The sequence below is a fragment of the Polyangium sorediatum genome (assembly GCF_029946465.1).
GTDB lineage: Bacteria > Myxococcota_A > Polyangia > Polyangiales > Polyangiaceae > Polyangium > Polyangium fumosum.
The window spans coordinates 1-57671 of record NZ_JARZHI010000060.1 but is presented as its reverse complement, the minus strand read 5'-3'; the positions used below and the strand labels follow the sequence as shown (position 1 = coordinate 57671).

Genomic DNA, 57671 nt, shown 5'->3' with positions numbered 1-57671 from the left:
CGCGCTCGACGCTCGCGGAGATCGGCGCGGAAGGCGTGCCCTACAAGCTCGTGCTGAACAAGGTCGATCGGGTCGCCGAGGAGGACCGCACGATCCTCCTGCGCGAGTTCCCCGAGGCGATCCTGATGTCGGCCAAGGATCCAGCGGACATCACGCGCCTGCGGCAGATCCTCATCGACTTCTTCGACGCGCTCATGGTGCCCGGCGAGCTCGTCGTGCCGTACACGAAGCAGGCCCTCGTGAGCGAGGTGTACGAGCACGCAAAGGTCCTGTCCGAGACGTACGACGAATCCGGCGCGCACCTCGTGCTCCGCGCCGAACCCGCGGCGCTCGCGCGGCTCCAGAGCCTCGTCGAGAAGTGATCCGCCTCAGGCGCCCTTCGGCTCGCTGAGGCCGCCTTTGCGGCCGAGGGAGAGGGCTCCCACGGCCGCGATGAGCTCCATCGGATCGATCGGCTTCTCGATGTGCGCCTGGTAGCCCGAGGCGAGCGCCCGGCGCCGGTCTTCGGGGCGCACGAACGCGGTGAGCGCGACCGCGGGCAGGCGTGAGGCGTCGAGCCTGCGGCCGCTGCGAACCTCGCGGATCAAAGCGAATCCATCCATGCCCGGCATGCCGAGATCACTCACGAGCACGTCGATGGGCTGCGCCGTGACGAGCGCGAGCGCCTCCTCCGCGCTCGCCGCGGACACGACCTCGGCGCCGTGCTCCTCGAGCAGGCGTCGCACGAGCTCGCGCGTGTCCGGCTCGTCATCGACCACGAGCACGCGCGCGCCCGAGAGATCGTGCACGCTCACGAGGGACGACCGCGCGCTCTCGGGGCTCGAGACCCGCGTGGTGGGCGCGTTCGGCTCGGCCTCGTCCGCGCGCGGCGTGATGGGCAGATCCACCACGAACCGCGCTCCTTTGCCCGGCCCTTCGCTCTCGGCGCGCACGCGCCCGCCGTGCAGCTCCGCCAGGTGCCGGACGATGGCGAGCCCGAGGCCGAGGCCTCCGTGCTGGCGCGCGGCCGAGGCGTCGGCCTGGCGGAAGCGCTCGAAGACGTGCGGCAAGAACTCCGGCGGGATCCCTTGCCCCGTGTCCTTCACCGCGATCTCCACGTGCGCGTCGTGGCTCGTGCACGAGACCTCGACGACCCCGCCGCGTGGCGTGAACTTGATGGCGTTCGACAGGAGGTTCCACACGATCTGCTGGATGCGCCCCGGATCGCCGAGCAGCGTCCTGTCGCGCGCGCCTTTGCATCGTGAGAGCGTGATGCTCTTCGCCTCCGCCGCGTGGCGCACCGATTCGAGCGCCGCGTCGATCACGGCTTCGAGATCCACGGACGACACGTCGAGCTTGAGCTTGCCGCTCACGATGCGGCCGACGTCGAGCAAATCCGAGATGAGCTGCGTCAGCAGGCGCGCGTTGCGGTCGATGACCTCGAGGCCACGCGCCATCGTCGCGGGGGCGGGGTCGGGCTTCTGCAGGATCTGCGACCAGCCCACGATGGCCGTGAGCGGCGTGCGCAGCTCGTGCGAGACCGTCGCCAGGAACTCGTCCTTGAGCCGGCTCGCGCGCTGGGCCTCGGCGCGGGCCGCGCGCTCGCTCGCGAGCAGCGCCTCGCGCTCCTCCGCGGCGCAGAGCTCGCGGGTCACGTCGCGCATCGTCACGACGCCGAGCTCGACGTTCCCTCGCGCGTCGCGCACGGCACGGCCGGCGTAGCGGACGAGCATCTCCTCGCCCGTCACGCGACGCAGGCGCAGATCCACGTCGCTGAACACCTCCCCTCGGATCGCCCTGGAGATGGGCCACTCTTCGAGGGGCAGCTCGCGCCCGTCGAGCGTCGAGAGCGCGGTCTTGCCGACGAAGTCGCGCAGATTCATGCCGATGGCCGCGGAGAGGGGCCGCCCGTCCGTGCGGAGCCCGCCGTCGGAGAGGTTTCGCGCGGAGGGGTCGAGGGAGACGAAGTTGCCGGCTGCGTCGCTCACGAGGACCGCTTCGGCCATGCTCCCGAGGATCGCTTCGAGCTTCGACAGGCTCTGCTCGGCGCGCGCGTGGGCCGCGCGGACCTCCATCTCCATCCGATCGGCGCGCTTGCGCTCGGTGATGTCCACGATCAACGCGCCGGCCGAGGCGACGGCGCCGTCCGGCGCGAACACGGGGAACAGGTGGAGGAGCCAATCGCGCATCTCCTCGGGGCGCTCCTTGGACGCGGCCCGGATCTCGACGCTTTCGAGGCGCTCGCCCGTCGCGAAGACCTTGTGGAGCAGCGGCTCCACCAGCGGGACGAACTCCGGGACGACCTCCTGGATCGAGCGGCCGTGGTGTTCCTTCGTGGGCAAACCATTCATCCGCGCGAGCGCCGGGTTGACGAGCAGGTAGCGGCACGCGTGGTCGAAGAACGCGAACGCGAACGGGACGTGGGCGAGCAGCGACTCGATCTCGGCCGTGCGCGCCCCCTCGGTCTGCTCGAGCGCGCGTGTCCGCTCGTCGACGCGGCGCGTGAGCTCCGCGTTGCGGCTCTGCGCGCGGGCGAGGGCGCTCCAGAATCGATCGCAGATCGCCCCGAGGAGCACGGCGACCACGACGAGCTCGACGAGCCGCGCGTGGCTTCCGAGGAGCGCCTCGAACCCTCGCCGGACGCCGAAGAGGACGGCCACGAGGGCGAGGCCCACGCCGAGCCCGGCGAGCTTTCGTCCGCGGCTCCGGGCTGGGTGCCGCGCCTCGATCGAACCCATTCGTCCCACGCCCCCGAGGCGCGCTTCGCCCCGGAGGCCATCTACGCACGAGCCAAAGGTCGAAGGAAAGGTCGACGCGCACGCGCGCCGCGCGCAAAATGGTGGGTCGACACCACGGAAAACGCTGGAGATTCCTGCGGCGCGTGCGCGCGCTGCGGGAATGCTCGTATCCGCGATTCAGGGCCCGCCCGAGTGGGCAAACCGACGTCTTCCCAGCCCGCGCTCGGCGCCGTAGGATACGCGCCCTTTCGGACGTCCAAGGCCCGTATTCCCCATTCCAAATCCATGCGCCAAGCCGAACCCGACCGCCCGCGCCTCCACCTCGTGGACGCGACGTACGAGCTCTTCCGCGCCTACTTCGCGCAGCCGTCTCGCAAGGCTCCCGACGGCCGCGAGGTCGGCGCCGTTCGCGGGCTGCTCTCGACGTTGATGGTCCTCACGCGGGACGCGACGCATATCGCTTGTGCCACGGACCACGTCGTTCGCTCGTTCCGCAACGACCTGTACGCCGGATACAAGACCGGCGACGGCCTGCCCGAGGAGCTCGCCTCGCAGTTCGGCCTGGCCGAGGACGCCATGCGCGCGCTCGGGCTCGTGGTCTGGCCCATGGTCGAATTCGAGGCCGACGACGCGATCGCCGCGGCAGCCGCGCGCTTCTCGAACGAGGCGGGGCAGGTCCTGATTGCCTCGGTCGACAAGGATCTCGCGCAGTGCGTCGACGGCACCCGCGTCGTCATGCTCGACCGGAAAAACGACAACGCCGTCCTCGACGCGGACGGGGTGGCCAAGAAGTTCGGCGTGACGCCCGCCTCCATCCCGGATTTCTTGGCGCTCGTCGGGGACGCGGCGGATGGATATCCCGGATTGCCCGGGTGGGGGGAGAAGTCGGCCGCCGCGGTGCTCTCCGTGTTCGGCACGATCGAGCGCATCCCACGCGAGGCCTCCGCGTGGGGCTTCAAGGTGCGGGGCGCCGAGAAGCTCGCCGCGACCCTCGCCGCCCGGGAAGACGAGGCGCGCCTCTTCAAGCAGCTCGCCACGCTCCGGACCGACGTCCCGTTGACCGAGGGCTTCGAGGACCTCGCGTACCGGGGGGCGAGGCCGGAGCTCCGGGCGCTCTGCGCGGAGCTCGGGATGCCCGACCTCGTCAAGCGGGTGACGCGCTGGCGCGACTGAGCGCGCGGGCCCGTCGGGCGTGAAGGGCCCGTCGGAGGCGAAGGGCCCGTGGTGGTTCGTCGGACACGTGGGGTGCGTGACGCCGAGCGCTCGAATTTTGCGGGCCCTTCCGGCCGAGCCGTCGAGAAGGTGCCCGCCGCCCCGAGCCTGGTGTAGAACCGAGGCCGGTGACGTCCGGATTGGGGGGCACGTACGACGGAAAGGCAGGGGGGTTCCCCGATGCCGACGAGCCTCTTGTCGATGACGACCGGCAGACGCTGGTCATCATCGGCAATGGGATGGTGAGCTATCGGCTCTGCCAGAAGCTCGTCGAGAACGGGGTCAACCAGTCGATTCGCATCGTGGTCTTCGGCGAGGAGCGCTTCCCCGCCTACGACCGCGTGCACCTCACCGACATCTTCGGCGGCCGCGACGGCGAGAGCCTGATCCTCGCGGAAGAGGACTGGTACGAGTCGCACGGCATCGACCTCTACCTCGACGATCCGATCGTCTACGTCGATCGCGAGCACAGCTTCGTCGAGTCGTACTCGGGCCGTCGCGTCCCCTACAACCGCCTCGTCTTCGCCACGGGCTCCGAGCCCTTCGTGCCGCCCATCGAGGGCATGCACATCAAGGCCGAGGACGGATCGAAGCGGCTCCGCCGGGGCGTCTTCGTCTACCGGACCTTCGACGACGTCTACAACATCGAGGCGCACGTCGAGGGGTCGCTGCGCGTCGCCGTGATCGGCGGCGGCTTGCTCGGCCTCGAAGCGGCGAAGGCGATCTACGACCTCGGGCGGAGGCTGCACCCGATCGAGGTGCAGGTCATCGAGGTCGCGCCCGGCCTCATGCCGCGGCAGCTCGACGCGCAGGGCGCCGTGGTGCTCAAGGAGAAGATCGAAGAGCTCGGCGTCAAGATCCAGGTCGGCAAGAAGATCAAGAGCGTGCTCTCCACGAAGGAGCACCTCGCGGCGAAGAAGAAGGCCGAGCAAGAGGCCGAGAGGCAAGCGAAGCGGCAGGCGCGCAAGACGCTCATGTCGCTGACGCCCGGCGAGCTCGCCCCCGGCAACGCCGGCCCGTACCGCTTCGCCCCGCCCGTCGACGACGACCCTCTGGAGGAAGCCGACGAGCCGAAGGAGGTCGCGGACGAGCCCGAAGACGAGGGGCTCGAAGACGAGACCGAGCGGCTCGTGATGGAGTTCGAGGACGGGAAGATCCTCGCCGTGGACATGATCATCGTGTCCACCGGCATCCGCCCGCGCGGCGACATCGCGAAGGCCGCGGGCATCACGTGTGCGGCGAACGGCGGGATCCTCGTCGACGATCGGCTGCAGACGTCGGACGAGCAGATCTTCGCGATCGGCGAGTGCGCGTCCCACGGCGGCATCACGTACGGCCTCGTCGCGCCCGGCTACCAGATGGTCACGGTCCTGGTGGCGAACCTGCTCGGCGAGAACGCGGAGTTCAAGGGGGCCGATCAGTCCGCGAAGCTCAAGCTGCTCGGCGTCACGGTCGCCGCGCTCGGCGAGTACGACGGCGACACGAAGCCGCTCTCGTCGGCGCTGCGCTACACGACCGGCGGCGTCTACCGCAAGCTCGTGACGCGCCAAGGAAAGCTCATCGGCGCGGTCACCGTGGGCGATTGGGAGAACCTCGATCGCATCCGCGACGCGCTCACCTCGCCCGTGCCGATGTCGTTCTTCGACATGCGGCGCTTCCGCTCGACGGGCAACCTCTTCGCGAAGGAGGAGTCGAAGAAGGTCACCGAGTGGGCGGACGAGGCGGTCGTCTGCGGCTGCATGCGCGTCACGCGCGGCACGCTCAGCCTGGCGATCGTCGAGGGCTGCGGGTCGGTCGAGGCGCTCTGCAGCAAGACGGGCGCAGGCACGGTCTGCGGCTCGTGCAAGCCGCTCATCGCGGAGCTGCTCGGCGTGGACGAGAACGGCGCGCTCCCCGTCGCGGTGCCCGCGGCGTCCGTGCGGATGGGCGAGCGCCCGGCGCTACGCAAGGATCGGGCGCCCACGTCGCGCCGCACGATGACGCCCGCGCCGGTCTCGCAGCGCAGGCCCACGTTCCCGGGCGCGGTGCCGCGCTCGTCGACCGTGATGAACATCGTGATGCCGGGCAGCCCGCCGTCGAGCGGCGGCCGCGTGCGACGGAAGACCCTGCCGCTCATGGAGATCCCGCCCGGGCTCGCGGACTTCGGCGCCGAGGCGGCGGCTGCGTTCGCGCCCGAGCCCACGTTCCGCGAGACCTCGGACGGCAGCGCGCCGAGCAGCCGGCGCATGCCATCGTCGCGCCCGCCCGCCTCGCGCCCGTCCGCCGGGCTCAAGCCGCGCCCGTCCTCCCGCCCGCCCACGCCCTCCGCGTACGCCGAGGGCCTCGAAGCGGCGATCCGCGCGCTCGCGCCGCCCGCGCTCCCCGAGGACGAGGCCGAGGTCGGCCTCTCGTCCGATCGCGCGCCGGCGCTGCTCTCCGAGGAGCCGGCGCGTGCGGTCGAGGACCTGCAGATCACGCCGCTGCCGCCGCTCCCGGCGTTCTTCGAGGATCCCGCGATCAACGACGGGGTCGAGGAAGACGACGCGGAGGACGAGTACGCCGAGGAGGCGGAGGCCGCGTTCCGGTCGCTCGACGAGGGCGTCTACGATTACGGCTACGTGCAGGCGCGTCGGAGCTGGGTGCCGCCCAAGCGGGTCGGCATGCTCCCGCCCGCCGAGCAGCAGAAGGCCGCGGCCGGTACGTCGGTCGTGCCGCGCGGCAAGGAGTCGGTGCCGCCCGAGCCGGGGATCCGGCCGCTGCTCGTGGCGTCGATCGGCGCGTTCCTCCTGTCGGCCGTGGCGGTCGCGTCGCGGCCGATCCCGGTGCCGACGACGATCGCGGGCCGGCTCGGCCCTGCGCGCATGCTCACGGACGACACGTTCAAGCAGGTGTCCGGCTACGTGCTGCTCGGGCTCTGCGTCGTGAGCCTCGTGCTTTCGCTACGAAAGCGCTGGAGGAAATTCACGTGGCTCGACGTGCCCATGTTCCGGGCGATCCACGGGGTGATCGGCGCCTCGACGATCTTCGCGCTCGTCGTCCACACGGGCCTCCGGCTCGGCCATCACCTGAATCTGGTGCTCTCGATTGATTTCCTCGCCGTGTGCGTGCTCGGCGCGATCGCGGGCGTGGTGACGTCGATCTCGAATCGATGGGGCGCGGTGAAGGCGCGTGATCGGCGTCTCCTCTCGTCGCGCGCGCATCTCATCGTGTTCTGGCCGCTGCCCGTGCTCGTCGCGCTGCACGTGGTGCAAGTGTATTATTATTGAGCCGATTCCGGTATTCTCTCCCTCCCACGAATGCTCCCGAGGAGGGAACGAATGAGAAGGAGATCGGTACAAGGTCGCTGGCTCGCCGCGGCGGGCGTGTTTGCGCTCGCCCTGTCTGCGCTGGCGGAGGGGTGCGGCGACGGCTCGAATACGGGCGGGGGCGGCTCGGGGGCGACGGGGGGCCCGGGCTCGGGCGGGCAGGGCGGGGACGGCGGCACGTTCACCGTCGGCTCGGCGCAGGGCGGCGGGTTCCCGGGGACGTGTGACCCGACGTGCGAGCCGACGACGCAGGTCTGCTCGCACGGCGTCTGCGTGCCGGTGACCGGCTGCACGAACGACGCGGATTGCAAGAACGACACGTATTGCGAGCCCATGCTCAAGCAATGCGTGCCGTGGGAGAGCGCGTCGCCGCCGAATGATCCGACGTGCATCAACGTCATCGCCGCCGGCCAGTTTTCGCCGCGCGTCAAATGCGAGTTCAGCACGGCGCCCGACGGCGATCCGTTCCCGGGCCACGTCGACGTGCAGGGCACGCCGATCGTGACGAACTTCAACAAGCCCGCGGCCGCGGGCCCGCCGAGCATCGTCGCGGCGTTCACGCCGACCGTGATCGCGAATTACACCGAGGATCAAGGTGTGATCCGCGTGCTCAGCGGCAAGGATTGTTCGCTCGAGGCGAACCTCGGCGGCACCGACGTGGACGGCGACGGCGCGGCGGATTGGGTCGTCTCGTCGTCCTCGCTCGCGTCGGGTGATCTCGACGGCGACGGCGTGGCCGAGATCGTCGCCTACGGGGCGGACGGCTCGACGCTCGCGTTCACGAAAAAGTCCGGCGCCTGGGGATTGCTCTGGAAGGCTCCTTATCAGGCCGGCATCCCGGGCGGCCCCTGCGATTTCAACCTGCACCGCTGCCCCGTGGGCTGGGCCGGGCCCGCCATCCACGACATCGACGACGACGGCAAGCCCGAGATCCTGCGCGAGGGCGCCGTCCTCCGCGCCGACGGCTCGCTCGCGTCGGGCGCCCCGCCCCTCTATTCGAGTTACTCCGCGGGCCTCTTCTCCGTGGTGGCGAACCTCGATCAGGACCCGAACATCGAGTTCACGAACGGCCATTTCATCTGGGAATGGGCCGGCGGCGCGTGGGTCCCGGAGACCTACTTCCCAGGCCCCTCGTCCTCGGCGCCGGGGCACGTGGCCATCGCCGATTTCGGCGCCTACGGCGGCGAGGGCATTCCCGCGAAAAATCCCGAGATCGTGGTCGTGCGGTCGAACCTGGTGATGATCTACGCGATCGACGGCACGCTCGCGCAGCCGCCCGTGGCCGTCCCCGGGAATGGCGGCGGCGGTCCCCCCACGGTCAGCGATTTCGACGGCGATGGGCTCCCCGAGGTGGCGGTCGCCGGGCAGGCGTTCTACACGATCTACGACCTCGATTGCGGCGCGGCCCCGCGGCCGGGCGGGCAATGCAGCCTCGGCCGCTGCGACTACACGGGCGGCACGTGCCCCGCAGGCCAGTACATCCTCTGGTCGCGCTCCACGCAGGACCTCTCGTCGAACGTGACGGGCTCGAGCGTCTTCGATTTCGAGGCCGACGGGTCGAGCGAGGTCGTCTACGGCGACGAGTGTTTCGTCCGCGTGTACGACGGGGACACGGGCGACGTCCTCTTCAGCCAGTATCGCTCGTCGTGCACCTGGTACGAAAACCCCATCATCGCCGACGTCGACGGCAATTTCCGCGCAGATCTCGTCACGCCCTCGAACAAGGCCTGCTCGCCCGACGGGACAGGCATCCCGTGCCAGACCCTCGACGCGAACGGCGTCGACCCGCAGTTCCCGGGCGTCCGCTGCGAGAAAGCAGTCGATTGCCTCTCCGGAGTTTGCGACGCCGGGTTCTGTCGGTGCTCCGAGACAAAGCAATGCTGCGCGGCCCAGGACGACGCCGCCTGCATCGAGGAGGGCTTCCTTTGCGCGCCTCCGCCCGCCGACACGCCCGGCACGGGCAATACGTGCCGCGCCGGCCACCCCCACGGCGTCTCCGGCATCCGCGTGTACTCGGACGCGAACGACAAATGGGTCCGCTCGCGGACGATCTGGAACCAGCACCCCTATGCCGTGACGCACGTCAACGAAGACGGGACCATCCCGAAGACGAGCGCCTGGACGAACAACTGGGACGACCCCAAGCTGAACAACTTCCGCCAGAACGTCCCGGGAAACGCAAACGGCGCGGCCACAGGCGATCCCACCGCAGGCGCAAGCGCACAATTCGCATGCAGCGGTCAGGGCGCAGAGATCGGAGCCCCCATCTGCAACCGCGGCGCCGATCCCGTCGGCGCAGGCCTCTCAGTCGGCTTCTACGTCGGGCAAATGAAGGTCTGCGAGGCAAAGACGACCGAAGTCCTCGAGCCCGGCGAATGCCGGCTCGTCTCCTGCAACTGGAGCATGCCCCCCACGATCGAATCACAGAAGGTAGACGTGACCGTCATCCCAAACGACGACGGCGCATACGCCGAATGCAAACCCGGAAACAACCTCGGGACCATCGTCGGCGTGTTCTGCAAGCCGCCGGCTTGAGGCCGGAGTGGTCTTATCTGGGGCGCGGAGCTGGGGCGTTGCCCCAGGCCCCACCAGGGGTTGTCCACCCCTGGACCCGGACCAGCGAGGCGCTGGACCCAGGACGATGAACTGCGCTCCGCGCAGTTCATCGAACAGCCAGTGGCAAGACCACAGGCGACCCCGCCCACCAAGGCCACAGCGCCGCAGGTTCAGCCGGCAGCGTGCCCGTCGCCAGCTTGAGACGCACCTCCATGGTCTTGCCACCGGCCCGTTGGGAGAACTGCGCGGAGCGCAGTTCTCCCACCTCGGTCCAGGCCGTGCCTGGTCCGGGTCGAGGGGCGGACAGCCCCCGCGGGGTCCGGGGCAGCGCCCCGGCGCGACGCCTGCAGCACCGCAGGATGGAGGGAGCAGAGCGCGCTTGGGGACCTGCGGCGCTGCAGGATGGGAAACGGGCTCGTGGAGCGGGACTTGCGGCGCTGCAGGTCGGCGCCTCCGGCGTGGGGGTTGCGAGCTGCGGTGCTGTCGATCGGGGGTGGGTGAGCGCGGAGGGCTGCTTGCGGCGCTGCAGGGTGGGGGATGCGCCTGGGAGCGGCGGGTTCGCGGCGCCGGAGGCCGGCGGCCGCGCGGACGGGGGGCGGGTTGCGGCGCTGCAGGAGGGCATCCGCGGGGAGCGATCGTGATGTTGCGGGGGGGCAGGGCGTTCGGCGCCCGGTGGCCACGCTTTTTGGCGCTCGATCAGGGCATCAGGGTCCGCGCCAGGAAGACGTTGCAGGAGGTGTCCGTGCTCGTGTTGGGGTGGGGCCCTGTCCCGACATCGATGGTCCCGCAGGAGTAACCCACGAAGGAGGGGTTGCCGGCGGCGTCCAGCACGAGACCGCCGGCCTCCTGCACATCTGCGTCGCCGAAGTCTCGAGATGTGAGCAGCTCGCCGTCGGGGCTCCAGCGCGACAGGTGCGCTTGGTAGTCGTACGTCCCCATGCCCCCGTGCATGGCGGCCGCGAGAACGATGTTCCCTGCTGCATCGATGGCGAAATCGTTGATCCATCCGCTGCTCGAGTTCACGTCGAAGCTGCGTACGTAGTTCCCCGCCGGATCGAAGACCGCCGCGAACCCGCCCTGGCTGCCGAGGGGGCCGCCGCCGAAATCGAGTCCATACCCCGTGTTTCCGACGATGTAGACATGGCCCTGCGTGTCGAGCCGTCCCCGGATGTTGTCCGTCATTGGATTGCCGTTGAAGCGTTTGACCCAGAGCGGGGCTCCGGCGGGATCGAGCTTGGCCAAAAGGACGTCGGCGAAGCCTCCTGCGGCGACGCTCACGGGGCCGGCCCCGAAATCGACGACGGCGTTCGGCGACCCGGCGCCCACGAGGACGGCGTTCCCGAGCGCATCCATGGATACGGTCTGAATGCCCTGCGGCTCGCCGGTCGCGCCTTCGATGACGCGCTTGGCCCAGCGCACGTTGCCGGCGGGATCAAACGAGGCGACGAACGTGTCCGGGGTGTTTCCGTATGCAGGGCCGATCGAGATCTCGCCGAATTTGACGAAGCCGGTGAACGCGCCGGCGAGGACGGTGTTGCCCTCGGCGTCGACGTCGATCGCCGAGGGCCACGCCGGCCCGGCCGAGAAGGTCCGATCGAAGACGGGCTGCCAGGCGGCGTCGTAGCGACGGATGCGGAGCTCGCCCGAGAAACCGTTGTTGTTGCTGCTCGCGACCACGAGCCCACCGTCGGGCGCGGCGGCGAACCGCAGGTCGAAGCTGCCGAGGGAGAGCCGCGCGAGCTCGGTGCCCCAGGGGTCGACTTTGATCAATGCAAAATCGTGGATCGACGGATCGGGGAAGTAGGCGGCGACGAGCAGGTCGCCATCACGATCGAAGGTGACGCGAAGCGGCTGGGACGTCTGCGTGCTCCCCTCGAATGCGAGGAACCACGCGGGCACTTCGGTGCACGGGAGCGTGACGCCGTCGCAATCGTCGTCGCTCGTGGTGCCGCAGATCTCCGCGCGCGGCTGCACCTGCCCCACGCAGATGCCGTATCCCGAGCCGTCGGCGGCGCAGGCGGCGAGCCCGCTGCGACAGCGGCCGACACCGAGCGTGCCCGCGGGCCCGTCGTAACAGGAGATGCTCTCGCCGGGCGTGCACGCCGTCGGAACGGGTGGATCGCACCCTTCGGCGGGGCAAGGCGCTGGGCCGGAACCGCCGGACGCTCCGGCGCCGGCATCCGGCGAGCCGGATGCGGAGGTGACCACGGCCTTGCAGGCCGCGAGGGCGGAGACGGAGAGCGCCGCGAAGCAAGCCAAGGAAAACACCCGCATGGCGCTCATGGTACAGAGCCGCGGAGGGCGGGGAAATCAAAACTGGGTAATGGGATCATTTCATGTGTGCGCCGAGGGGATCGTCGTTCTCGATTCGGGGCGCGCAGGCGCGCACGAGGTTCATGAACACGGTGGGATGCGGGACCTCGTCGAGAGAGACCGTGCGCCACGGAAGCACGGTCTGTCGCGCTCCGCGCAGTTCTCCCCACGGGCCGGTGGCAAGACCATGGAGGTGGGTTCCAAGCGGGTGACGTGCACGCGGCTGGTTGAACCCGCAGCGCTGCCGCCTTGGTGGGCAGGGTCGCCTGGGGTCTTGACCCCGGCTGTTCGATGAACTGCGCATTGCGCAGTTCATCGTCCTGGGTCCAGCGCCTCGCTGGTCCGGGTGCAGGGGCGGACAGCCCCTGCTGGGGCCTGGGGCAAAGCCCCAGCGAAGCGGCTCCCAAAGGAGACCCATGCGCAGGGGGGGGCGCTCCCGCTCCCGCCTCAGCGCGCCTTCGGCGCGTCGCAGCTCGCGGGGGCCTTTGGGCCAAACGCGAACGAGAATCCATCCACGTTTTCGCCCCGCGGGAGCCACCGCACCTTCGTGAGCTTCCCGCCGCGGTCGACCTCGATCTCCACGGGACGATCGATCGTCCCGTCCCCGAGATCCGCCGCCGTGATGCGATCCCCCTCTGCGAGTCCTGCCTTTGCCGCTGCTGATTTTGGCGACAGACCACGCACCTTCTTTTCGGTCGCGGAGGCTGCATCGAAGCCGAGCTCGTACCGCGGCACCTTTTTCTTCACCTTCACGAAGCACGGGCCGAACGCGCCTTCCGGCACCTCGGCGGCGCCTCCTTTGCCGATGACGGCCGCAAAACGTGCCTCGCCTTCGGCCCCGAGTTCCTTCGTGATCGCTTCGCGCAGCGCAGCTTCGGGCACGCGGCGCGGCGGAGCCGCTTGGGCCTCGCCTTCGCCTGCTTTCGGCGCGACTTCGCGCGCCACGTCCGCGAGCGAGCGCTTCCCGCCGCTCTTTGCCCGAATGCGCGCGTCGAGCTCGGCTGCGAACCACATGCCGCGATCCTCCGCGCGCACCTCCGCCGACGAAAAATACCGCGTCGCCCGCGCGTCGACCTCGGCGAGCACGTCGCGCGCCGTCACGAGATCCGCCCGGCGCAAAGCGTCGACCGCGAAATACGAGACGAACCCCTCGTCGAACCAGCCGGCCACCGAATACCCGAGGCTCGCCCGCGCCATCGCCTTCGCCAGCACGCGTTTTTCTGGCCAACCAAACGTGAGCCCCTCGTCGCCGACCGCGATTGCGCTCCGCCCTGCGACCGAAGCGTCGAAGCGGCGCCCGGCGCTCCCGCTCGATCGCAGGAAAAGCTCGAAATGGCCGGGCGGCGTGTCGGCGAGGGGTCGCACCGAGGCCCAGGCCCGGCTCGCCCAGGCGCCTGCGTCGAGCACGTCGAACACGCCGCGCCCGAGCGAGGTCACCGCGAACGAGGCGCCCTCGCCCTCGCGCGTCGCTGGCCTTTCGATCGTCACGCGATGCAGGGGCCCCGCGGCCCACGTCGCGCCTGCGAGCGCTGTCGGCGAGCCGCTGACTTCGACGTCGCCCGCGCCGAGCGATGACGCGCCGCTCACGCCGTCTCCGAGCCCCGCCATGTCCCAGCGCACGCGCATGACGTGCGGCTCGGTCGTCTCCGGCACGAGCAAGAATGCGCGCCCGACCCCGAGGAAACCACCCGCGGATGCGGAGAGCGGCGCGGCGCCGCCGGCCGCGAGCTTTCGCGTGTAGCTCACGGTCACGGGGCCACGCGCGCGACGCTCGGCGCGCCAGGCGGCGGGCGCGACGGCCCCGTCGTTGCTTTCGCCTTCGTCCCGCACGAGCCCGAGGGAGCCTTCGGCGTCACGCGCGGCGAGCTCGTCGATGTCCTCGACACGCGCGTCGTCGAGCCGGAACACGAGCGGCCGCGCCTCGCCGAAATCCACGGGCGGCACGGAGAAGCGCATCGACACGTCGATCGCGACGACCTCGTTCCCTCCGTCGCGCGTCGGCGCGAGGCGCACTTCGAGTGTGCGCGGCGCGTTTTCGGCCTTCGGCGGCGTCGTGGCCGCCGGAGCTGTGCTCTTCGCGGGCGGCGGACAGGGGCTTTCTGCGATGAGCGGCTCGGACGCGCAAGCGGCGAGGCACGAGGCCAGCGCGAGCGCGACGATCACCTGTGCCGAGAGGGAGGGGCGGGGGAGACGCACGGTGCGCGCGAGGATACTGCCTCGGCGCGCGCGCTTGCACGCGGATTCAGAAGCCGAGGGGGTCGTTCGTCGAGAGGAAGTACGTGTGCTTCGCGGTGGTCTTCGCCCCGTCGAAGGGGCGGAACGCGAGGCTCCGGTAGGCCTTGGCGACGCAACGCTCGAAGTCCGCGCTCCACCAGGGCTTCAGGCCGACCGACATGGGGCTCAAGCTCACCCGACCGATCTTGCCCTCGGGCTCGACCTCGAAGACGACCGAGAGAAACCCCTTCGCGTCGGGCTGTTTCTTTCGCTCCTCGACGTGACAGGCCCGCACCTCGGGGCGCATGCGGTCGTTCGACTGCGTGATCGAGCTCTCCCCGCTGTCGCTGTCCGTGGCCTTGCCCTCGACGCTCGGGGTCGGGGGGTGGGCGGCGGGGTCGTCCGCGAGGGCCAGCGCGGGGGGCGGGGGAGGGCACTCGGGGCAGTTGACGTACGAGGGCGACCGTCCGAAGGCGCCGAGGAAGATCAGGCCGCCGAGGCCCGCGACGGCGACGTGGGTGAACACGAGGAGCGTGATCCAGACGCCGCGGGATTGCGGGGGCTTGCCGGCGGTTTGTCGCAGCCGCGTGTTCTCGGTGATTTGCTCGGCGAGCTCCGCCTCCCGCACCCGAAGCGACGCCGCGCGCTCGGCGAGCTTCGCTTCGAGCGTCTCGATGCGCATCCGCGCGGCGTCGAGGTTGTTCCGGTACTCCATGGCGTTAGCGCCCGTGGGCCGAAGGCCCGCGCGTCGCGCCCGCGGCAGTGCGCGGCGGCGGGGCCGCGCGCCGCTTCGGGACGGCCGGCGCCTTCGGCGGGGCAGGGGGCTTGGGCACCGGAATCCGGTACGTCCGGCCCATCTTGATGTCGATGGTCTTGAGCCCGTTCGCGCCCTGGATCGCCTCGACGGTCGTCCCGTACCGGCGGGCCAGGATCTGCAGCGTGTCGCCGCTCCGGGCCTTGTGCATCACGACGGCGTCGGCCACGTGCGGCGGCGCGACCTTTTCCCGCTTGAGGAACGCCCCCGCGCGGCGCCCGAGCTCCTGCGCGACCGGGCTCACGTAGCGCACGTGCAGGTGGTTGCCGTGCCCGCGCGCGTGCCGCACGATGGGCCGGGGGTGTTTGCCGCGGACCTGGAAGACCTGATCCAGCCAGGCCTCGTCCTCGCCCTTGCGGAGGGCGTGGGCCACGAGCAGGCGCTGCACGGACGTGTCGATGAGCACGAGCTCCACGTCGGACTCGCTCACGATCGTCTTCACGAAGGCAAACGTGCGTTCGAGGTCGAGGTTCGACTCGGTCGCCCGGACGAACGTGGTCTTCGGCGGGTTGTGGTAGTAGCCGAGGTCCACGTCGCGGCCCGACTGGTGGCTCCTGTGGGGCGAGAGGTGGCCGCCCTTCTTGCTGCTGATGTGCCCGATGGCGAGGGGCGGGGCGCCCGGGTGCTCGGCCGCGACCTTCTCGATGCTGCGCGCGATCGCGTCCACGGTCTCCTGCGTGCCCCAGGCGCACGAGGGATCCTGCACGATCCACTTCTCGCTCTTCGGCATCTGCACGCCGTTCACGAGCGCGCCCGCGTTCGTCGCGCCGAGCGAGAGCGGACCCACGGAGGCAGGATCGCTGCGGTAACGCGCTTCGAGCTGGGTCACGCTGAGCGCCAGCAAGGGCGACGGCGGCTTGGGCGGCGGCGGGGCCGCGACGGGGGCTTCGGCCTCGGAGCCTTCCGCCTCGGCGGCTTCGGCTTCGTCGTCGTCCGGCCCTTCCTCGTCGTCGTCGTCGGGGTCCGCGGCGGGCTCGTTCGTCGCGACGGGCGTGGCGATCGGCGCGGGCTTGCGTGCCGTGGCTTGCACGGGCTGCACCAGCATCGGGGTGCGCCCGCTCGTCTTCGGCCCTGCTTCCGCGGGCGCGGTGGCCGCGCAGCCGGGGAAGACGAGGAAAACGAGCCCGAAGAACCACCGCCGCATCGAGACGACTCTACCCGAGGCTGGCTGGACCTGGCCACTCTCTTGGGTCGCGTAGGTCTTTGCGCTTCTTCACACCGAGCGGGGCGCGCCCTTCACACGCGCGAGTGATGTTCCTCTGCGTGAACGACGCGGCGCGCGAAAAGCCGCGGAAGAGAGGGAACATGCTCGGATTTCTGATCGGAACTGCTTGCCTCATCGGCCTCGTCAAGGTGCTGCGCCACGGCGGGTGCCACCGCGGCTACGGCTACCGCAGCTTCGGGTACGGCGGCGCTTGTGGCTCGTACGGCGGCGGCGGGTGGGGCGGGCGCGGCTACGGCCCTGGCGGCTGGGAGGGCGGCGGGTACGACCGCGAGCACGGCGGGCCCTTCCGGACGCACGGGCGGGCGGGCTTCCGGCCCGGCGGGTACGGCATGACGCACTTCGTCCTGCGGCGGCTGTTCGAGGCGCTCGACACGACGCCGGGCCAGGAGAAGGCCATCGCGGCGGCGTTCGAGGAGATGCGCGAGGTGATGACCAAGCACCGCGGCGAGCTGCGCAAGAGCCGCGAGGACCTGGCGAAGGCGATGCGCAGCCCGAGCTTCGACGAGACCGTGATGGGCGAGCTCTTCGCGCGGCACGACGCGGCGCTCGAGGCGATGCGCAAGGCGACGGTGGGCTCGATGGCGAGGGTGCACGAGGTGCTCGACGAGCGGCAGCGGGCGCGCCTCGCGGACTTGATCGAGCAATCCCCGGGGTTCTGGGGCGGTTTCGGCGGGCGAGGCGTGGAGATCTGAGGCGCGGTGCGCGTTGAATCGAGAGGTGAGACCATGAAGCGGAGACTTGCGATCGTGCTTTTGACCCTGGGGACCATCGGCGGGTATGCCGCCGGCTTCGCGAGCCTGCGTTGTCATAGCTGGCAGCGAAGGCAGCACTTCGAGAACCACGTCGCGAAGGTGTGCGTGGACGCCGCGCGGAGGGCCGAGCCGCCCGCGCCGCCGCCCCCGCCCGCGCCGCCGCGTTAACGTGATTCCGGCTGGGTCTCGGTCGGGGCAGGCCGCGCCTGCTCCGGCCCGGGCCAGAGCTCGGGCGGGTAACTCAGCTCCACGAGCAGCTTCTCGAAATCCGCGATGGGCATCGTGCAGCGGCCGTAGCGGTCGACGATGTGCGTCCGGATCCCCTCGAACCAGGTTTGTTGGGGGTCCATCGGATCGTCGTACAACACCGTTCCGTTCGGACGATCGAGCTTCAGCACCCGGATCTTGTGCGCCGCGTGATCGGCGCTGCCCGCGGCCCTCCGCACGGGGCTGCGCACCTTCGGCAGCTCCAGCGTGGCGAAGACCGCCTCGCCCGCGGCGGTCACGCGCTCGATGATCGAGAGCGCGTCGCGGTGCAGATCGGCCACGCCGCTCGTGTCCAGGCCGAGCTGCTTGAACAGCGCCGCGAAACGCGCGTGCCCATCGGAGAGCGTCTCCCAGCGGTGCCCCGTGATCCCGACGAGCAGCCGATCGAAGGCGCCGAGGCTCAGCCCCGTCCCGGTGTTCTTCACGCCCTCGAACTGCCCGTCCTCCGCGTTGTGGTAGTCGAGCTCGGGGTAGGCGAACTCCATGCAGGCGACCTGGAACAACCGGCTTACCGGGCTCCTGCGGTATTCGTGTTCGTCGGGTTCGAGGACGTCCTCGTCGCGCACGAGCTCCCCGCCGCTCCGGAGCGCCACCTGGCCCGTGGGGCTGACGAGCCCCGCGATGATCCGCGCGTATTCTGCTGGATCTCGCTCGGCCACGTAGATCTCCACGCACGTCGCGGCGCACGTGCCCTTGAGGCCCTGCGTGATGCGGCCGGGATGAACGATGTTGCGGATGAGCTCGCCGAGCAGGATGGTTCGTCCCGGCGCGTCTTCGAACGACGCCACCATCGGCGCGTCGGCCACGGCCCAAAGGCTCTCGTGCAGCGCCTTTCCGAGCGCGTCTTTGCGCGTGAGCAGGCCGCGGCTGCCGAGCTCGCGGAGCGCTTCGACGCTCCGTTTGCGCCAGATGCCCACGATTTCCCGGTCCCTGAGGGGATAGGTGGGATGGACCGGGAGATCGAGATGCTCCTCGAGCCGATCGACGATCTCTTGAAGGTCCTCGTGATCCGTCATGGTTTTTCTCCGGAATTCCCCGCCCCGGGTCATTCGCCCCCGACGTTGGGCCCGATCCTGACGTGTTTCCCAGCGCCGAGCAAGGATTCGCGGCTTGCCCCGGGCCTCGATCCTGCTAGGGCGGGCCGCCGCCACGTGGAGCCGATTTCGAGTAGCATCCGCGCCGTGCCCCGTGCCCGCGCATCGCTTTACGTCTCCGCCATGAGCGTCGTGTTCCTGGCGCTCGCGCCTGTGCTCGTGGAGGCCCATACGATTCCGGGCGGGCTCACGTTGCACCAGATGGCGAGCGCGGCCGACGTCATCGCGGCCGCGCGCATCGAGCATGTCGGCGCCGAGCCCCACGGCGCCGGCCCCTTGCCGCCCGTCGAGGCCCGGATCCTCGCATGGTTGCGAGAGGGCGACACGAAGGTGGGAAAGATTCGTTTCGTGCCGCACCGCCATGCCGATGAGAGCTATGTCGTCGGCGAGGAGATCCTCCTCTTCCTCGAACGCAGGCGACCCGATGCAAAGGACGCCGCGGCCGTGCCTTATCAATCCGTCGAGGCCATCGCCGATCGGATCGTGCTCGTGCCCGCGACCCGCGCGACGTGGATCGACGCCACGCGCGTGTATGCCGCGCTCGGCAAGGGCGCGCGGGCGAGCGCCGATCCCGCCGCGCTCGGGCGCGTCACCGTCTCCATGCTCGGCTCCGCGGAGCCTCGGGTCGTGACCTTCGCGCTCCGGGATCTCACGCTCGCCGGCGCGGCGCCCTTGATCGGCGAGGCCGACGTCCCTGCGCTCACCGCGCTTCTCGACGACGGCGCGCGGCCCGCCACCTTGCGTGTCGGCCTGCTCATGGAGCTCGAACGCCGCAAGCTCGTGCCCGTGGGGCCGAGCTGGATTCCGCTCCTCCGCGCGGCGCCTCCGAACGATCGTGTGCAGGTCATCCGCGCGGCCGCGGCGCGCGCCTTCGTACCGGCCGTGACGGCGGAGCTCGCCTCCATTCTGGAGAAAGGCGAGCGCGACGCGGCCATCGCGGCGGCGCGGGCGCTTGGCGCCGAGGGGAATGAGGCCGCTGTCGAGCCGCTCGGGCGCGCCGTGGATCGGGAGCCGGAGGAGCTGCGCTTCGCCGCGCTCGGCAGCCTGCGCCGCGTGGGCTCGCCGGCCGCGCGGGAGATCCTCGCACGCGTGGCGAAATCGCACGCCGATCCCGAGACCCGGCGCGTGGCCACGACCGAGCAGAACCTCCTCGACGCCCGCGCCTCCGCGCCTCCGCCCGCGCCCGCGCCCGCCGGGACGAGCGCGCCTTCGCCGTCGTCGGGCACGGGGCTCGGCTGGAAGGGCATCACCGCGGGGATCGTCGCCGTGATGCTCGCATGCCTTGTGGTTTTTCTTCGCAAAGGGAAAGGAAAGTCGGAATGAGTTTGCAAGGACGAACCGCGCTCCTCGCGGGCGCGACGGGCCTCGTTGGACGGAGCTGCCTCGAGCGCTTGCTCGAACACCCGGCGTACGCGCGTGTCATCGTGCTCGTGCGCAGGCCGACCGGAATCAACCACGACAAACTGCAGGAGATCCGCGCTGATTTCGACGCGCTTGAAGGCCTCTCGTCGTTGCCCGCCGTGGATGACGTATTCATCACGCTTGGTACGACCATCAAGGCGGCAGGCTCACGACCGGCATTTGCCAAGGTCGATCACGATTATGTGGTCTCCGTCGCGAGGCTCGGAAAACGTGCGGGAGCCCGCCGGCTTTCGCTCGTGTCCAGCATCGGAGCGGATCGCACCTCGATGAATTTTTATCTGCGTGTCAAAGGCGAGGCTGAGCGCGACATCAGCGATCTCGGATACGAATGCGTCGATATCCTGCGCCCGAGCATGCTCCTGGGCGATCGCACCGAGCACAGGGCGGGCGAGGCGTTCGCCACTCCCATCCTGCGCGGCGTGAGCGGGGCCATGATCGGTCCTTTGCGTGTGTATCGCCCGATTGATGCGCGCGACGTCGCGGCGGCGATGGTGGCAAGCTTGGTGTCCGATGCCACGGCAGGCGTGCGTATCCGCACGTTCGACGACATTCGCCAACTCGCGTCGTAGCAGCAAAAAAACAGCCTGGTTGTCCGGGCCGACCATGGGCGCGCGAACGGGTTTTTCCCGGTCGTTGGACCGCACACGATCGACAAGCACGAATTCCACAGGGGCATAAGGGTGTGCCCTACGCCGGAACCGGTGAGCGCCGGATTTCGCCAAAGGGGGCCCTCGGTAGGATGCGATTTGTTGCGGGCGGCGCGTCGTCGTCCCAGGGGATGCCATGCCGAAACGTACGCTGGATGGATCGACCCGCGCCTCGCGCGCAGCGACCGCTCGTGAAAAAAGGGTCCCCGGCTCCAAGCCCATCGGGGCCAAGTCCAAGAACGCCTCGGCCGACGTGAAAAAGAAGACGCGCGGTGCGACCGTCGCCGAGCGACCGGCGGCGCGCGAGGCCGCGGCGGTCGGAGGGGTCCTCGATCGCAAGCTGATGCTCGAAGCGCTGACGGCGCTCAAGAAGGGCAATTTTTCGGTGCGCCTGCCCATCGATTGGGAGGGCCTCGATGGGAAGATCGCCGATACCTTCAACGACGTCGTCGAGCTGAACAGCCGGGTGACGAGCGAGCTCGAGCGCGTGAGCCGCGTCGTCGGCAAGGAGGGCCGCATCGGCGATCGCGCGGCGGTCGCGGGGCTCTCCGGCGCGTGGGCGCAGAAGGTCGGCAGCGTCAATGCGCTGATCAGCGATCTCGTGCACCCGACGAGCGAGATGGCGCGCGTCATCGGCGCCGTGGCCAAGGGCGATCTCTCGCAGGCCATGGCGCTCGAAGTCGACGGCCGCCCGCTCGAAGGCGAGTTTCTGCGCACCGCGAAGACGGTGAACACGATGGTCGATCAGCTCGGCTCGTTCGCGTCCGAAGTGACGCGCGTGGCGCGCGAAGTCGGCACGGAAGGCAAGCTCGGCGGTCAGGCCGAGGTGCAAGGCGTCGCCGGCACCTGGAAGGACCTGACCGATTCCGTCAATTTCATGGCCGGCAATCTGACGGCGCAGGTCCGCAACATCGCGGCGGTGACGACGGCCGTCGCGAACGGCGACCTTTCGAAGAAGATCACCGTCGACGTGCGCGGCGAGATCCTGGAGCTGAAGAACACCATCAACACGATGGTGGATCAGCTCCGCTCGTTCGCGTCCGAAGTGACGCGCGTGGCGCGCGAAGTCGGTACGGAAGGCAAGCTCGGCGGTCAGGCGGACGTGAAGGGCGTCGCGGGCACGTGGAAGGATTTGACGGACTCCGTCAATTCGATGGCCGGTAACCTGACAAGCCAGGTGCGTAACATCGCGGCGGTGACGACGGCCGTCGCGAATGGGGATCTTTCGAAAAAGATCACCGTCGACGTGCGCGGCGAGATCCTGGAGCTGAAGAACACCATCAACACGATGGTGGATCAGTTGAACTCGTTTGCGTCGGAAGTGACGCGCGTGGCGCGCGAGGTCGGCACGGAAGGCAAGCTCGGCGGCCAGGCCGAGGTGAAGGGCGTCGCGGGCACGTGGAAGGATTTGACGGACTCCGTCAATTCGATGGCCGGTAACCTGACGAGCCAGGTGCGTAACATCGCGGCGGTGACGACGGCCGTCGCGAATGGGGATCTTTCGAAGAAGATCACGGTCGACGTGAAGGGCGAGATCCTGGAGCTGAAGAACACCATCAATACGATGGTCGATCAGCTCAACTCGTTTGCGTCGGAAGTGACGCGCGTGGCGCGCGAGGTCGGCACGGAGGGCAAGCTCGGCGGCCAGGCCGAGGTGAAGGGCGTCGCCGGCACGTGGAAGGATCTGACGGACAACGTCAATTCGATGGCCGGCAATCTGACGGTCCAGCTCCGCGACGTGTCGAAGGTCGCGACGGCCATTGCGAACGGCGATCTAACGCAGAAGATCACCGTCGATGCGCGCGGCGAGATCCTCCAGATCAAGAACGTCATCAACACGATGGTGGATCAGTTGAGCTCGTTCGCAGCCGAAGTGACGCGCGTGGCGCGTGAGGTCGGCACGGAAGGTAAGCTCGGCGGTCAGGCGGACGTGAAGGGCGTCGCGGGGACGTGGAAGGACCTGACGGACTCCGTGAACTCGATGGCCGGCAATCTGACGGTCCAGCTCCGTGACGTGTCGAAGGTCGCGACGGCCATTGCGAACGGTGATTTGACCCAGAAGATCACCGTCGATGCGCGTGGCGAGATCCTCCAGATCAAGAACGTCACGAATACGATGGTCGACCAGTTGAGCTCGTTCGCGGCCGAAGTGACGCGCGTGGCGCGCGAGGTCGGCACGGAGGGCAAGCTCGGCGGTCAGGCGGACGTGAAGGGCGTCGCGGGCACGTGGAAGGACCTGACGGACTCCGTGAACTCGATGGCCGGCAACCTGACGGCGCAGGTCCGGAACATCGCGGCGGTGACGACGGCGGTCGCGAACGGCGACCTGTCGAAGAAGATCACGGTCGACGTGAAGGGCGAGATCCTGGAGCTGAAGAACACCATCAACACGATGGTCGATCAGCTCAATTCGTTTGCGTCCGAAGTGACGCGCGTGGCGCGCGAGGTCGGCACGGAGGGCAAGCTCGGCGGTCAGGCGGACGTGAAGGGCGTCGCGGGCACGTGGAAGGACCTGACGGACTCCGTGAACTCGATGGCCGGCAACCTGACGGCGCAGGTCCGGAACATCGCGGCGGTGACGACGGCGGTCGCGAATGGGGATCTCTCGAAGAAGATCACGGTCGACGTGAAGGGCGAGATCCTGGAGCTGAAGAACACCATCAACACGATGGTCGATCAGCTCTCGGGGTTCGCCTCCGAAGTGACGCGCGTGGCGCGGGAGGTCGGCACGGAGGGCAAGCTCGGCGGTCAGGCCGAGGTGAAGGGCGTCGCGGGCACGTGGAAAGACCTGACGGACTCCGTGAACTCGATGGCCGGCAACCTGACGGCGCAGGTCCGGAACATCGCGGCGGTGACGACGGCGGTCGCGAACGGGGATCTTTCGAAGAAGATCACCGTCGATGTGCGCGGCGAGATCCTGGAGCTGAAGAACACCATCAACACGATGGTCGATCAGCTCCGATCGTTTGCGTCCGAAGTGACGCGCGTGGCGCGCGAGGTCGGCACGGAAGGCAAGCTCGGCGGTCAGGCGGACGTGAAGGGCGTCGCGGGGACGTGGAAGGACCTGACAGACTCCGTGAACTCGATGGCCGGCAACCTGACGGCGCAGGTCCGGAACATCGCGGCGGTGACGACGGCGGTCGCGAACGGCGACCTGTCGAAGAAGATCACGGTCGACGTGAAGGGCGAGATCCTGGAGCTGAAGAACACCATCAACACGATGGTGGATCAGTTGAACTCGTTCGCGTCGGAAGTGACGCGCGTGGCGCGTGAGGTCGGCACGGAGGGCAAGCTCGGCGGTCAGGCCGAGGTGAAGGGCGTCGCCGGCACGTGGAAGGACCTCACCGACAACGTCAACTCGATGGCCGGCAACCTGACGAACCAGGTCCGCGGCATCGCGAAGGTCGTGACCGCGGTCGCGAACGGGGACCTCAAGCGCAAGCTCTCCGTCGACGCGAAGGGCGAGATCGCCGAGCTCGCGGACACCATCAACGGCATGATCGACACGCTCGCGACGTTCGCCGATCAGGTGACGACCGTCGCCCGCGAGGTCGGCGTCGAGGGCAAGCTCGGCGGCCAGGCGAGCGTCCCGGGCGCCGCGGGGACGTGGCGGGATCTGACGGTCAACGTCAACCAGCTCGCGGCGAACCTGACGACGCAGGTCCGCGCGATCGCCGAGGTCGCGACGGCCGTCACGAAGGGTGACCTCACGCGGAGCATCAAGGTCGAGGCCCAGGGCGAGCTCGCGGCGCTCAAGGACACGATCAACGAGATGATCCGGAACCTGCGCGACACCACGCTGAAGAACAGCGAGCAGGACTGGCTGAAGACGAACCTCGCCAAGTTCTCGCGCATGCTCCAGGGCCAGAAGGACCTGCTCACGGTCGGGCGGCTGATCCTCTCGGAGCTCGCGCCCGTCGTCTCCGCGCAGCAAGGCGTCTTCTACACGATGGACGTCTCGAAGGAGGAGCCGATCCTGAAGCTCCTCGCGAGCTACGCGTACAAGCAACGCAAGCACTCGGACAACCAGTTCCGCCTCGGCGAGGGGCTCGTGGGCCAGTGCGCGCTCGAGAAGGAGCGCATCCTGCTCGTCAACGCGCCGCCCGACTACATCACGATCACGAGCGGCCTCGGCGAGGCGGCGCCCGTGAACATCGTGGTCCTGCCCGTGCTCTTCGAGGGCCAGGTCAAGGCCATCCTGGAGCTCGCCTCGTTCGAGCGGTACAGCCCGACGCACCTCGCGTTCCTCGATCAGCTCACGGAGTCGATCGGCATCGTGCTCAACACGATCGAGGCGAACATGCGCACCGAGGATCTGCTGAAGCAATCGCAGTCCCTCGCCCGCGAGCTGCAGAGCCAGCAGGAGGAGCTGCGCCAGACGAACGCGGAGCTCGGCGAGAAGGCGCGCCTGCTCGCCCAGCAGAACGTGGAGGTCGAGCGCAAGAACCGCGAGGTCGAGCAGGCCCGTCAGGCCCTCGAAGAGAAGGCCAAGCAGCTCGCGCTGACCTCGAAGTACAAGTCCGAGTTCCTCGCGAACATGTCGCACGAGCTAAGGACGCCGCTGAACAGCCTCCTGATCTTGTCCGAGCAGCTCTCGAAGAACACGGAAGGCAACCTCTTCGCCAAGCAGGTCGATTTCGCCAAGACGATCCACTCGTCCGGCAACGAGCTGCTCGGCCTCATCAACGACATCCTCGATCTGTCGAAGATCGAGTCGGGCACGGTCGTCGTCGATGTCGGGGAGGTCTGGTTCCGCGACCTCGCCGACTACGTGGAGCGCACGTTCCGGCACGTCGCGGACGCGAAGAAGCTCGAGTTCGAGCTCGACTTCGCGTCCATGCTGCCGCGCTCGATCCACACCGACGCCAAGCGCTTGCAGCAAGTCTTGAAGAACCTGCTCTCGAACGCCTTCAAGTTCACCGAGCGCGGCAAGGTGCGCCTCGAGGTCCGCACCGTTTCGGACGGCTACAGCCCCGAGAACGAGCACATCGGCCGCGCGGGCTGGGCGATCGCGTTCAGCGTGCACGACACCGGCATCGGCATCTCGACCGACAAGCAGCAGATCATCTTCGAGGCCTTCCAGCAGGCGGACGGCTCGACGAGCCGCAAGTACGGCGGCACGGGCCTCGGCCTCGCCATCAGCCGCGGCATCGCGAACCTGCTCGGCGGCGAGCTGCGTCTGTCGAGCCAGCCGGGGCGCGGCAGCACCTTCACGCTCTACGTGCCGCACGTGTACGCGACGCCGCAGCGCGTGTCCCGCGGGCGCGTGGTCACGATGCAGGAGGCCACGAGCGCGCTCGCGGCCTACGAGGTGCCCGAGCCCCTGATCATCGACACGCCGCCGCTCTTGCCGGTGTCGATCGAGGACGATCGCACGGCCCTCCGGCCGGGCGAACGCTCGCTGCTCGTCGTCGAGAACGATCTCGCGTTCGCGCGGCTCATCGTGGAGGTCGCGCGCGAGCACGGGCTCAAGGCCGTGGTCGCGCACCGCGGGGCTGACGCGCTCTCCATGGCGCGTGAGCTCAAGCCCGCCGCGGTCTCGCTCGATCTGCACCTGCCTGACATCGACGGCCTGCGGGTCCTCGATCGGCTGAAGCACGACCTCGGCATGCGGCACGTGCCGGTGCAGGTGATCACGACGGACGTCGACGAGCGCGAGCGCGCGCTGCGGATGGGCGCGCGGGACGTGCTCTCGAAGCCCGTGCGCACGCGGGACGCGCTCACCCACGCGATCGAACGGATCATCGAGTTCCTCGACGCGCCGCGGCGCTCGCTCCTCGTCGTCGAGCCCGAGGGCCCGGAGCGCGCGGCCAAGTTGAACCTGCTCCAGCACGACCTGGTCGACGTCCGCGTCGCGAGCACGGTCGACGAGGCGATGGACCTGCTCGCCGTGGAGCGCCCGGATGCCGTCGTGACGGCCGTGGATCTGCCCGACGGGCATGGGCTCGACCTCGTGCGCCGCGCCTCGGGGATCACGATGCTCTCGAACGTGCCCTTCATCGTGCACGCGGCCGGAAGCACGTCCTTGGCCGACGAGGAGCGCATCGAGCGGCTCGGCCACAGCGGGGTCCTCAAGCACAGCCGATCGGACGAACGCTTGATCGACGAGGTCGCGCTCTTCCTGCACCTGCCGATCGACAAGCTCACGCCGCCGCAACAGCAGGCGCTCGAGCGGCTTCACAGCTCGCAGCAGGTGCTCGCCGGCAAGCGCGTGCTCATCGTGGACGACGACATCCGCAACATCTTCGCGATGACGACCATCCTCGAAGAGCAGGGGATGATCACGCAGGCGGCGGAGACGGGGCGGGACGCGATCAAGGTGCTGGAAGAGAGCTCCGAGGTCGATGTCGTCCTCATGGACATCATGATGCCCGAGATGGACGGATACGACACGATCCGGACGATCCGCGGGCGCGAGGAGTGGCGTGCACTTCCGATCGTCGCCGTGACCGCGAAGGCCATGAAGGGCGATCGCGAGAAGTGCTTCGAGGCGGGAGCGACCGACTACATCGCGAAGCCCGTCGATCCCGAGCAGCTCTTCGCGCGGCTGCGTTTCTGGCTGCACCGATGAGCCGCGTCCATCACGCGGAGGAGAGAGCGGCATGAAGCACGCTCGCGACAAGGTCGGGATTCTCGTCGTGGACGATCGCAGGGACAGGCTCCTCGCGGTCGAGACCATGCTCGCCGAGCTCGGGGAGCGGGTCGTCCTCGCGCAGAGCGGGCGGGATGCGCTTCGGTTTCTGTTGCAGGAGGACTTCGCGGTCATCCTGCTCGACGTCGACATGCCGATCATGGACGGCTTCGAGACGGCGCGGCTCATCCGACAACGCAAGCGCTCCCGGCAGACGCCGATCATCTTCCTCACGGCGTTCGGCGACGCGATCCAGGCCGAGCAAGGCTACGCGCTCGGCGCCGTCGACTACATGCTCGTGCCGGTCGATTCGGACATCCTGCGCGCGAAGGTCTCGGTGTTCGTCGAGCTCTACCGCAAGACGGAGGAGGCGAACCTCGCGACGCAGGCGATCGCGAAAAAGGCCGGTCAGCTCGCGGCGCTCGCGCGCGCGTCGCTCTCGATCAACGGGGCGCGATCCCTCGAAGCGATGCTCGACGCCATCGCCTCTGGCGCGCGCGCCGCGCTCGGGGCGAGGTCGTCGTTCGTCGCGCTCGTCAGCGGATCGAAGCACGGGACGGCCGCGTCCTCGGCGGGCGGGGTCGCTGCGCCGCGGACCGTCCCTGTGGATCCCGCGAACGACTGGATCTTCACGCGTGTTGCCACCGCGGGGAGCGTGGTCACGCTCTCCGCATCGGAGCGCGCGCAGCGGGATCCCGAGCGCGCGGACGAACCCGGCCCGCTCATGGCGGTGCCGCTCGTCGGATCGGACGGTACGTGCGTCGGGTGGATCGAGGTCACGAACGGCGAGGCCGACGGCTTCCGCGAGGACGACGAGTCGTTGCTCTTGCTCTCCGCGCAGCTTGCCTCGGTCGCGCTGCAGAACCTCCTCCACGCCGAGGAGCGCGAGGTGAGCCGCCTCAAGGACGAGTTCCTCGCAACGCTCTCGCACGAGCTGCGCACGCCGCTCACGGCGATCATCGGCTGGACGCGGATCCTGCGCGAGACGCAGCCTGACGCGGCCAAGCTCGCGCGTGGGCTCGAGGTGATCGATCGCAACGCGGGGGCGCAGAACAAGCTCATCGAGGACCTGCTCGACGTCTCGCGGATCGTCACGGGCAAGATGAGCATGGAGCAGCGGCAGGTGCGCCTCGCGCCGCTCGTCGAGGCCTCCGTCGACGCGCTCCGGCCCGCCGCGCAGGCCAAGGACATCACGCTCGTGGTCGTGTGCTCCGCGGGCAAGGACTCGGCCCTTGGGGATCCGGAGCGACTGCGGCAGGTCGCGACGAACCTGCTCTCGAACGCCATCAAGTTCACGCCGCGCGGCGGTCGCATCGAGGTGCGCCTGCGCCGCGTGGGCGACGAGCTCGAGCTCGCCATCGCGGACAACGGCGAGGGCATCCGCCCGGACTTCCTCCCGTACGTCTTCGATCGGTTTCGCCAGGGCGACAGCTCGAGCCGCCGCATGCACGGCGGCCTCGGCATCGGCCTCGCCGTCGTGCGGCACATCGTGGTCTCGCATGGCGGCACGGTCAGCGCGCACAGCGAAGGTCCACGCCTCGGCTCGACGTTCACCGTGCGCCTCCCCTCGGCGTTCCTGCCGCGTGAAGCCGAGGGACCGACGCCTCCGCCCTACGGCAAACCGCGCCTCCCGTTGCCCGATCTGAGCGGCCTGCGTGTCCTCGTGGTCGACGACGATCAGGACACGCGCGAGATCCTGCGCCAGGTCCTCGCCGCGCATCGCGCCGACGTCCGGATCGCGGCCACGGTGCGCGAGGCGATCGCGGAGCTCGACGCCGCGCGCCCGCACGTGCTCGTCAGCGACATCGCGATGCCGGGCGAGGACGGCTACGACTTCATCGATTTCGTTCGTCGCCGCACGCCCGAGCGCGGGGGCGCGGTGCCTGCGCTCGCGCTCACGGCGCATGCGCGCGCGGAGGACCAAGCGCGCGCGCTCGCGGCGGGCTTCCAGCGCCACGCGGCCAAACCCATCGATCCTGCCGAGCTCGTCCGCGCCATTGCGGGGCTCGTCGGCGCGCCTTGCTCGCGTCTGGAGCCCGTGGAGGCCGTGGCCCTCCGCGAGGTCCCCTGACGGCGAGCCCGGATGAATGGCGATGGGGGACCAGCAGGATCGCGGTTCGAAGCCGGATGGAGGCCTCAGGACGTCCTCGGGGCCCATTCCGACGAAGCTCGTGCAGTTCATCCAGGAGCACGTCTCGTCGCTCGAACAGCTCGAGGTGATGTTTCTTTTGCGGGACACGGCGGCGCGGGAATGGCGCGCCGAGGAGGTGAGCCGCGAGCTCGGATCGAGCTTGATGTCGATTGGGCGCCGCCTCGAGCACCTCGCGGAGGCGCGTTTCGTCAAGGTTCGCCCTACCGAGCGCGGGCCCGTGTACCAGCACGGCCCCGAATCCGAGGAGATCGCGGCGCTGATCGACGCGGCGGCGAAGCTCTACAAGGAGAGGCGGCTCGCGGTGATCGATCTCGTCTATGGGCGTCCCGAGAGTGATTTGCGCGCGTTTTCGGACGCGTTCATGCTGAAGAAGAAGTGAGGGCAAGCATGATACCGGCCGTCGTGTACATTCTCTGCACGCTCACGAGCCTCGTCGCGATGACGCTGCTCCTGCGTGCCTATGCCGCGCGCAAGGTGCGCCTGTTGTTATGGAGCGGCCTCTGCTTCGCCGGGCTCGCCTTGAACAACGTGCTCCTGTTCGTCGATCTGATCATGATTCCGGAGCACGATCTCTCCACGGTGCGGCAAATTCCCGCCGTGATGGGTGTTTCGTTTCTCCTGTATGGTCTCGTGTACGATTTACGCGATTGAGGCGACGGGTGAGGCGATGAACGATCTGATCAGCGGAGCCCTGATTCTCGGATTCCTGGTGATCGCGCTGTTTTTTCTGCGCTTCTGGCGCAGCACGCGGGATCGGCTCTTCGCCATTTTTGCGCTCTCATTCTCGCTCATGGCCGTGAACCGGCTGATCCTGGCCATCGTGAAGCTGCCCGAGGACGATTACCCTTACGTGTACCTCGTGCGGCTCGTCGCGAACGCCCTCATCATTTACGCCGTGATCGACAAGAACCGCGCGCACAAGGCGACGCCTCGACCGATTCTCTGAAGACCATAGGGGGACCCCCCGATATCCACGGGCGGCGCAGCGCGTGCTCTTCTTTGCTTCACGCCTTCAAGGGGTGCCTCGGCGCAGAGGCGAGACGTGCTCGACGTGGACGAAGTGGACCCGCGCGAGCGTCTCGTCGTCCAGGCGATCGAGCGCCTCCATTTCAATGATCGTCGCGGACCCTCGACCGGCGACAAACCAGAGGAGCGGGAGGATCGGCCCGGCGCCGCAGGCGCAAAACCAGGGGTGCGAGGCTTCGAGGACGCCGAATCGCTCCCCCAGGACGACGGGGCGTTTCGCGTGGTAAAGGCGTGTGCTGCCGGGCGGGATCGGGACGAGGATCTCCTCGCCCGCGACCGACTCCGCGTAGGACGGCGCCTCCGGATCTTGAAAGAGTGACGTATGGCAAAATCGCGTCCGGCGGTCACCACATGCCCGGCAGCGCATGGGCGCCGAGAGGAAGTCCGACCCCCCGGGCGAGGGCGTTCGCGGCGTGGAGACGAGCGGTAGGAACGCGTGCTCTCGATATGCGGCAGCGAGGATCCGCCGGCGCTCCTCAGGCGTTCCGTCCTTCAGGGCCGTCGACCATTGCGCGTGCTTAGAGAGCGGGACGAGCCCCGGCGGGATCAGCTCGGAGAAATGAACGCCGACGAGCGCGTCCTCGCGCGAGAGGAGCTCCGCCCCGATGCCGACGAGGCAGACGTCGGCGTAATCGCTGTCCGCGCGGAGGTCGAAGCGGAGCTCCGGCACGACGAACGCGGCACAGGAGCAATAAAACGACTGATCTTCGAGGAGGGCCACGAGCGGCGTACCACGCTGCCACGGCGCGAGCGCGATCCAATCGTCGTCCCAGCCCTCGCGGCCTGCGCGCTTTTCGAAGTGCTCGACCGAGAGGTGCGCCCGGATCGGCGCGCCTCCGATCTCGAACGTCCCGCCGGGGCGCTCGTCGTAGTCGGGCTCGAACAGCTTCGTTTGAAAGCCGCGGTCGTGCTGCGCGCCGCACGCGGGGCAAGACACCTTTGCGAGGACTTCGTCGAAGGCTCCCATCTCGACACCCTATCCGCGCGCGCGGCGGCGCTCCAGGATCGCACGTTCGCCCCACGGGCACGCGAAATTCTGCGGCTTCGTGAGGATCCAGAGCGTCGGCACGGGCGGCGGCTCCTCGGGGAAGGGGCCCTCGCCGTCCGTGAAATACACGATTCCGTCGGGCGCGTGCGGGCGCCAAAAACGCTCGGCGAAGACCTTGCGGAGATCCGTGCCGCCGCGCCCCTGCACGTCCTCGATCGCGCCCGTGAATGGATAGACGCGCTGGATCTCGCAGTCGCATTCGACGACTGTGAGGCGGGCCTCCTCGGCGAGGAGCGTGAGCTGCTTTGCGATCTCGGCGAGTTCGGCATCCGTCATGCTCATCGACGTATCAATCGTCACGAGCACGCGCGGCCGCGCCATCGCCCGCGGCGACCACGCGCGCCCTGGCACTTCGCCGATGCGCGAAGGGAAACGCCGGCTCGGCCGCGCGAACGTGCCGACGGGCGTGCGCCGCCGCGACGTGAACATGCGCAGCGCCGTTTTCCAATCGACGAAACATTCGGGCGGCCCGAGCACGCCGTCGAGTTCCGCGAGCAGCCTCCCCGGCTCCTTTCCCGCGAGCAACCTGCGCTCGGGTGGGCCCTCCGGCCCGACGTCGCCCGCGGTCTCCATGGCCCGCGCCACGAGCATCCGGGCTTGTTCGACCGATCCGGGCGCGCCCGCCGCGCGCCGAAGCAATCTGTGCTCGTCGACGCTCTCGCCGCCCGGCGCGTGTTTCGCCGTGAGTTTGCCAGCCCGCGCCGCTTCGAGCAGTCTTTCGTAGCGCTCCAGGCTGCTCTGGCCCGCGCGAATGCCGAAGGCCGTGTATTTTTGCCACGTGATCGGGTCGGGCAGGGGCTCCTCGATGAACTCGTTCGCGCTCATTTCGAGCGCCAGTTCGAGGAGCTCCGGCTCGGCCGGATCTGCGAATTTGGGGTGCGAGAGGTGCCCGAGCACCACGTGGTGCACCTCGTGCAGGAGCACGCCGCGCAGCCATTGCGGCTCGCGCAGGAACGACTCGACGTTCACGTGCAGGAAAAACCGCCCTTCGTGGAGCGAGACGGCCATCCGTTTCACCGACGGATCGGCGACCGGCATCATGTTCGCGAGGGCGGCCGCATAATACGGGTACCGCCGCGCGAAATCGCTCGTTTGCACGAAATCGTCGAGGAAGGCGCGGACGGGATCGACCATGTGTAGTTTTTCCGTCAACCGGGGCGGATGGGGGTGATGCCGAGGCGCTTGCACGTCGCCACGAGATCGAGCGCCCAGCGCTCTGGCAGCTCGGCGAGCAGCACGCCGAGGCTCGCGCGCACCACGTTGCTGCGCTTGACCTCCGCGAGCTTGGTTTGTCGTTCGAGGTGCGACGAGAGCGCCGTCACGGCGAGCCCCACGCGGTGCTGCTTCAAGGGATCGGCGGCCCACGCATGTAGCTTGCGCTGCGCCGGGCTATTCGCATAACGCTCGCAGAGTTCCTCGGGGCGGACCTCGAGGAGCGAGGTCGCCGTGGGGTTTCGTCCGAGCGCCTCGACGAGTTTGTCGCGCTGATCGCCGGGCAGATCCGCGAGCAGCGCCTCGAACGAGGCGAGCGTGATTTGCCGCTCGGCCGCGAGCACGCCGGCCTCGGGCCCTTCGAGCAGGCGCACGAGGCGCGTCGTGATCTCGTCGAGCCGATCGGTTTGTCCGGCCTCGGCAAAGCCTCGCACGGCGCGCGAGAGATCGGCGCGACGATCGTAGTCGGCGAGCAGCGCGCGCACGTCGAAGGGCAGGCGGCTCGACCACACGCCACGGCTCGAAACGACGAGCTCGATCCACGACGTCGGCAAATACCCCGAGAGCGCGTCGCGGAGGAGGCCCACGTTCTCGATTTCCTCGGGGCGCAGCGTCTTGAGCAGGTGCGAGACGTAGGTCCACGTCCGCGGCGGCACGTCGTCGAGCACGCGCTCGTGCGCCTGCGCGATCGCGATGACGCCCGGGTGCACGTCGTTCACCTGCGCCCACGCGAGCCAGCTCGGGCGGTCGGCGCGCACGGGCAGGCTCAAAAAACGCGCCCGAAGCGCCTTGTCGAGCGGCGTCACGTGGTAGCCCTCGGTCTCGGGGTTGACGGCGGCGAAGCAGGCCCAGCCCGGCGGCAGCTCGTATCCGTGCAGGCGCCGCGCGCTGAGGAGCTGCAGGGCGGGCTGCTGGATGTAACGCTCGGCGCGGTTCAGCTCTTCGAGCATCAGGATGCCCGCGCCGTCTTGCGGCAGGATGTCGGGCACGGCGTAGCGCGTACGGCCGTCCTGAATGACGGGCAGGCCCACGAGGTCCGGCGGTTCGAGCAGCGACAGGTCGAGCACCACGTGGGAAATCCCGAGGCGATCGGCGAGCTTCTTGACGATGTCGCTCTTGCCGATGCCGGTCGGCCCTTCGAGCAGCACGGGGCGCCGCGCGCGATAGGCGAGCTCGAGCACGGCTTCGAGCCGGGGGCCGACGGGGATGTGCGCGGGGCGGCTTTCGAGGACGGGAGCGGAGGAAGGTTTTGCCACGGGATGCTTTCGGCTAGCACGTGCGCGGGCCGCTGCCACGCCCCTTCCGAGCGCGTCGTGCCGCGAGACATCGGCCCTTGCGCCTCGATACCGGCTTCCTTATCCTCCCGGCTCGCGCATGTGGGGCGCGCGAGCCGCCCCGTCCACGCCGGAGAGAGCCATGACGACGTCCATGACTTCGAGCGCCGAGATCCCCGCGCCGCCGCCTTATCTGTCGGGCAACTACGCGCCCGTCGATCACGAGATCACGGCGCACGATCTGCCCGTGATCGGCGAGATTCCGCGAGACCTCGCGGGCGTGTTCGTGCGCAACGGCTCGAACCCGCGATTCCGCCAGAAGGGCCGGTACCACTGGTTCGACGGCGACGGCATGATCCACGCGCTCCGCTTCGAGGACGGTCGCGCGCGTTATGCGAACCGTTGGGTGCGCACGTGGGCGTTCGTGGAGGAGGAGAAGGCGGGCGCGTCGCTCTGGACAGGCGTCACCGAGCGGCCGGATTTCACGAATCCGCGCGGGCCTTTCAAGGACACGTCGAACACCGACCTCGTGTTTCACGGGGGCCGGTTGTATTCGCTCTGGTGGCTCGGCGGCGCGGCGTACGTCGTGCATCCGACTTCGCTCGACACGTGCGGCACGGAGACGTGGGGCGGCAAGATGCCCACGATCTCGGCGCACCCCAAGGTCGACGCGGTCACGGGCGAGCTCATGCTCTTCGATTACAAGCCCTTCCCGCCGTACCTCACGTACGCCGTCGTCTCGCCCGCGGGCGAGCTCGTGCACAAGACCGAGATCGACCTGCCCGGGCCGCGCCTCCAGCACGATCTCGCGATCACCGAGCATTTTACCATCTTCTTTGACATGTCGATGCAATGGGACCCGCAGCTCCTCGCCGTCGGCAAGACGAAGGTGAAATATTTTCGGGACAAACCTGCGCGCATCGGCGCGCTCCCGCGCCACGCGCCGGGCTCCGAGATTCGCTGGTTCGAGACCGAGCCGTTTTACATGTACCACACCATCAATGCGTGGGAGGAGGGGGATCGGATCGTGCTCGTCGGCTGCAAGATCGATGCGCCCGTGGCCGGGGATCCGCAAAACCCCGCGCGCGAGGTGCCGACGATCGGGTTTTTGCGGCTCGAACCGAACCTGTATCGGTGGGAGCTCGATATGAAGACCGGCGCCGTGAAGGAGTCGCGCCTCGACGACGTGCTCACGGAGTTCCCGCGCATGGATAACCGCGCGCTCGGCCGGAAGACGCGGTACAGCTACAACCCGCGGCTTCACGCGTCCGCGCCGACGTTGCTCTTCGACGGCGTGATCAAATACGATTACGAGGCGGGGACGAGCACGGCATTTTCGTATCCGGCGGGCCGCTTCGGCAGCGAGGTCGTATTCGCGCCACGCGTGGGCTCGAAGGGCGAGGACGACGGGTACCTCGTGACGTTTGTCGTCGACGAGGCGAGCGGCGAGAGCGAGGCCTACGTGCTCGACGCGAAAGACGTCACCCGGGCGCCTCTCGCGCGGGTCAAACTCCCGCAGCGCGTGCCGACCGGGTATCACGCGTGGTGGGTGCCGGGATCGGACCTCCCGGCCTGACGCTCAGGGCGGGGCGAGCGTGCCTTCCGCGAGCACGACCTCGCCCTCCACCACGGCGAGATCCGAGCTCTCTTCAATCGGGTGCTCCACGCGCTCGTAGGTGACTTGCCACAGGATCGGCGCAGGTTTGGCCTTTTCGCCGAGCGAGAGCGTGATGACGGACGGCGCGCCGGGCATCACGCGATCGTCGCCGGTGAGCACTTTGATGGAGTGGCCGTCGCGCCCTTTGCCGCGGCCGAAGCGCCGCGAGAGGTAACGCGTATCCTCGGAGAGCACGTTTTGCTCCGGGCCCACCGCCTCGGCGCGGATGGCGAGGCGCCGGAAGAGATCCCCGGTGGGGAAGGCGTGTCCAAGGGCGAGGGGCTCGATACGTACCTCGACGGTGCCGGCGCCTGCGCGCGTGGCCGTGATGCGGGCCGCGGCGCGCAGAAGCGCGGGATCCCGCGAGGCCGAGAATACGTGGCTGCGGTGCTTCGACGTGCCTTCACCCACGACGGGCATATGGCATTCGGCGCAGCTCGCGCCGGCGAACGGCGAGGCCCGGTGCTCGCTCGCCGTCGTCTGCATGAAGAGCGGCGTGAAGCGGCGATCGGGGTCGGGAAAGGAAAACTCGTGGCAAGCCGCGCAGGCGGAGGCCGAGGCGAAGGCGGCCGCGCGCACGACCGGGTGCGGCGCGATTCGTTGCGTCTCGCGTGGGGAGGCGAGCACGCGCGAGCTGTCGCCGTGGCACGAGGTGCAGGCGACGCCGAGGGCGCCGAGATCGGGCGGCGGATCCCGCATCGGATCGGCCTCCGGCGCATGGCAGCCGCGGCAAAAGGGCAGGGGCTCGATGGCGAGGGCCCTTTGGTAGGCCGGATCGTCGTGGGCTTTTTTGTGCAGCGAGGCGCGCCATTCCGCGGCGATGTCCGCGTGGCAGCCCTCGCAACGCGCGTTCTCCTCGGCCGCGTGGGCCGTGCGGGCCGCGGGCGCGGGCCCCGGCATTCTCGTGGGCTCGGCCGACTCGGCGGCGGCGAGCCCGAGGAGCCCCGAGGCGAGTGTGGCGAGGAGAATGATCCTTCCGGAGGTCATGGGTTCGCCTTGACAATCTCCCCGGTGCGCAGGTCGATGCGGATGTCCCGGTTCGTCCGGGCAGGTTTTCCGCAGAGGAGCTGCGGCGTCGAGCCCTTCACGCCTTCCTGGATGGTCTTCACGAGCTTCTGGCCCAGGGAAAAACTCGGGACGAAGGCCACGAAATAACGGCGGCCCGTCTCCTCGGTCTCGGCGAATTTCACGCCCGAAAGTTCGGTGTGGCCCTTGAGCGCGGCGCGGGTGAGGGGAAAATCGTAATCGGGCGGGGCCACCTTCGCGAGCTTGTAGAGCACGACGAAGAGCTCCTTGCAGCTCGGCGTCCCAGGCGTGATGCGGGCGAATGCGTGGGGCTCGGACTTTGGCGCAGGGCGCGGCGGCGGCGGTGCGCCTTCCCCGGGCTCCTGTGGGGCGTCGAGATCCAGCACCTTCGTGGGCTTTTTCGTGGAGAGCACCGTCACTTGGCCGCCGGCGCGCGCCGCGACCAGGGTCTCGTCGCCGCGGAAGACGATGTCGATCGGCGTGCCTTCCTCGGCGGGATCGAGCTCCGGCAGGGGGATCACGTGGAAGCTGTCTTTTTCGAAGGTCAGGAGCTGTTCCGAGCGTCCGGCCCAGATCGTGCCGTTCGGGCCGAGTTTGGCCCATTCGAGCGACCGGTCATCGCCGGGAAGCGTGAGGCTCGACCATTTCCCGGATGTATATCGATCGAGCCCCCTCTCGCGCACGAGCCAGAGCGCGCCGTCCTTCGTGCGGAAGGCATCGTTGACATTCTCCTTTTTGCCTGGCGAGACGTCGCTCCAGGCCTTGCCATTCCAATGCGCCACGTAGGCCCCGTGGTCGGCGGGCTGGGCCACGGCGATGACGTCGTTCGGGCCGAGCACGTAGAGGCGCGAGCCGGGCGGGAGCGAGGTCACGGCCTCCGAGCCTGGAAGCACATCGATCACCGACGTGCGCGCCCCCTTGGGCCAGCGCTCCACGGCGAGCGGCCCCGCGCCCGATTGCCCAAAAAACGAAGGCTTGTCTCCCTCGCGGCATACCTTCCCGAAGCCGATCAGATCCCCCGATGGCAGCAGCGCGAGGTCGGCATGCCCGAGCAGCTTCGTTTTGCAGCTCCCCGCGCCTCGGGTGATTTCGGGCGCGGGCGAGCTGCTCCCGCCGGGACCGAGCACGAAGATCGGTTTGGCTTCGTCGAGCTTGGGGTCGTTGATCTCGTACAACGTCCGATCGCCCCAGGGCGCGCTTGAATAGATCGCGCCGGCGTAATACGCGTTCGAGACGGCCGGCGGCATGGGTTTGTCGGGGTCGCGCGTCCAGGCCGAGCCTTTCCAGGAATAAAACACGTCCTCGCCGCCACGCTCACCGGGCAGGTTGAGCCCGAGCTTGCCATGGTTCGGCGGATCGCCCGTGATCCACATGACGTAAAAGGCATTTGGCTCGCCGAGGCCCTTGAGCCCGGCATAGAGGCTGCTGTCGAGCCGCGCGCCGCGCTCGTCGATCCGAATGGGCGTCGAGAGGTAGTCCCCGCTGATGGCCGCGACGAACGAGGGGAGCACGAACATCCGGAAGCTCGGCTGTCCGTGCACGATCAGCGGGTGGAAGGGGCTCGGCGATCGCGCGGGTCTTTCGGAGGCGACGGGACCCGGCGTTTCGTTCGTGGGGGGCGCGTCGGTTGTCGTCGGCGCGGCGCCCGCGTGCGGGGCTTGGGTGTCGGGCTTCGAGGCGGTCGCGTCGGCGTTCGCGGGGCTTTGCGGCGCGCCGCAACCGAGGGGGAGGGCGGTGAGCAGCGCGGCGAGGGCAGGGGAGGGCGAGCGGCGGGCGCGGGAGACCATGCCCGACGATAACGCGACTCGCCCGGAGGCTCAACAGCCGCAGCCGACGAACTCCAGGGAGAGGTTGTCGATCCAGAGCGCTTTCTGGCCCGTGCCGTGGTCGAAGCGGATGTACACGCCCTTCGAGCTGCCGAACGGGATCGTGATCTGCGCCTGCGCCGTGCACGCAACGAGCACGTTATGGCCCGTGACGCTGGTGAAGAGGCCCGATTTCTCGCAGGATTCGATCGTGTCGTTGCTCTGCTGGTAGGAGACATTCACGTTTGCGAGCTCGTTCTGGTAGTAGGTGTAATTCAATCGCACGGAGGTGCAGCTCGCGTCGCCCTTGTAGACCCAGATCGTGGGATCGATCGTGGATTCGTTCGTGCGGAGGGTGCGGCCCGTCATGCAAGACGGCGTGTTCGAGGCGAGCGGGATGTAATCGTCGCACCAGTCGACCTTGTACACGCCTGCGGTGAGCGGGCTCGCGTTGCCGTCGTCGAAGTTCTCCTGGTAGACCGCGCAGGTCTGAGCGGCGCACCCTTCGTTGGGTTGCCCGTCGCAATCGTCATCGGCGGCCGTCATGCAGCTCTCGGGCTGCGGAAGGATCTCGCCGGTGCAGGCCCCGTATCCGGTTCCCTGTGCATTGCAGGTCCGCGTGCCGGCCTTGCAGGCGCCGACGCCCGACGTGCCCGCGGGCCCGGTGTAGCAGCTCTGCGTGCTGCCCGGGGCGCAGACGCAGCCCTCGTTGGTCTGGCCGTCGCAATCGTCGTCGCCGGGCGTGGCGCACGTCTCGGTGGACGGGAGGGTTTGTCCCATGCAGGCCCCGAGCGTGGTGCCGAGCGCGTTGCACATCGCCGTTCCGGCCTTGCAGAGTCCGACGCCGAGCGTGCCCACCGGCCCGGTATAACAGGGGAGGACGGCGTTCGGAGGGCAGACGCAACCGGCGCCTTCCTCGTTGGTTTGTCCGTCGCAATCGTCGTCCTCCGCGGTGGCGCAGGTCTCGGCCACGGGCGTGACTTCGCCGGTGCAGGGGCCGTAGGCCGTGCCGAGGTCGTTGCAGACGTGCGTGCCCGCTATGCAGATGCCGAGGCCGGCGGTTCCCATGGGGCCGGTGTAGCAGGGCTCGGACGAGCCGGGGGCGCAGACGCAATCAGCGCCTTCTTCGTTGGTTTGTCCGTCGCAATCGTCGTCGGCGGCTGTCGCGCAGACCTCGGGGACCGGGGTCACTTCGCCGGTGCACGGGCCATAGACCGTTCCATCCGGATTGCAGGTGATCGTACCGGGCTTGCAAGCGCCGATGTTTTGTGTGCCGCGCGGGCCCGTGTAGCAGGTCTCGATGGAGCCGGGCATGCAGAACGGAGGGGCGCCGCCCATGCCGCCATTGCCGCCCATGCCGCCGCTGCCGCCGCCGCCCATTCCGCCGACGCCCCCGACACCGCCGCTGCCGCCCGCGCCGCCATTGCCGCCGATACCACCGCTGCCGCCCGCGCCGCCGCTTCCGCTTCCCCCGCCGGCACCGCCTCCGCCGCCGTTTCCGCTCCCGCCATTGCCACCGTTGCCGCCCGCGCCCCCCATTCCCCCGTTGCCGCCCATTCCCCCGTTGCCGCCCATTCCGCCGGATCCCACGGTCGCGCCGCCCATGCCGCCATTGCCTCCGGATCCGACGGTGCTCGTGCCGGAGCCGGTTGCGCTGGTCTCTCCGATCTCGCCGGCGTCACCACAGCCGAGAACCACGACACCAAACCAGAGCGGAAGAACGAGCGAAGTGCGCATGGCCCGACGGGACACGAGCACGCGCGGAACGTCAAGAGGAAGCCGGGCCTCGCGCGGTCACGAGGACGGTCGCGCGAGGCAAAGGCACCAAGGGCGCGTGCTGCGGGCGAGCCTCCCCCGCCGCGCGTGATGTGATTTGCCCAACGGTTCACACTGCCCAAAGATGAGAACGATTTTCATTTTCATGTTCGGCGGGGACTGGTAGCTTCATGTCCCATGAATCGCTACACGATGGGCGCGTTTGCCCTTGTCGGGTTCCTCATGGGCTGCGGGAGCGAGGCGCCCCCCGCGCCGAGCACGACCGTCGGAGAGGTCGTACACCCCGAGTTGCCGCCGCTTCCCGAGGTATCGGGGCTCACGCCCATGCCGGATCTGAACCCCGACCCCCACATCGTGGAGGTCGACCTCGTCGCGCGGCCCCACGCCGTGCAGCTCCTCCCGGGCCAGGCCACACAGCTCTTCAATTACAATGATCAATTCCCGGGGCCGCTGCTCCACGCGCGGGTCGGCGATCGGGTCATCATCCATTTCAGGAACGATCTCGCCGAGGAGACGGTCATCCACTGGCACGGGCTCCGCATCTCCGATCAAATGGACGGATCCCCCGTGATCCAGACTCCGGTGCAGCCGGGCGCGTCGTTCACGTACGATTTCGTCGTCCCCGACGCCGGCACGTTCTGGTATCACACGCACTACCACCAGATCCAGCAGCTCGAATACGGCCTCTACGGCGCCCTCGTCGTCCACGAGCGTGATTTCCCCGTGTTCTCGGCCGAGCGAATCTTCGTCGGCGACGACATCCGGCTCCGGACCACGAACAACCAGATCTCGGCCTTCCAGACAAGCGGACCCGACATCGGCGCAGGGCGCGTGGGCAATCGCCTCCTCTCCAATGGCAGGGTCATCAACGGCGAGGACGGTGACGGGCCCGTGACGTTCACGATTCCGCGCGGGGCCATCGAGCGGTGGCGCTTCGTGCTCGCGACGAACGCGCTCTCGTACGGGCTCCGGATCCGGGGCGCGGACGCGCGCGTCATTTCCACCGACGGCGGGCTCTTGCCCGAGGCCTTCGCGCTGGAGCGCGTGGAGATCGCGCCGGGACAACGGTACGATTTCGAGGTGCGCCCGCAGGCGGACGCCACCGAGGTCGTGCTGGAGGCGCTCGTCCTCGTGCTCGACGAAAACGACAATGTGGTCGAAGCTCCCTTCGTGCTCGCGCGCGGGACGATCGAAGGCGAGACCGTGACGCCGGAGCCCGTGTACCCGAAGGTCTCGTTGCCCGCGACGTCCGTGGAGGCGGCGGGGCACGAATGGAAGCTCTCGGGCGGGGTCGTGGACGGGCAGGTGCAATTCACCATCAATGGCGTGCCGTCGTATGTGGGGGAGGGGCACGAGCACGTGCTGCTCGAGACGTTCGAGCCGAACGTACCCGTGAAGATCACGTTGTCGAGCAACGTGAGCCCGCGACACCCGTTCCACATCCACGGCCAGTTCTTTCAGATCCTCGAGCGCGGCGGAAAACCGGTCTTCGAGCCCGGGCTGCGCGACACCGTGGAGGTCCGCGGCAACGAGACCGCCACGATTCTCTCGTACTTCGAGAACCACGGGCGCTGGATGGTGCACTGCCACATCTCGGAGCACAGCGAGAACGGGATGATGGCCGATGTCCAGGTCGGCACGCAGGCCGCCGGGCACGGACATTGACGCCCTTGCCGCCGGGGTCACGCGCGCCGTAGAGTCGTCGCACCATGACGGCTTCCCCCCGCCTCGCGCCGCGTGATCGCGCGCTCCCCCCGGTCTTCGTCCTCGGCGGCCACCAGACCGATTTCGCCAGAAACATCACGCGGGAAGGCAAGGGCCTGTTCGACCTCGTCGGCGAGGCGGCGACGCGCGCGCTCGAAGCCACGGGCGCCGAGGCCCGTGAGGTCGAGGTGGGGCACGTGGGCAGCTTCATCCCGGAGCTTTACACGGGCCAGAGCCACCTCGGCGGGCTGCTCGCCGAGGCGCATCCGGACCTCGCAGGAATCCCCATCACGCGGCACGAGGCCGCCTGCGCCTCGGGTGGCGTGGCGGTGCTCGCGGCAATGGCCGATCTGCAAGCCGGGCGTTACGACGTCGCGCTCGTTCTCGGCGTGGAGCTCATGCGCGCGCAGTCGGGCTTCGAATCGCAGCAGAAGCTCGGCGCGGCCGCGTGGGTGCCGCGCGAGACGACCGGCGTCGCGTATCCCTGGCCGGAGCTCTTCAGCCACGTGGCCGAGGAATACGATCGGCGTTATGGGCTCCGGCGCGAGCACCTCGCGGCGCTGGCGCGGAACAACTACGAGAATGCGCGGAGGAACCCGAACGCGCAGACCCGCACCTGGACGCTCTCCGAAGGCGCGTTCGCCGAGGACGACAAGGAAAACCCGGTGATCGCCGGCCGCACGCGCCGCTACGACGCGAGCCCCGTGACCGACGGCGCCGCCTGCGTGGTGCTCGCGTCGGCGGACTACGCGGCCGCGTGGGCGCGGCGGCGCGGCGTCCCGATCGAGAGCGTCGCGCGCATCGAGGGGTACGGGCATCGGACGGCGCGTATGGGCATGAAGGACAAACTCGAGGCGAGCCGGGGGGAGCCGTACGTGTTCCCGCACGTGCGCGGCGCAGTGCTCGACGCGTTCGCGCGGGCGAGGATCGAGGGGCCGAGCGCGCTCTCGGCCGTCGAGGCCCACGATTGCTTCACGATCTCGCATTACATGGGGATCGATCATTTTGGCATCGCGCCGCCGGGCGAGCCGTTCCGGGCCATCGAGGACGGCACGGTCCTCCGCGGCGGGAAGCTGCCCGTGAACCCGGGCGGCGGGCTCATGGGCATTGGCCACCCCGTGGGCGCGACGGGCGTGCGCATGCTGCTCGACGCGCAGAAACAAGTGACAGGCGCGGCAGGAGAAAATCAGGTGCCGGGCGCGAAACGCGTCGCGATGCTGAACATCGGCGGCAGCGCGACGACGGCGGTGGTGCTCGTTATCGGGCGGGCGTAATTCGTTCGTCATCGGGGGGGACCCGAAGGCGGAGGGCGAAAGCGGCGGAAGAGCGCGCCTGACGCACGCCTGCGCATTCCGTCGGGTCGAGCTCTCGTTCGATTTGCCTGGTTCTCGGGAACGAGCCGCGGGGAGGGGCGCCTGCGGCGCGCCGATACGCCCGGGACGCCGAAGGCGCCTGCGCGGGGCCTACCCACGGAGCAATTTGCGCCCCGACGATCGCGCCCGAGGCAAGGGAAACCCTGGCCTGTCCGGAGGAGCGCCGTCCGCGACGGGATCTTCGTCCGGGTTTGCCCGCGGCAGAACGATTGCATTGCGGGCGCAGAGCGTGGGAGGGGCGCTCGAAGCGCGGGCGCCCTCCTCACGCAACCAGGAGGAGACCATGTTGAAGCGTATTTGTGCCATCGGTCTGAGCGCCATCGCATTCGGCTCTCTTGCATTCGTCGACGCGACGACCTCGGAGGCCCTCGCCGGCGAGGAGGGCCAGGTGTCCACGGATTACTGCGAGGGAAAGAAGCAGCTCTCGTACGAGGAGCTCCAAGAGGCCTGCGAGCACCCGCTCATGGCGGGCAACCAGCGCAAGCCTTACGTGATCGACATCCTGTGCGAGCGCACGGCGCGGATCTGGAAAGAGAAGCCTGATTTCGTGAAGGTCCCGGTGGACAAGCACAGCACGTTCCGCGCCACGCTGAAGTCCGACAAGGGCTGTACGCCGGACGAGGATGACCTGCGTCGGGAGACGCCGATCGAGGTCATGCTGCCTTGCAAGCAGTTCGTCGAGATGGAACTCACCTACAGCCGCACGGCGTCCGTGAGCTGCGACGACGTGCTGGCGAACAGCAACGTCATCCAGATGTGCGAGTCCACGCTGAAGCGCACCAGGGGCGTGGAAACCGTCATCAAGACCGAGGCGACCGGCAGGGTCTTCAACAACTGCTCGGCCGTCAATCCCGAGAAGGCGCAACTGTAGCTGGATCAGGCGTCTTTCGAGGTGATGGATGGCTCCGGAGAGGCGGGCCGCTGAGCGGTCGGCCTCTCCGGAGCTTCCGATCTGCGGCCTTCGGGCCGAGGACGCGACAGGACCGCTCGTACACGGAGGAGTTCCACCCATGGCATCTCGTGTCCATTCGATTGCCCTCTTTCTGATCTCGCTCGGCGCGCTCGCCGGATGTGGCGAGGGCGTGCCCGACGCAGAGGGCGACCTGGAGATATTCGAGGCGGAAGCCATCGAGGAAGTTCGCGACCCCGGGAGGAAACTCTTGCTGCCGGAGGGGGAGTTCTCCGCAGAAGCCACGATCAAGCCCTGGTCCTCGTGGTGGTTTCCGACCTCGGACGATTTCCTCTTCGCCGGGAAGAATGGACTCGCGCCCCTCCAGAAATACGACCTCTACAGCAGAACGGTCCTGAGCAAAACGACGAAAGCCGCTACCTACGAGCGCGAGAAGCTGTACAACGCGCACGCCGATTCTTGGTCGGGTTTATGCTACGCGTGGGCCCTCGCCTCGATCCTGGAGCCCGAGCCGAACAAGCCGGTGGACCACGGCGCGTTGCACTTCGGGGTGGCCGACCTCAAGGCGCTGCTCCTCAAGACCTACGAGGCGGCGACCGACGCGCCCATCCTCGGCGATCGCAACGACGGCGCGTGGAACGACAACTACGCGGACATCTTGCCGCACACGTTCCATCGGGTCCTCGTCGCCGAGCTCTTCAAGAAGCGGCGCCCGTTCATCATCGACAGGGACGCCGGGCACGAGGTGTGGAACCTGCCGGTGTACAAGGCGATCACGAACATCAAGCGCGACGCGACGGCGCGCGACCTCGTCCATGTTCGCACAGTCCTCTTCGTGGTCACCCCGGACGTGAAGACGTACGATTATGTCGGCACGGAGATGACGACGCGCGAATACACGTACGACCTCCGCGGCGCGTGGGAGGGGCGCCGCTTCGTCGTGCGCGATGGTGTATGGACCGAAAACTCCCGCTGGGATCACCCGGACTTCGTGATGTTGCATTCCGATCAGGTGAAACGAGCGAGCTACAACCCCGAGATCGACGTCGAGACCGTGGACGCGATCCTGGGACGGGAGCCGTAGGCGGTTGCCTCGGAAGCTCCGCCGATCAGGGGAGCGCGATCCGCAGAATGGACGACCCTGAAATCCAGTAAAGGTGCGTCGCGTCCACCGCAATGTCCACGACCACATCCTGCCCGCTCGCGAGCACACGCGCGACGTCGGCGCCTGCCTTCGTCTTGCGCCGGAGCGCCGAGCCGCCGGTGTTCACCGTATCCATGCTGAAATAAATGGCCTCGTCGTCGGTGACGATCTTCGGAAGGGAGAACGCCGTGACCTTTCCACCTTGAAAGACGCTCGTCGCGCCGGAGCCCGCGTGGTCGGAGACCCAGACCTTCGTGGCGCTCGCTTCGACGCTGATCCAATAGACGCCGCTCTTGTCGACGGCGATCTGCCCGAGCATGCCAGGGCCAGGCGCGAGGACGTGCGGAACGCCGCCTGCCGCGGACACGCGCGCGGCGCGCCCGCCGAGATACTCGCTGAAATACACCATCCCCTCGTGATGCGCGATGCCTGCCGTTTGCGAGATGTTGCCGTACCACTCCTGGTCGGTCACGAGATACGAGGCCGCTCCTCCCGTGACGGGCGCGTGGAGCAAGATCTGGGTGGTGGCGATGAAGAGCGTCGCGCCATCGGTGGCCATTCGCCATGGCGAGTTGACGTCGACGATCTTTTGCCCGAAGCCGCCGGCCGGATCCCCGAGCTTGGCCGTGGAGATCGAGTTACCGTCGAGATTGCACCAGAAGAGGACCCCATCCCGCGCGATGAGCTCGCTCGGACCGTCTTGCCCCTTCACGAAAGGCATGGGCACGGAGCCAGCCTTGGATTGGCGCATGATGTCCCCGCCCGTGTTGTTGGTCCACAGGACCTCGTCCGCCGTGAGCGCGATCGAGCTCGGATAATTCTGCCCTGAGGCGAAGAGTTCAGGGAGCACGCACGTGCCGCCGCCGCAATACCCGGGGGCGCATTCCCCGTCGTCGGAGCATTGCATGCCGCTGCTCGACGAGGCGCCGCCGCCCGCAGATGACGACGACGAAGCCGGCGCGCCGCCCGCGCCGCCCATACCGCCCGCACCGCCGCTGCCTCCTATGCCCCCGGCGGAGTATTCCCGCGATTCTGGAGCGCATCCAGCGGTAAGGAGGAGACCTGCGGCGGCGGAGATGTAAAGGGCGCGAGCGAGGTGCACAACTCGTCTTCGCATTAAACGCAGGCATCCGTCAAGGCGTGTGCCCTGCACGACAAGAAGAATGTCAGCGCGAAGGCCGTCCCCGAGCGGGAGCTCCGGAGCCCCCGTTCACTTCCCGTACATCTTGGCGAATTCGCTCGTGAGCGTCGGCGCCGCCTGGTACCCCGACGAGTTCTCCTCGCCGTACGCGTTGTGGTCGTCGCCGTAATCGTACGGCGGCAGCACATCCCATTGCGGCAGCGGGATGATGTAGCCGATCGCGTCGTTCGCGTTGTTCACCATCACCTTGATCGCGTCCTTCGGCAACACCGCCTGGATCGGCGTCTCGGGGACCGCGTCCGGGTAATCGGCGCCCTCGGGCTTTTCGATGTACGAGCTGCCGTCCGGCTTCTGGAGCCAGAGCTCGGTGTAGAGCTCGCCGGGCACCGTCGCGATCGCCACCGGGCCGATGTGAATGCCGTTCACCTCGGTCGCGATGACCACGTCGCCGTTCAGCAAGAGGCCGACGCCGAGGGTCGGCCGCTCCTCCTCCGACACGCGCTTGCCGTCGGACCAGTAGACGTCGCGCGGCATGAGCTCGGAGAGGACCGCGATCGCGAGCGAGGTGTTCGTCGCCGGCATCAGGAACGCCCGGCGGTGCACCGCGAGCGAGGGCGCCGCGTCCTTCGTCGTCTTCGCGCCTTCGAGCGCCGCGATCGCCGCTTCCGCCGCGCCCTTGCCGACGTACTCCGCGCGCTCCCACGTCCCCTGCTTGCACGTCTCCATGCCGGAGAAATCCGGGCAGCCGACGATCCCGATCGTCGTCGTGAGGCCGCCGAGCGGGCCATTGAAGAAGACCGCAGGCGCCCCCGGCCATTTCGCCTCCATCGTCTCGCGGAGGAAATGCGGATAGTCCGAGGTGAGAAGCGTGTTGTCCGACCCGAGCGCTTCGGGGTGATTGCCCCAGAACACCACGTTCGTGAGGACGGCGTCGCTCTCGTCCCGGAACTGGAGCGTGGTGATGTTCTGATCGATGACGAAGGGCCTGCGCGTGTCGTTCACGAGCTCCGGCGCCTCGGCCTGCGCGACCACGAGGCTGGCCTTCTTCTGGCCCGCCTTCGCCTCCTTCAGCGCGAGGACGGCCTGCTTGACGATGAAGTCCATGTAGGCCGGGTCGATGCCCGTGTGGCTCGGGTCGCGGCCCCACATGCCCATCGTGTCGCGCGCCTCGTGCACGTGCGTGGAGGCGACGAGGATGTGATCGAAATCGAGCCCCTCCGCCGCGGCGGCCCTGCGGATGTCGAGCACGTATTGCTGGAAATAGCCGACGAGGTCGAGCGAGACCATGCCCACGGAGACGTCGCCCTGCTCGACGACGACCGCGCGCGCCCAGACGTCGTCGTGCACGCCCGTCGCGGCGCGGCCATTGCCGAAGCCCGCGAGCCAGACGCCGTCCCACTTCCCATTGCCGTTCTGGTCCTCGAACGCCTCGCCCTCGTCCCACTGGCCATTCTGATCGGTGTCCGTCCAGGTCTCGATCGTGGGCGTGATCTTCTGCGCCGAGGCGCCGACGAGCAGAGCCCCCTCGGCCTTTTCACATCCGGCCGCCCCGGGGCACGAGAGGTTCGTCGCTTTGCCTTGATCGTCGGCGATCGGGGTGCGCGCGGGGGTCGCAGGCGGCGATTCCTCCCCGCCGCAGCCGGCGAGCGTGGGGGCGAGGAGCGACGCGACGAGGAGGGCGAAGGACGGGCGGAGCGGGCGCATGGAGATTTGGTACAGCGAATCCGCCGCGCTTGGCAAGCGGCGCGTCCGCCCCGCGCGCCTGCGTCAATCGTGCGGCAAATTGGTCGCCCAGCGTTGCAGGTGCGCGGTGGGATCCATGAGGTCCGCGCGGCGCTGGTACGACGCGCCGCTCTCTGTCTTCGCCCCGCCCGAGCGCTGCGTGAGCGGGCCGGAGAGGTTGCCCTTGTACATCTCGAGGTGGAGCATGTCGCTCGGCACCTTGATGCCGACGAGGTGACCGACCTTGGCGATGCGGTCGCCGGCCTTGACCTTGTCGCCTTGCTTCACGGTCGTGAACCGCTGGATCTCGCCGTACCGGATGACGAACGATCCGTGGTTCACCTCGAGCGCGTACGTCTCGCAGTAAAACGGATACGGCCCGAGGCTCACCTCGCCGTCGGCGATCGCGTGGACCCACGTCCCGAGCGAGGCGTAGAGGTCGCAGCCCGCATGCGCGCGCGTGCCGCCGCTCCTTCGTGAGCCGAACGAGCGCGGCGCGCTCGTCCAGTTCACCGTCGGGAGCTTGCTGAACGGGAAGCACTCGCTGCCCGTGACGATGGGCGTGTCGCGCACGGAGGTGCCGACGGGCGTGGCCTTCTTCTGCAGCAGGACCTCCCACGTCCTCGGCCCCACGATGCCGTCGTCCGGGACCAACCCCTGGCGGCGTTGAAAGGTGCGCACGGCCCGCTCGGTGCCGGGGCCGAACTGTCCATCGGGCTTCACGTCGAACCCCCAGCCCGCGAGCGCGCGTTGGAGGATCTTCACCTCGTCCCGCAGGTGCGGGGATTTGTCGGCGTAACCTGCCGAGAGCCGAAGCGTGGGGTGCATGAGCGCATTCTAAACGAAACACCCGCCCATGCGGCAAGACGTCGAGATGCTGCCGTTCCGGCCCACGTTGTGCCAGGCACGTCACCACGGCCAGACGCGGCGCGGCGTGGGTCTGGCCAGAATCGATTTTTCCGCTGGCATGCGGCGTGCTGGAAGGGGTGGGCATGAAACGGATTCACTCACTTGCAATGGTTCTTTCACTTGTGGCGACGACTGCGTTCCTCCAGGGCTGCGACAAGGGGCAAACCTGCGACGCCGCCTGCGGCGCGGGGGGCGAAGGTGGTGAGGGAGGTCAAGGCGGCGAAGGAGGGCAGGGCGGCGGCGGTGGGCAAGGCGGTCAAGGCGGCGCCGGTGGTCAAGGCGGCGCTGGAGGTCAAGGCGGCGCCGGCGGGCAGGGCGGCGCGGGCGGCGGCAGCGCGCTTTGCGAGGATCGGACGGGCGGCGCGCTCGTGACGTTCGACGTCGTGGATCAGCCGTTCACGGTCTGGATCACGAACCAGGCCTTCATCGAGGAGGCGAAGCTGCTCAAGGAGATGGGCACGACGCGCATCCCGAACTTCGAGGTGGTCCTCGACGGGCAGGACTGCGATCCGAAGTGGACCTTCCACGTGGACCCCGAGAAGGTCGCCTTCGCGGACTCCACGATCGAGCTCTGCGACGGGACGCCCGAGTACGTCGAAGAGCACACGGCCGAGTGGATCGAACAGGTGAAGCAATACTGCCCGTGGAGCGCGAAGGTCACGAACGTGGAGGAGCGTCCGGGCACGCCTTGATCCCGCCACATCAGCGCACGCGCGCGGCCGTCTCCGCCTCGGCGAGGACGCGCGCGATGCGCTCCCAGTGCGAGCCCCTCCAGAGCAGCTTGCCGCAGCCCTCGCAGCGGTAAAACGTCTCGATCTTCGAAAGCGTCTTCGGCGGCGCCTCGGCGCGCGCCTCGTCCTTCGTGAGCTCGCGGAGCGCGCCGCCGCAGGTCATGCACCGCGGCGGCAAGAGCGGGAGCGAGAACGCGCCGAGGACGAACCGAAGCTCCCCGGACAACCCCAGCGCACGCGGGACGAAGAGCGAGCGCACGCGCCCTTCGCGGACAGGCGTGCGCTCGAAGATGCCTCCATCGGAGCTCAAGAGGATACGCCCGCTCTCCCCGGCCCGCGCGACGAGGACGGCGTCGTCGATGCCTTGTTCGAACGCGGCGTCGTAGCCCGCGGCGCGCAGCCACCGCGCGAGCCCGCCCAGCATCGCGTCGCAAAAGAACCGCGGCTCCACGAGGCTGGATTGTATGCCGCGCCGGGCCGAGCGAAAGGTCACGGAAAACGGGGAGGCGGGCGCGGGCGCATTGACGTGCCCCGCCCCGGGCTCGACGAACATGGCAGCGCAGTCGGGCGGCCTGCCGCCTCGGCGCGGGCCTCCGGGCTCCGCGCGGGCGAGCCAGGCGGAGCCCGAGAGGCGCGAAAGGGGAGGGGCACATGAGAACATCGAGGATCGGGGCCGCGTGGGCGCTCGGGCTCATCACCACGTCGTTTGTCACGGGCTCGGCGTCGGCCGAGGAGCTCGCGCTGAGGCGCGTGATGCTCTCGACGGGCGGCGTCGGGTACTTCGAGCACGAGGCGCAGGTGTCGGGGGACGCCGAGCTCACGTTCGACGTGCGGCTCGATCAGGTGAGCGACGTGCTGAAGAGCCTGCTCGCGATGGATCCCCAAGGTCGGCTTGGACAAGCGAGCCTGCCGGGGCGCGCGCCGCTCTCCGAGATCTTCCGGGATCTGCCGTTCTCCCAGGAGGACCTGTCCTCCACGGCGTCGCTGCTCCGCGCGCTGCGCGGTCAGATGCTGCGCGTGTCGGCGCACGCCACGACGATGGAGGGGCGGCTCGTCGCCGTGACGGAGGAGAAGGTCTCGCTCGGCGAGGGGCAAGGCACCATCGTGCGCAACAGGCTGTCGCTGCTGACGCCGACGGGCATGCGGCAAGTCGTGCTCGAAGAGGCGGACGCGATCGAGATCGTGGACACGCGGCTGCGCGCCCAGGTGGAGCAGGCGCTGGCCGCGATCGCGGCCTACGCCGCGGCAGATCAGCGCACGATCACGATCGACGTGCACGGGCAGGGCGAGCGGACGGTGCGCGTGGGCTACGTGGTCGCAGCGCCGCTGTGGAAGGCGACGTATCGGCTCGTGGTGCCCAAGACCTCGGGCGAGGCGAAGCTCGAAGGGTGGGCCCTGCTGGAGAACATGAGCGGGCAGGACTGGAAGCGCGTGGAGCTGTCGGTGGCGTCAGGCAACCCCGTGACGTTGCGGCAAGCGGTCTACGACTCGTATTTCGTGAATCGACCGGAGGTGCCGGTGGAGGTGCTCGGGCGCAGGCTGCCGCCGGTCGACGTAGGGGCCGTGCCAGAGGCCGAGGTCGCCGAGGAAGCCGATGGCGCAGGGGGCGGGGGGCGCGTCATGCGTCGTGGCTTCATGGCCGCGCCATCCGCCGCGGACGCCTTGATGTTCAGCGCGCAGCCGGCCGCGCCGGAGCCGTCGCCGATCGCCGAGCCCTCGGAAGGCGCGACGCAGGTGGTCTTCCACTTCCCGGATCCCGTGGACCTGCCGCGCGGCCAATCGCTGCTCGTGCCGATCGTGAATGAGTCGCTCCCGGTCGAGCGAGTGTCCTGGTATCGCTACGACGTCGACGCGCGGAACCCGCTCGCGTCCGTGCGGCTCACGAACGACACCGAGACAGGCCTGCCGCCCGGGATCCTGTCGATCTACGAGAACACACAGGCCAACGAGCCGATGTCGTTCGTCGGAGACGCGCGGCTCGGCGCGCTCCCCGCAGGAGAGGATCGGTTCGTGAGCTACGCCGTCGATCTCGACATGCGCGTGAACCGTGAGGAGAAGTCCGCGCAGGTCGTGACAGGCGCGAAGATCGCACGAGGCGTGCTGGAGGTGCATCGCGCAGAGCGGCGGACGACGATGTACAAGATCAAGGGCGCAGCGGACGAGGCGCGTGTCCTCGTCGTGGAGCACCCGCTCCTCCAAGGTTTCACCCTGGCAGCGCCGAAGGAAGGCGTGATCGGGACGACGGACACGCACGTGCGGATCCGGCGTGAGGTTGCCGCAGGACAAACCGTGGACCTGGAGGTGGTGCTGGAGCGGCCGATCGAGCAGAGCATCGTGATCGGATCGATCACGGCGCAAGAGCTCGGCGTGCTGCTCGCGTCGACGGAGATCTCCGCCGAGGTGCGGGCCGCCCTCGAGCACGTGGCCGCGCTCCAGCAGACGCTCGCGTCGCGGGAGCAAGCGCTCGCGCTCCTGCGGTCCGAGCGGCAGACGCTGGTGTCGGATCAGGATCGGCTGCGGCGAAACCTCGCGTCGTCCCCCCAAGGCAGCGATCTCCACACGCGGTACCTGGCAGCACTCGCATCCACCGAGGATCGGATCGGCGAGCTCGATCGAGCGATCGAGACAGCCGACGCCGCCGTGCGGGTCGCACGAGAAGAACTCGCGGACTACATCGCGAACCTGTCGATCTGAAGGGGCGAGGGCCTGCCTGTCCGGGGCGCGGAGCTGGGGCGTTGCCCCAGGCCCCACCAGGGGTTGTCCACCCCTGGACCCGGACCAGGCACGGCCTGGACCGGGGTCGAGGAACTGCGCGGTGCGCAGTTCCTCGAACAGCCGGGGTCAAGACCACAGGCGACCCTGCCAATCAAGACAGCGACGCTGCGGGTTCAACGGGCGGCGCTCCCGTCGCCAGCTTGAGACCCACCTCCAGGGTCTTGCCACGGGCCCGTGGGAAGAACTGCGCGTGGCGCAGTTCTTCCCCCTCGGTCCAGGCCGTGCCTGGTCCGGGTCGAGGGGCGGACAGCCCCCGCGGGGTCCGGGGCAGCGCCCCGGCGCGACGCCTGCAGCACCGCAGGATGGAGGCAGCAGAGCGCGCTCGAGGACCTGCGGCGCCGCAGGATCGTTGCGCAGAGGGCGCTTGGGGACTTGCGGCGCTGCAGGTCGGCGTTTCTGGAGGGGGGGTTGTGATCTGCGGCGCTGTCGATCGGGGGTGGGTGGGGGCGAAGGGCTGCTTGCGGCGCTGCAGGGGGGAGGACGCGCTTGGGCGTGGCGGTTTTGCGGCGCCTGAGGTCGGCGGTTGCGCGGACGGGGGGCGGGTTGCGGCGCGGCAGGAGGGGGTTTGCGCGGAGTGATCGCGATTTTGCGGGGATGCAGGGTGTTCGGCGGGGATGGGGGGAGGCGTGGGCGGCTCGGGAACCTGCGCCTGGTGCGGACCATGGGGGGCTGGTGAGGCCTGCTGGTCTTGAAAGCGGCGCGCGTTCTGGTGAACATGGGGGCCATGTTCGATGCGCAGAGGATCCTGGGGGCGCTGGTCTCGGATGGAGTTGAAGGCGGGAGCTTTCGCGATTCGCAACGTCGTCGGCGTTCTCGCGACGACGGGTACGAGCGTCGCGACGATGACAGCGGTATCGGGGCGGGCACCCTGCTCGCGGGCGCGGCTGGGGTCGCGGCGGCGGGCGGGCTTGCGTACATGGCGTATCAGCACTTCAAGCAGCCGGCGGCGCCGGGGATGCCGGGTGCGCCGGGGATGATGCCGGGGGCGCCGGGGATGGTGCCGGGGGCGCCGGGGATGATGCCGGGGGCGCCGGGGATGATGCCGGGGGCGCCGGGGATGATGCCGGGGGCGCCTGCGCAGCAGCAGCAAGGGTTTTTGGGGCAATTGATGGGGTCTTCGTCCGGGCCGATTCCGCCGGGGGCGCCGCAGGGGGGCGGCGCGACGAATTTCGGGGTGCCGGTTTATCACAATGATCCGTCGACGTGGGGGACGAGCGCGCCTGCGGCGCCTGCGCAGGGACACGCGCCCTGGGGGGGCCCGCAGGGCGGCCCGCCGCAGCCGTGGGGAGCGCCGCCGAACGCGGGGCCGCAAGCGGGCTGGGGCGGGCCTCCGCCGGCGCAACCGGCGCAGCCGCCCGCGCAATGGAATGCGCAGCCGAACACGACGCCGACGGCGCAATGGGGAGCGCCGCCTCATGCGGCGCCGCCTGCGCCGCCTGCACCTTCGCAATGGAACGCGCAGCCGAGCACGACGCCGACGGCGCAATGGGGGGCGCCGCCCCACGCGGCGCCGCCTGCGCCGCCTGCGCCTTCGCAATGGAACGCGCAGCCGAGCACGACACCGACGGCGCAATGGGGCGCTCCGCCGAATGCGGCGCCGCCGGCTCCGAGTGCGCAGCCTGCGCAGTGGGGCGCTCCGCCGAATGCGGCGCCGCCGGCTCCGACTGCGCAGCCTGCGCAATGGGGAGCCCCGCCAAACCCGGTCGCGACGCCCGTCGCCGCACCCGCGCCCGCGCCCGCTCCCGCTCCCGCAGCCGCTCCCGCTCCCGCAGCCGCTCCCGCTCCCGCTCCCGCAGCCGCTCCCGCTCCCGCAGCCGCTCCCGCTCCCGCTCCCGCTCCCGCTCCCGCAGCCGACGCCCAGGCCGACGCCTTGCTCCTCGTGCGCGCCATGATCACCGCCGCCTTCATCGACGGCCAGATCGATCCCGAGGAGCGCGCGCGTATCCTCGACCGCCTCGCGCGTGCCGGCCTCGGGCCCGAGGATCGCGACGCGCTCAACCGCGAGCTCGAAGCCCCGCAGCCGCCCTTCGCGCTCATCGGGCAGATCCGATCGCCCCAGATGGCCGAGCAGTTTTACGTGGTCTCGCTCCTCTCCGCGGGCACCGAATCCGAGGCCGAGCGCGCCTACCTCAAAGGCCTGCCCTCCATGCTCGGCCTGCGCCCCGAGGACGTCGCCCGCTTGCATGCGGGCCTCGGCCTTCCGCCCCTCCCGTGACGTCGGCCCCCCGGCGACGATATTCCCCCGCATGACGTCCGGCCCGCATGGCCCACGCCACACCTTCGAGGACCACACAGCCGAGCTTCGGCTCGGCCTCTTCGCGCCCACGCTGCCCGAGCTCTTCGCCGAGGCCGGCCGCGCCCTCGCCGAACTCGCCCTCGGGGAGGGGGCGCCGCTGCCCGAGGCCTCCGGTGCGCCTGTCTCCGTCTCGCTGCATTCGGTCGACCGCGAGGCATTGCTCGTCGACTGGATGAACGAGCTTGTCTTCCGGACCGAGGTGGACGCGCGGGTCTATGTCGAGTTCCAGTTCGACGAGCTTGCCGCCGATCACCTCGTGGCCCGGGTGCGCGGCGCGCTCGTCCCGGACCTCCGGCCCCTCGTCAAGGCGGCCACCCTGCACGACGTCCACATCACGGAGGATTCGCATGGCTACTCGGTCCACGTCGTCCTCGACATCTGAACCCGCATCGACAAGGCCGCCGCCGCCCTTCGTCGAGGTCGCTCCCTCCGTGTACGAGATTCCGACCTCCTATCGCAGCGACATGCGCGTGCCGGCGCGGATCTTCGCGAGCCCGGAGACCTTGCCCGCCTTGCTCGCGGACCATTCCGTCGAGCAGCTCGTGAACGTGACCACGCTCCCCGGCATCGTGGGCGCCGCCTGCGGAATGCCCGACATGCACGAGGGGTATGGGTTTCCCGTCGGCGGCGTGGCCGCGACGGCCCTGCCCGACGGCGTGATTTCGCCCGGCGGGATCGGGTTCGACATCAACTGCGGCGTGCGGCTGCTCGTCTCGAACCTCGAACACAAGGCCATCGCCGCGCGGGTCGAGGGCCTCATGCACGAGCTCTCGCGCAGCGTGCCCTCGGGCGCCGGGCGCGGGGGGCGGTGGTCGTTCGCGGGCAAGAAGCTCGATAGGATCCTCGAAGGCGGCGCGGGCGCGCTCGTCCGGGAGCACGAGGTGGGGACGGCGTCCGACCTCGAGGCCATCGAATCGGGCGGCGCGCTCGAAGGCGCCGACGCGTCCGCGGTCTCCGAGCGCGCAAGGCAACGCGGCGCCGATCAGCTCGGCACGCTGGGGAGCGGCAACCATTTCCTCGAAGTGCAGGTCGTCGACGAAGTGTTCGACGCGGCGTCGGCCGGGCGGCTCGGGCTCGTGGTCGGGCGCGTGGCGGTGCTCGTGCATTCGGGATCGCGCGGGCTCGGCCATCAGGTGTGCACGGACCACGTGCGCCTGATGGACGGCGTGATGCAACGGTATGGCATTCACGTGCCGGACCGGCAGCTCGCCTGCGCGCCGCTCTCGTCGCCCGAGGGACAACAATATTTTGCGGCCATGTGCGCCGCCGCGAATTTCGGTTTCGCGAACCGGCACCTCATCGCGCACCTCGTGCGGGACGTGTTCCGGCGGATGTTCGGGGAGCGGGACGGCTTTTTGCGGTTGATCTACGATGTCGGGCACAACACGGCGAAGATCGAGAAGTACGAGGGAAAGAAGGTGTGCGTGCATCGCAAGGGCGCGACGCGCGCCTTTGGGCCGGGGAGCCGGGACGTGCCCGCGGCGTATCGCGATATCGGGCAGCCCGTGTTCATTCCGGGCAGCATGGGGACCTCGTCGTTCGTGTGTGTCGGGACCGAACACGGGAGCGAGGCCTCGTTCGGGAGCACCTGCCACGGCGCCGGGCGGCAAATGAGCCGCACCGCCGCCAAGAAAAAGGTGACGGGGCAGGCGCTCCGCAAGGAGCTGGAGGGGCGCGGCATCGTCATTCGTTGCGCGTCGAACGCCGAGCTCGCCGAGGAGGCGCCCGCCGCCTACAAGGACGTCGATCGGGTGGTCGACGTCGTGGCCGCGGCGGGCATCGCCCGAAAGGTCGCCCGGCTGCGGCCGCTCGGCGTGGTGAAAGGGTAATCAGGTCTTTAGTTTGCCGGCCGAGAGCCGGACCCGCGTCGCGCCGATCGCCTCGGCAAACCCGGGATCGTGCGTCGCGACGAGGACCGTCGTGCCCGCCGCGCGTCGCTCGGTCACGAGCCCCGCGAGCTCGCGGACGCCGGCCGCGTCGAGGCCGTTCGTCGGCTCGTCGAGCAAGAGCAAGCGCACGTCGCCGAGGAGCGCCGCGCACAGGCAGCTCCGGCGCCGCTGGCCGAGGGAGAGGCCGCCGAAAGGACGATCCCAGTACGCGCGGAGGCCGAGCCGGTCGAGGAGCGCTTCGTCCGGGGGCGGGACGCGCTTCAGCGCAGCGACGAGCGCGGCGAGCTCGCGCGGCGAGAGGTGGGCCGGCGCGTCGGCGGCCTCGGGCACGTAGCCCACGCGCGCGCGGGCAGCGGCGCGCGGGCCGAGGATCGAGGCGCCGTCGAGGGTCGCGTGGCCCCGATCCGCGTCGAGCACGCCGGCGAGGATGCGCAAGAGCGTGGACTTGCCCGCGCCGTTGTCGCCGAAGATCGCCACGACCTCGCCCCGCGCAGCCGAGAGGCCCGCCGCGTCGAGCACGAGCCGCCCGCCGAGCCGCTTGTCCAAGTCCACGATCGAGAGCGTCACGCCGCACCTCGGATCCTGCGTAGCACCTCGGCCCGGCGCGTGGCCGCGCCGATCCGCACGATTCCGACACCGAGGACCATCCCGAGCGAGAGCTCCCCGGCGAACGAGGCCATGGCCGCGCCGAAGGCAGCCCACACGAGCGCCTCGATCATGCCGCGATCGCCGCGCCGCGGAGAGGCCTCGGCCTCGCGCGCGCCGCCGACGAGGACCGCGCCCGTGGCCAGGCCGGAGGCGACCGCGAGCCCGACGAGGCGCGCCACGAGCGCGAGCGGCGCATGCAGGCCGAGGGCCCCGACGGTCGCGAGGACGAGGCCGCTCGCAGCCCCGAGGAGGCCGCCCGCGAGCGCCGCGGCGAGCGCGCGGGTGCGCGGCGCCGTCCCCGTCGC

40 protein-coding genes and 1 pseudogene (1 of these 41 running past the window's edge) are annotated in these 57671 nt (G+C 69.2%); 23 read left to right on the top strand and 18 right to left on the bottom strand.

Annotation, left to right across the window (positions count from 1 at the left end):
• Positions 1 to 362, top strand: partial view of a GTPase HflX gene (hflX, locus tag QHF89_RS38835; RefSeq protein ID WP_136971137.1) — the 3' portion only. 1018 nt of this gene lie to the left of the window's left edge; only the last 362 of its 1380 coding nucleotides appear in the window; the start codon falls outside the window, past its left edge; the stop codon is at positions 360 to 362.
• A 6-nt stretch (positions 363 to 368) separates the two neighbouring features.
• On the opposite strand, the gene QHF89_RS38830 is transcribed toward hflX, so the two are convergent.
• Entirely contained in the window at positions 369 to 2717 is a 2349-nt protein-coding gene (locus tag QHF89_RS38830; RefSeq protein ID WP_284721488.1) for a hybrid sensor histidine kinase/response regulator, read from the bottom strand.
• A gap of 285 nt (positions 2718 to 3002) precedes the next feature.
• On the opposite strand from QHF89_RS38830, the gene QHF89_RS38825 reads away from it, so the two are divergent.
• The 3 genes from QHF89_RS38825 to QHF89_RS38815 all read left to right on the top strand — a co-directional run bounded on the left by QHF89_RS38825 (position 3003) and on the right by QHF89_RS38815 (position 9748).
• Positions 3003 to 3890 carry a 5'-3' exonuclease gene (locus QHF89_RS38825; RefSeq protein ID WP_136971139.1) on the top strand — a complete coding sequence of 296 codons (888 nt, stop codon included), beginning with the start codon at positions 3003 to 3005 and terminating at the stop codon, positions 3888 to 3890.
• A 167-nt stretch (positions 3891 to 4057) separates the two neighbouring features.
• Entirely contained in the window at positions 4058 to 7174 is a 3117-nt protein-coding gene (locus QHF89_RS38820; protein ID WP_136971140.1) for an FAD-dependent oxidoreductase, read from the top strand.
• 51 nt (positions 7175 to 7225) lie between these two features.
• Positions 7226 to 9748, top strand: a complete 2523-nt coding sequence (locus QHF89_RS38815; RefSeq protein WP_136971141.1) for an FG-GAP repeat domain-containing protein — start codon at positions 7226 to 7228, stop codon at positions 9746 to 9748.
• A 717-nt stretch (positions 9749 to 10465) separates the two neighbouring features.
• Here QHF89_RS38815 and QHF89_RS38810 read toward each other — a convergent pair.
• From QHF89_RS38810 to QHF89_RS38795, 4 genes are all read right to left on the bottom strand, one after another.
• The gene (locus QHF89_RS38810; RefSeq protein ID WP_136971142.1) at positions 10466 to 12043 is read right to left on the bottom strand and encodes an NHL repeat-containing protein; all 1578 of its coding nucleotides are present in this window, start codon (positions 12041 to 12043) and stop codon (positions 10466 to 10468) included.
• Positions 12044 to 12529: 486 nt separating this feature from the next.
• Positions 12530 to 14278: a M61 metallopeptidase family protein gene (locus tag QHF89_RS38805; protein WP_136971143.1), complete on the bottom strand. Its 1749-nt coding sequence runs from the start codon at positions 14276 to 14278 to the stop codon at positions 12530 to 12532.
• A gap of 46 nt (positions 14279 to 14324) precedes the next feature.
• Positions 14325 to 15011 carry a hypothetical protein gene (locus QHF89_RS38800; protein WP_136971144.1) on the bottom strand — a complete coding sequence of 229 codons (687 nt, stop codon included), beginning with the start codon at positions 15009 to 15011 and terminating at the stop codon, positions 14325 to 14327.
• 4 nt (positions 15012 to 15015) lie between these two features.
• Positions 15016 to 16254, bottom strand: coding sequence for a LysM peptidoglycan-binding domain-containing protein (locus tag QHF89_RS38795; RefSeq protein WP_136971145.1), 1239 nt, complete (start codon positions 16252 to 16254; stop codon positions 15016 to 15018).
• Between the two features lie 161 nt (positions 16255 to 16415).
• On the opposite strand from QHF89_RS38795, the gene QHF89_RS38790 reads away from it, so the two are divergent.
• Both QHF89_RS38790 and QHF89_RS38785 read left to right on the top strand, forming a co-directional pair.
• Entirely contained in the window at positions 16416 to 17027 is a 612-nt protein-coding gene (locus QHF89_RS38790; protein ID WP_232379991.1) for a Spy/CpxP family protein refolding chaperone, read from the top strand.
• A 33-nt stretch (positions 17028 to 17060) separates the two neighbouring features.
• Positions 17061 to 17255: a hypothetical protein gene (locus QHF89_RS38785; RefSeq protein WP_136934859.1), complete on the top strand. Its 195-nt coding sequence runs from the start codon at positions 17061 to 17063 to the stop codon at positions 17253 to 17255.
• Here QHF89_RS38785 and QHF89_RS38780 read toward each other — a convergent pair.
• Positions 17252 to 18370, bottom strand: coding sequence for a hypothetical protein (locus QHF89_RS38780; RefSeq protein WP_284721487.1), 1119 nt, complete (start codon positions 18368 to 18370; stop codon positions 17252 to 17254). The genes QHF89_RS38785 and QHF89_RS38780 overlap by 4 nt on opposite strands.
• 201 nt (positions 18371 to 18571) lie before the next feature.
• Between QHF89_RS38780 and QHF89_RS38775 the strand changes: the two genes are divergently transcribed.
• From QHF89_RS38775 to QHF89_RS38745, 7 genes are all read left to right on the top strand, one after another.
• On the top strand, positions 18572 to 19771 hold the full coding sequence (locus QHF89_RS38775; protein WP_284721486.1) for a HEAT repeat domain-containing protein: 1200 nt from the start codon (positions 18572 to 18574) through the stop codon (positions 19769 to 19771).
• Positions 19726 to 20439, top strand: a complete 714-nt coding sequence (locus QHF89_RS38770; RefSeq protein WP_136971148.1) for an NAD(P)H-binding protein — start codon at positions 19726 to 19728, stop codon at positions 20437 to 20439. Before QHF89_RS38775 ends, QHF89_RS38770 begins: the two co-directional genes overlap by 46 nt.
• 214 nt (positions 20440 to 20653) lie before the next feature.
• Positions 20654 to 27088 (top strand): HAMP domain-containing protein, encoded by a 6435-nt coding sequence (locus tag QHF89_RS38765; RefSeq protein ID WP_136934863.1) that lies wholly within the window; start codon positions 20654 to 20656, stop codon positions 27086 to 27088.
• Between the two features lie 31 nt (positions 27089 to 27119).
• Positions 27120 to 29219: a hybrid sensor histidine kinase/response regulator gene (locus QHF89_RS38760; protein WP_136971149.1), complete on the top strand. Its 2100-nt coding sequence runs from the start codon at positions 27120 to 27122 to the stop codon at positions 29217 to 29219.
• A gap of 22 nt (positions 29220 to 29241) precedes the next feature.
• The gene (locus QHF89_RS38755; RefSeq protein ID WP_136971150.1) at positions 29242 to 29679 is read left to right on the top strand and encodes a hypothetical protein; all 438 of its coding nucleotides are present in this window, start codon (positions 29242 to 29244) and stop codon (positions 29677 to 29679) included.
• An 8-nt stretch (positions 29680 to 29687) separates the two neighbouring features.
• On the top strand, positions 29688 to 29951 hold the full coding sequence (locus QHF89_RS38750) for a DUF5985 family protein (protein ID WP_136934866.1): 264 nt from the start codon (positions 29688 to 29690) through the stop codon (positions 29949 to 29951).
• 16 nt (positions 29952 to 29967) lie between these two features.
• Entirely contained in the window at positions 29968 to 30246 is a 279-nt protein-coding gene (locus QHF89_RS38745) for a DUF5985 family protein (RefSeq protein WP_284721484.1), read from the top strand.
• A 66-nt stretch (positions 30247 to 30312) separates the two neighbouring features.
• On the opposite strand, the gene QHF89_RS38740 is transcribed toward QHF89_RS38745, so the two are convergent.
• The 3 genes from QHF89_RS38740 to QHF89_RS38730 are packed head-to-tail and all read right to left on the bottom strand — an operon-like array spanning position 30313 to position 33842.
• The gene (locus QHF89_RS38740; protein ID WP_136971151.1) at positions 30313 to 31293 is read right to left on the bottom strand and encodes a hypothetical protein; all 981 of its coding nucleotides are present in this window, start codon (positions 31291 to 31293) and stop codon (positions 30313 to 30315) included.
• Positions 31294 to 31302: 9 nt separating this feature from the next.
• Complete coding sequence (locus QHF89_RS38735) at positions 31303 to 32508, bottom strand: vWA domain-containing protein (protein WP_136971152.1); 1206 nt, start codon at positions 32506 to 32508, stop codon at positions 31303 to 31305.
• 14 nt (positions 32509 to 32522) lie between these two features.
• The gene (locus QHF89_RS38730) at positions 32523 to 33842 is read right to left on the bottom strand and encodes an AAA family ATPase (protein ID WP_136971153.1); all 1320 of its coding nucleotides are present in this window, start codon (positions 33840 to 33842) and stop codon (positions 32523 to 32525) included.
• A 160-nt stretch (positions 33843 to 34002) separates the two neighbouring features.
• Between QHF89_RS38730 and QHF89_RS38725 the strand changes: the two genes are divergently transcribed.
• Complete coding sequence (locus tag QHF89_RS38725) at positions 34003 to 35436, top strand: carotenoid oxygenase family protein (RefSeq protein ID WP_284721483.1); 1434 nt, start codon at positions 34003 to 34005, stop codon at positions 35434 to 35436.
• 3 nt (positions 35437 to 35439) lie between these two features.
• Here the strand turns inward: QHF89_RS38725 and QHF89_RS38720 are convergent, their stop codons facing one another.
• The 3 genes from QHF89_RS38720 to QHF89_RS38710 are packed head-to-tail and all read right to left on the bottom strand — an operon-like array spanning position 35440 to position 40085.
• Positions 35440 to 36504 carry a multiheme c-type cytochrome gene (locus QHF89_RS38720; RefSeq protein ID WP_284721482.1) on the bottom strand — a complete coding sequence of 355 codons (1065 nt, stop codon included), beginning with the start codon at positions 36502 to 36504 and terminating at the stop codon, positions 35440 to 35442.
• Positions 36501 to 38330 (bottom strand): hypothetical protein, encoded by a 1830-nt coding sequence (locus QHF89_RS38715; protein ID WP_284721481.1) that lies wholly within the window; start codon positions 38328 to 38330, stop codon positions 36501 to 36503. Before QHF89_RS38715 ends, QHF89_RS38720 begins: the two co-directional genes overlap by 4 nt.
• A 30-nt stretch (positions 38331 to 38360) precedes the next feature.
• Positions 38361 to 40085, bottom strand: coding sequence for a hypothetical protein (locus QHF89_RS38710; protein ID WP_284721480.1), 1725 nt, complete (start codon positions 40083 to 40085; stop codon positions 38361 to 38363).
• A gap of 216 nt (positions 40086 to 40301) precedes the next feature.
• Here QHF89_RS38710 and QHF89_RS38705 point away from each other — a divergent pair, with 216 nt between their 5' ends.
• The 4 genes from QHF89_RS38705 to QHF89_RS38690 all read left to right on the top strand — a co-directional run bounded on the left by QHF89_RS38705 (position 40302) and on the right by QHF89_RS38690 (position 45195).
• On the top strand, positions 40302 to 41789 hold the full coding sequence (locus QHF89_RS38705) for a multicopper oxidase family protein (RefSeq protein ID WP_136971155.1): 1488 nt from the start codon (positions 40302 to 40304) through the stop codon (positions 41787 to 41789).
• Between the two features lie 44 nt (positions 41790 to 41833).
• The gene (locus QHF89_RS38700; RefSeq protein ID WP_136971156.1) at positions 41834 to 43102 is read left to right on the top strand and encodes an acetyl-CoA acetyltransferase; all 1269 of its coding nucleotides are present in this window, start codon (positions 41834 to 41836) and stop codon (positions 43100 to 43102) included.
• Positions 43103 to 43484: 382 nt separating this feature from the next.
• On the top strand, positions 43485 to 44072 hold the full coding sequence (locus QHF89_RS38695; protein WP_136971157.1) for a hypothetical protein: 588 nt from the start codon (positions 43485 to 43487) through the stop codon (positions 44070 to 44072).
• Positions 44073 to 44211: 139 nt separating this feature from the next.
• Positions 44212 to 45195: a hypothetical protein gene (locus QHF89_RS38690; RefSeq protein WP_284721479.1), complete on the top strand. Its 984-nt coding sequence runs from the start codon at positions 44212 to 44214 to the stop codon at positions 45193 to 45195.
• Between the two features lie 25 nt (positions 45196 to 45220).
• Here the strand turns inward: QHF89_RS38690 and QHF89_RS38685 are convergent, their stop codons facing one another.
• The 3 genes from QHF89_RS38685 to QHF89_RS38675 form a co-directional block, all read right to left on the bottom strand.
• Positions 45221 to 46162 (bottom strand): NHL repeat-containing protein, encoded by a 942-nt coding sequence (locus QHF89_RS38685; RefSeq protein WP_136971159.1) that lies wholly within the window; start codon positions 46160 to 46162, stop codon positions 45221 to 45223.
• 303 nt (positions 46163 to 46465) lie between these two features.
• Positions 46466 to 48100, bottom strand: coding sequence for a hypothetical protein (locus QHF89_RS38680; protein ID WP_136971160.1), 1635 nt, complete (start codon positions 48098 to 48100; stop codon positions 46466 to 46468).
• A 63-nt stretch (positions 48101 to 48163) separates the two neighbouring features.
• Entirely contained in the window at positions 48164 to 48946 is a 783-nt protein-coding gene (locus QHF89_RS38675; RefSeq protein WP_136971161.1) for a peptidoglycan-binding protein, read from the bottom strand.
• Positions 48947 to 49134: 188 nt separating this feature from the next.
• Here QHF89_RS38675 and QHF89_RS38670 point away from each other — a divergent pair, with 188 nt between their 5' ends.
• Positions 49135 to 49719 (top strand): BP74-related protein, encoded by a 585-nt coding sequence (locus QHF89_RS38670; RefSeq protein ID WP_284721478.1) that lies wholly within the window; start codon positions 49135 to 49137, stop codon positions 49717 to 49719.
• Positions 49720 to 49729: 10 nt separating this feature from the next.
• Here QHF89_RS38670 and QHF89_RS38665 read toward each other — a convergent pair whose 3' ends face one another.
• Positions 49730 to 50311 (bottom strand): Mut7-C RNAse domain-containing protein, encoded by a 582-nt coding sequence (locus QHF89_RS38665; protein WP_284721477.1) that lies wholly within the window; start codon positions 50309 to 50311, stop codon positions 49730 to 49732.
• Positions 50312 to 50409: 98 nt separating this feature from the next.
• Between QHF89_RS38665 and QHF89_RS38660 the strand changes: the two genes are divergently transcribed.
• The 4 genes from QHF89_RS38660 to QHF89_RS38645 all read left to right on the top strand — a co-directional run bounded on the left by QHF89_RS38660 (position 50410) and on the right by QHF89_RS38645 (position 56658).
• Entirely contained in the window at positions 50410 to 52452 is a 2043-nt protein-coding gene (locus QHF89_RS38660) for a DUF4139 domain-containing protein (protein WP_136971163.1), read from the top strand.
• 805 nt (positions 52453 to 53257) lie between these two features.
• Positions 53258 to 54748, top strand: a complete 1491-nt coding sequence (locus QHF89_RS38655) for a DUF533 domain-containing protein (protein WP_136971164.1) — start codon at positions 53258 to 53260, stop codon at positions 54746 to 54748.
• Between the two features lie 31 nt (positions 54749 to 54779).
• Positions 54780 to 55211 carry an archease gene (locus tag QHF89_RS38650; protein ID WP_284721476.1) on the top strand — a complete coding sequence of 144 codons (432 nt, stop codon included), beginning with the start codon at positions 54780 to 54782 and terminating at the stop codon, positions 55209 to 55211.
• Between the two features lie 49 nt (positions 55212 to 55260).
• Entirely contained in the window at positions 55261 to 56658 is a 1398-nt protein-coding gene (locus QHF89_RS38645) for an RtcB family protein (protein WP_284721475.1), read from the top strand.
• On the opposite strand, the gene QHF89_RS38640 is transcribed toward QHF89_RS38645, so the two are convergent.
• On the bottom strand, positions 56659 to 57285 hold the full coding sequence (locus QHF89_RS38640) for an ATP-binding cassette domain-containing protein (RefSeq protein WP_284721474.1): 627 nt from the start codon (positions 57283 to 57285) through the stop codon (positions 56659 to 56661).
• Positions 57282 to 57671, bottom strand: a pseudogene (locus QHF89_RS38635) (hypothetical protein); the annotation flags it as partial. The gene QHF89_RS38640 and the pseudogene QHF89_RS38635, both read right to left, overlap by 4 nt.

Bases quoted from the DNA above. Each gene is read 5' to 3' on its own strand.
- QHF89_RS38830 (WP_284721488.1), bottom strand. From the start codon at position 2,717: ATGGGTTCGATCGAGGCGCGGCACCCAGCCCGGAGCCGCGGACGAAAG.
- QHF89_RS38825 (WP_136971139.1), top strand. From the start codon at position 3,003: ATGCGCCAAGCCGAACCCGACCGCCCGCGCCTCCACCTCGTGGACGCG.
- QHF89_RS38815 (WP_136971141.1), top strand. From the start codon at position 7,226: ATGAGAAGGAGATCGGTACAAGGTCGCTGGCTCGCCGCGGCGGGCGTG.
- QHF89_RS38810 (WP_136971142.1), bottom strand. From the start codon at position 12,043: ATGCGGGTGTTTTCCTTGGCTTGCTTCGCGGCGCTCTCCGTCTCCGCC.
- QHF89_RS38800 (WP_136971144.1), bottom strand. From the start codon at position 15,011: ATGGAGTACCGGAACAACCTCGACGCCGCGCGGATGCGCATCGAGACG.
- QHF89_RS38795 (WP_136971145.1), bottom strand. From the start codon at position 16,254: ATGCGGCGGTGGTTCTTCGGGCTCGTTTTCCTCGTCTTCCCCGGCTGC.
- QHF89_RS38790 (WP_232379991.1), top strand. From the start codon at position 16,416: ATGCTCGGATTTCTGATCGGAACTGCTTGCCTCATCGGCCTCGTCAAG.
- QHF89_RS38785 (WP_136934859.1), top strand. From the start codon at position 17,061: ATGAAGCGGAGACTTGCGATCGTGCTTTTGACCCTGGGGACCATCGGC.
- QHF89_RS38780 (WP_284721487.1), bottom strand. From the start codon at position 18,370: ATGACGGATCACGAGGACCTTCAAGAGATCGTCGATCGGCTCGAGGAG.
- QHF89_RS38775 (WP_284721486.1), top strand. From the start codon at position 18,572: ATGAGCGTCGTGTTCCTGGCGCTCGCGCCTGTGCTCGTGGAGGCCCAT.
- QHF89_RS38770 (WP_136971148.1), top strand. From the start codon at position 19,726: ATGCCTTGTGGTTTTTCTTCGCAAAGGGAAAGGAAAGTCGGAATGAGT.
- QHF89_RS38765 (WP_136934863.1), top strand. From the start codon at position 20,654: ATGCCGAAACGTACGCTGGATGGATCGACCCGCGCCTCGCGCGCAGCG.
- QHF89_RS38760 (WP_136971149.1), top strand. From the start codon at position 27,120: ATGAAGCACGCTCGCGACAAGGTCGGGATTCTCGTCGTGGACGATCGC.
- QHF89_RS38755 (WP_136971150.1), top strand. From the start codon at position 29,242: ATGGGGGACCAGCAGGATCGCGGTTCGAAGCCGGATGGAGGCCTCAGG.
- QHF89_RS38750 (WP_136934866.1), top strand. From the start codon at position 29,688: ATGATACCGGCCGTCGTGTACATTCTCTGCACGCTCACGAGCCTCGTC.
- QHF89_RS38745 (WP_284721484.1), top strand. From the start codon at position 29,968: ATGAACGATCTGATCAGCGGAGCCCTGATTCTCGGATTCCTGGTGATC.
- QHF89_RS38740 (WP_136971151.1), bottom strand. From the start codon at position 31,293: ATGGGAGCCTTCGACGAAGTCCTCGCAAAGGTGTCTTGCCCCGCGTGC.
- QHF89_RS38735 (WP_136971152.1), bottom strand. From the start codon at position 32,508: ATGGTCGATCCCGTCCGCGCCTTCCTCGACGATTTCGTGCAAACGAGC.
- QHF89_RS38725 (WP_284721483.1), top strand. From the start codon at position 34,003: ATGACGACGTCCATGACTTCGAGCGCCGAGATCCCCGCGCCGCCGCCT.
- QHF89_RS38720 (WP_284721482.1), bottom strand. From the start codon at position 36,504: ATGACCTCCGGAAGGATCATTCTCCTCGCCACACTCGCCTCGGGGCTC.
- QHF89_RS38715 (WP_284721481.1), bottom strand. From the start codon at position 38,330: ATGGTCTCCCGCGCCCGCCGCTCGCCCTCCCCTGCCCTCGCCGCGCTG.
- QHF89_RS38710 (WP_284721480.1), bottom strand. From the start codon at position 40,085: ATGCGCACTTCGCTCGTTCTTCCGCTCTGGTTTGGTGTCGTGGTTCTC.
- QHF89_RS38705 (WP_136971155.1), top strand. From the start codon at position 40,302: ATGAATCGCTACACGATGGGCGCGTTTGCCCTTGTCGGGTTCCTCATG.
- QHF89_RS38700 (WP_136971156.1), top strand. From the start codon at position 41,834: ATGACGGCTTCCCCCCGCCTCGCGCCGCGTGATCGCGCGCTCCCCCCG.
- QHF89_RS38695 (WP_136971157.1), top strand. From the start codon at position 43,485: ATGTTGAAGCGTATTTGTGCCATCGGTCTGAGCGCCATCGCATTCGGC.
- QHF89_RS38690 (WP_284721479.1), top strand. From the start codon at position 44,212: ATGGCATCTCGTGTCCATTCGATTGCCCTCTTTCTGATCTCGCTCGGC.
- QHF89_RS38685 (WP_136971159.1), bottom strand. From the start codon at position 46,162: ATGCAATGCTCCGACGACGGGGAATGCGCCCCCGGGTATTGCGGCGGC.
- QHF89_RS38680 (WP_136971160.1), bottom strand. From the start codon at position 48,100: ATGCGCCCGCTCCGCCCGTCCTTCGCCCTCCTCGTCGCGTCGCTCCTC.
- QHF89_RS38675 (WP_136971161.1), bottom strand. From the start codon at position 48,946: ATGCACCCCACGCTTCGGCTCTCGGCAGGTTACGCCGACAAATCCCCG.
- QHF89_RS38670 (WP_284721478.1), top strand. From the start codon at position 49,135: ATGGTTCTTTCACTTGTGGCGACGACTGCGTTCCTCCAGGGCTGCGAC.
- QHF89_RS38665 (WP_284721477.1), bottom strand. From the start codon at position 50,311: ATGTTCGTCGAGCCCGGGGCGGGGCACGTCAATGCGCCCGCGCCCGCC.
- QHF89_RS38660 (WP_136971163.1), top strand. From the start codon at position 50,410: ATGAGAACATCGAGGATCGGGGCCGCGTGGGCGCTCGGGCTCATCACC.
- QHF89_RS38655 (WP_136971164.1), top strand. From the start codon at position 53,258: ATGTTCGATGCGCAGAGGATCCTGGGGGCGCTGGTCTCGGATGGAGTT.
- QHF89_RS38650 (WP_284721476.1), top strand. From the start codon at position 54,780: ATGACGTCCGGCCCGCATGGCCCACGCCACACCTTCGAGGACCACACA.